Source organism: Gemmatimonadota bacterium (assembly GCA_026705765.1).
Classification (GTDB): Bacteria; Latescibacterota; UBA2968; order UBA2968; family UBA2968; genus VXRD01.
The window spans coordinates 1-57,671 of sequence record JAPPAB010000089.1 but is presented as its reverse complement, the minus strand read 5'-3'; the positions used below and the strand labels follow the sequence as shown (position 1 = coordinate 57,671).

At 52.4% G+C, this 57,671-nt stretch carries 47 protein-coding genes (1 of these 47 running past the window's edge); 31 read left to right on the top strand and 16 right to left on the bottom strand.

Annotated elements, in window-relative coordinates; all coding sequences use genetic code 11:
• The 4 genes from OXH16_11840 to OXH16_11825 all read right to left on the bottom strand — a co-directional run.
• Positions 1-1,076 carry the 5' portion of a DUF4238 domain-containing protein gene (locus tag OXH16_11840; GenBank protein ID MCY3682083.1) on the bottom strand. It extends 31 nt beyond the left edge of the window, so the window shows 1,076 of its 1,107 coding nt (coding positions 1-1,076); it begins with the start codon at positions 1,074-1,076; the stop codon falls past the left edge of the window.
• 12 nt (positions 1,077-1,088) lie between these two features.
• On the bottom strand, positions 1,089-1,997 hold the full coding sequence (locus OXH16_11835) for a hypothetical protein (protein ID MCY3682082.1): 909 nt from the start codon (positions 1,995-1,997) through the stop codon (positions 1,089-1,091).
• 71 nt (positions 1,998-2,068) lie between these two features.
• Positions 2,069-3,970 (bottom strand): DNA topoisomerase IV subunit A, encoded by a 1,902-nt coding sequence (locus OXH16_11830; GenBank protein MCY3682081.1) that lies wholly within the window; start codon positions 3,968-3,970, stop codon positions 2,069-2,071.
• 10 nt (positions 3,971-3,980) lie between these two features.
• On the bottom strand, positions 3,981-5,693 hold the full coding sequence (locus OXH16_11825; GenBank protein ID MCY3682080.1) for a toprim domain-containing protein: 1,713 nt from the start codon (positions 5,691-5,693) through the stop codon (positions 3,981-3,983).
• A gap of 430 nt (positions 5,694-6,123) precedes the next feature.
• Here OXH16_11825 and OXH16_11820 point away from each other — a divergent pair, with 430 nt between their 5' ends.
• Entirely contained in the window at positions 6,124-7,584 is a 1,461-nt protein-coding gene (locus OXH16_11820) for a sulfatase-like hydrolase/transferase (protein ID MCY3682079.1), read from the top strand.
• Positions 7,585-7,587: 3 nt separating this feature from the next.
• Here the strand turns inward: OXH16_11820 and OXH16_11815 are convergent, their stop codons facing one another.
• Genes OXH16_11815 through OXH16_11805 form a run of 3 tightly spaced genes read right to left on the bottom strand, consistent with a single transcriptional unit; the run spans position 7,588 to position 10,147 of the window.
• On the bottom strand, positions 7,588-8,640 hold the full coding sequence (locus OXH16_11815; protein MCY3682078.1) for a mannonate dehydratase: 1,053 nt from the start codon (positions 8,638-8,640) through the stop codon (positions 7,588-7,590).
• Positions 8,641-8,674: 34 nt separating this feature from the next.
• Positions 8,675-9,868 (bottom strand): acetylxylan esterase, encoded by a 1,194-nt coding sequence (locus OXH16_11810; GenBank protein MCY3682077.1) that lies wholly within the window; start codon positions 9,866-9,868, stop codon positions 8,675-8,677.
• 24 nt (positions 9,869-9,892) lie between these two features.
• A complete protein-coding gene (locus OXH16_11805; GenBank protein MCY3682076.1) occupies positions 9,893-10,147 on the bottom strand; it encodes a hypothetical protein in 255 nt (84 codons plus the stop codon).
• Between the two features lie 152 nt (positions 10,148-10,299).
• Here OXH16_11805 and OXH16_11800 point away from each other — a divergent pair, with 152 nt between their 5' ends.
• From OXH16_11800 to OXH16_11760, 9 genes are all read left to right on the top strand, one after another.
• Positions 10,300-12,288 (top strand): hypothetical protein, encoded by a 1,989-nt coding sequence (locus OXH16_11800; protein MCY3682075.1) that lies wholly within the window; start codon positions 10,300-10,302, stop codon positions 12,286-12,288.
• A gap of 21 nt (positions 12,289-12,309) precedes the next feature.
• Positions 12,310-15,303, top strand: a complete 2,994-nt coding sequence (locus OXH16_11795; GenBank protein MCY3682074.1) for a hypothetical protein — start codon at positions 12,310-12,312, stop codon at positions 15,301-15,303.
• Between the two features lie 111 nt (positions 15,304-15,414).
• A complete protein-coding gene (locus OXH16_11790; GenBank protein ID MCY3682073.1) occupies positions 15,415-16,575 on the top strand; it encodes an iron-containing alcohol dehydrogenase in 1,161 nt (386 codons plus the stop codon).
• A gap of 27 nt (positions 16,576-16,602) precedes the next feature.
• Positions 16,603-17,904, top strand: a complete 1,302-nt coding sequence (locus tag OXH16_11785; protein ID MCY3682072.1) for a lactate racemase domain-containing protein — start codon at positions 16,603-16,605, stop codon at positions 17,902-17,904.
• A 24-nt stretch (positions 17,905-17,928) separates the two neighbouring features.
• Entirely contained in the window at positions 17,929-19,200 is a 1,272-nt protein-coding gene (locus OXH16_11780; GenBank protein ID MCY3682071.1) for a dihydroorotase, read from the top strand.
• A gap of 13 nt (positions 19,201-19,213) precedes the next feature.
• Entirely contained in the window at positions 19,214-20,338 is a 1,125-nt protein-coding gene (gene carA / locus OXH16_11775; protein ID MCY3682070.1) for a glutamine-hydrolyzing carbamoyl-phosphate synthase small subunit, read from the top strand.
• 19 nt (positions 20,339-20,357) lie between these two features.
• Positions 20,358-20,594: a hypothetical protein gene (locus OXH16_11770; GenBank protein MCY3682069.1), complete on the top strand. Its 237-nt coding sequence runs from the start codon at positions 20,358-20,360 to the stop codon at positions 20,592-20,594.
• A complete protein-coding gene (locus OXH16_11765) occupies positions 20,594-21,028 on the top strand; it encodes a type II toxin-antitoxin system VapC family toxin (protein MCY3682068.1) in 435 nt (144 codons plus the stop codon). Before OXH16_11770 ends, OXH16_11765 begins: the two co-directional genes overlap by 1 nt.
• Positions 21,029-21,192: 164 nt before the next feature.
• Positions 21,193-21,861 (top strand): hypothetical protein, encoded by a 669-nt coding sequence (locus OXH16_11760; GenBank protein ID MCY3682067.1) that lies wholly within the window; start codon positions 21,193-21,195, stop codon positions 21,859-21,861.
• A gap of 15 nt (positions 21,862-21,876) precedes the next feature.
• Here OXH16_11760 and OXH16_11755 read toward each other — a convergent pair whose 3' ends face one another.
• The gene (locus OXH16_11755; GenBank protein ID MCY3682066.1) at positions 21,877-22,161 is read right to left on the bottom strand and encodes a hypothetical protein; all 285 of its coding nucleotides are present in this window, start codon (positions 22,159-22,161) and stop codon (positions 21,877-21,879) included.
• Between the two features lie 173 nt (positions 22,162-22,334).
• Here OXH16_11755 and OXH16_11750 point away from each other — a divergent pair, with 173 nt between their 5' ends.
• The 9 genes from OXH16_11750 to rodA all read left to right on the top strand — a co-directional run bounded on the left by OXH16_11750 (position 22,335) and on the right by rodA (position 31,167).
• Positions 22,335-22,802 carry a hypothetical protein gene (locus tag OXH16_11750; protein ID MCY3682065.1) on the top strand — a complete coding sequence of 156 codons (468 nt, stop codon included), beginning with the start codon at positions 22,335-22,337 and terminating at the stop codon, positions 22,800-22,802.
• Between the two features lie 95 nt (positions 22,803-22,897).
• Complete coding sequence (locus OXH16_11745; protein ID MCY3682064.1) at positions 22,898-23,311, top strand: LytR C-terminal domain-containing protein; 414 nt, start codon at positions 22,898-22,900, stop codon at positions 23,309-23,311.
• A 16-nt stretch (positions 23,312-23,327) separates the two neighbouring features.
• Positions 23,328-23,711, top strand: coding sequence for a ribosome silencing factor (rsfS, locus tag OXH16_11740; GenBank protein MCY3682063.1), 384 nt, complete (start codon positions 23,328-23,330; stop codon positions 23,709-23,711).
• 16 nt (positions 23,712-23,727) lie between these two features.
• Positions 23,728-24,765 (top strand): S-methyl-5-thioribose-1-phosphate isomerase, encoded by a 1,038-nt coding sequence (gene mtnA, locus OXH16_11735; GenBank protein MCY3682062.1) that lies wholly within the window; start codon positions 23,728-23,730, stop codon positions 24,763-24,765.
• Between the two features lie 212 nt (positions 24,766-24,977).
• Complete coding sequence (locus tag OXH16_11730; GenBank protein ID MCY3682061.1) at positions 24,978-25,694, top strand: SPOR domain-containing protein; 717 nt, start codon at positions 24,978-24,980, stop codon at positions 25,692-25,694.
• Positions 25,695-25,707: 13 nt separating this feature from the next.
• Positions 25,708-27,552, top strand: coding sequence for a LysM peptidoglycan-binding domain-containing protein (locus tag OXH16_11725; protein ID MCY3682060.1), 1,845 nt, complete (start codon positions 25,708-25,710; stop codon positions 27,550-27,552).
• 38 nt (positions 27,553-27,590) lie between these two features.
• Positions 27,591-28,070, top strand: coding sequence for a rod shape-determining protein MreD (gene mreD, locus OXH16_11720; protein MCY3682059.1), 480 nt, complete (start codon positions 27,591-27,593; stop codon positions 28,068-28,070).
• On the top strand, positions 28,060-29,925 hold the full coding sequence (locus OXH16_11715; GenBank protein MCY3682058.1) for a penicillin-binding protein 2: 1,866 nt from the start codon (positions 28,060-28,062) through the stop codon (positions 29,923-29,925). The genes mreD and OXH16_11715 overlap by 11 nt, the downstream gene beginning before the upstream one ends.
• 21 nt (positions 29,926-29,946) lie before the next feature.
• Complete coding sequence (gene rodA, locus OXH16_11710; GenBank protein MCY3682057.1) at positions 29,947-31,167, top strand: rod shape-determining protein RodA; 1,221 nt, start codon at positions 29,947-29,949, stop codon at positions 31,165-31,167.
• A 71-nt stretch (positions 31,168-31,238) separates the two neighbouring features.
• On the opposite strand, the gene OXH16_11705 is transcribed toward rodA, so the two are convergent.
• Positions 31,239-34,745: a DNA polymerase III subunit alpha gene (locus OXH16_11705; protein ID MCY3682056.1), complete on the bottom strand. Its 3,507-nt coding sequence runs from the start codon at positions 34,743-34,745 to the stop codon at positions 31,239-31,241.
• 358 nt (positions 34,746-35,103) lie between these two features.
• On the opposite strand from OXH16_11705, the gene aroA reads away from it, so the two are divergent.
• From aroA to OXH16_11690, 3 genes are all read left to right on the top strand, one after another.
• On the top strand, positions 35,104-36,360 hold the full coding sequence (gene aroA / locus OXH16_11700) for a 3-phosphoshikimate 1-carboxyvinyltransferase (GenBank protein MCY3682055.1): 1,257 nt from the start codon (positions 35,104-35,106) through the stop codon (positions 36,358-36,360).
• An 83-nt stretch (positions 36,361-36,443) separates the two neighbouring features.
• Positions 36,444-37,418 carry a PD-(D/E)XK nuclease family protein gene (locus OXH16_11695; GenBank protein MCY3682054.1) on the top strand — a complete coding sequence of 325 codons (975 nt, stop codon included), beginning with the start codon at positions 36,444-36,446 and terminating at the stop codon, positions 37,416-37,418.
• Between the two features lie 85 nt (positions 37,419-37,503).
• On the top strand, positions 37,504-38,811 hold the full coding sequence (locus tag OXH16_11690) for a hypothetical protein (protein ID MCY3682053.1): 1,308 nt from the start codon (positions 37,504-37,506) through the stop codon (positions 38,809-38,811).
• Between the two features lie 158 nt (positions 38,812-38,969).
• Here OXH16_11690 and OXH16_11685 read toward each other — a convergent pair whose 3' ends face one another.
• The 4 genes from OXH16_11685 to OXH16_11670 are packed head-to-tail and all read right to left on the bottom strand — an operon-like array spanning position 38,970 to position 43,031.
• Positions 38,970-39,956 (bottom strand): hypothetical protein, encoded by a 987-nt coding sequence (locus OXH16_11685; GenBank protein MCY3682052.1) that lies wholly within the window; start codon positions 39,954-39,956, stop codon positions 38,970-38,972.
• An 8-nt stretch (positions 39,957-39,964) separates the two neighbouring features.
• On the bottom strand, positions 39,965-40,765 hold the full coding sequence (locus OXH16_11680; GenBank protein ID MCY3682051.1) for a M48 family metallopeptidase: 801 nt from the start codon (positions 40,763-40,765) through the stop codon (positions 39,965-39,967).
• Positions 40,762-41,652: an LD-carboxypeptidase gene (locus tag OXH16_11675; GenBank protein MCY3682050.1), complete on the bottom strand. Its 891-nt coding sequence runs from the start codon at positions 41,650-41,652 to the stop codon at positions 40,762-40,764. Before OXH16_11675 ends, OXH16_11680 begins: the two co-directional genes overlap by 4 nt.
• A complete protein-coding gene (locus OXH16_11670; protein MCY3682049.1) occupies positions 41,649-43,031 on the bottom strand; it encodes a Mur ligase family protein in 1,383 nt (460 codons plus the stop codon). The genes OXH16_11675 and OXH16_11670 overlap by 4 nt, the downstream gene beginning before the upstream one ends.
• Before the next feature lie 192 nt (positions 43,032-43,223).
• On the opposite strand from OXH16_11670, the gene OXH16_11665 reads away from it, so the two are divergent.
• The 8 genes from OXH16_11665 to murD are packed head-to-tail and all read left to right on the top strand — an operon-like array spanning position 43,224 to position 54,234.
• Entirely contained in the window at positions 43,224-44,366 is a 1,143-nt protein-coding gene (locus tag OXH16_11665; GenBank protein ID MCY3682048.1) for an aldose 1-epimerase family protein, read from the top strand.
• 15 nt (positions 44,367-44,381) lie between these two features.
• Entirely contained in the window at positions 44,382-44,720 is a 339-nt protein-coding gene (locus tag OXH16_11660) for a YkgJ family cysteine cluster protein (GenBank protein ID MCY3682047.1), read from the top strand.
• 36 nt (positions 44,721-44,756) lie between these two features.
• Positions 44,757-45,419, top strand: a complete 663-nt coding sequence (locus OXH16_11655; GenBank protein ID MCY3682046.1) for a DUF4159 domain-containing protein — start codon at positions 44,757-44,759, stop codon at positions 45,417-45,419.
• Positions 45,420-45,429: 10 nt separating this feature from the next.
• Entirely contained in the window at positions 45,430-48,714 is a 3,285-nt protein-coding gene (locus OXH16_11650) for a hypothetical protein (GenBank protein MCY3682045.1), read from the top strand.
• Positions 48,689-50,518: a tetratricopeptide repeat protein gene (locus OXH16_11645; protein ID MCY3682044.1), complete on the top strand. Its 1,830-nt coding sequence runs from the start codon at positions 48,689-48,691 to the stop codon at positions 50,516-50,518. The genes OXH16_11650 and OXH16_11645 overlap by 26 nt, the downstream gene beginning before the upstream one ends.
• Positions 50,515-51,834 carry an asparagine synthetase B gene (locus OXH16_11640; protein ID MCY3682043.1) on the top strand — a complete coding sequence of 440 codons (1,320 nt, stop codon included), beginning with the start codon at positions 50,515-50,517 and terminating at the stop codon, positions 51,832-51,834. Before OXH16_11645 ends, OXH16_11640 begins: the two co-directional genes overlap by 4 nt.
• A gap of 13 nt (positions 51,835-51,847) precedes the next feature.
• The gene (locus OXH16_11635) at positions 51,848-52,834 is read left to right on the top strand and encodes a MoxR family ATPase (GenBank protein MCY3682042.1); all 987 of its coding nucleotides are present in this window, start codon (positions 51,848-51,850) and stop codon (positions 52,832-52,834) included.
• A gap of 47 nt (positions 52,835-52,881) precedes the next feature.
• Positions 52,882-54,234 carry a UDP-N-acetylmuramoyl-L-alanine--D-glutamate ligase gene (murD, locus tag OXH16_11630; protein MCY3682041.1) on the top strand — a complete coding sequence of 451 codons (1,353 nt, stop codon included), beginning with the start codon at positions 52,882-52,884 and terminating at the stop codon, positions 54,232-54,234.
• A 9-nt stretch (positions 54,235-54,243) separates the two neighbouring features.
• Here the strand turns inward: murD and OXH16_11625 are convergent, their stop codons facing one another.
• The 3 genes from OXH16_11625 to OXH16_11615 all read right to left on the bottom strand — a co-directional run bounded on the left by OXH16_11625 (position 54,244) and on the right by OXH16_11615 (position 56,658).
• A complete protein-coding gene (locus OXH16_11625) occupies positions 54,244-55,095 on the bottom strand; it encodes a sigma-70 family RNA polymerase sigma factor (GenBank protein ID MCY3682040.1) in 852 nt (283 codons plus the stop codon).
• A gap of 107 nt (positions 55,096-55,202) precedes the next feature.
• On the bottom strand, positions 55,203-55,685 hold the full coding sequence (locus OXH16_11620; protein ID MCY3682039.1) for an 8-oxo-dGTP diphosphatase: 483 nt from the start codon (positions 55,683-55,685) through the stop codon (positions 55,203-55,205).
• A 4-nt stretch (positions 55,686-55,689) separates the two neighbouring features.
• A complete protein-coding gene (locus OXH16_11615; protein ID MCY3682038.1) occupies positions 55,690-56,658 on the bottom strand; it encodes a quinone oxidoreductase in 969 nt (322 codons plus the stop codon).
• A gap of 99 nt (positions 56,659-56,757) precedes the next feature.
• On the opposite strand from OXH16_11615, the gene OXH16_11610 reads away from it, so the two are divergent.
• Positions 56,758-57,671: hypothetical protein (locus tag OXH16_11610; protein ID MCY3682037.1), on the top strand; the 914-nt coding region annotated here is incomplete at its 3' end.

Genomic DNA, 57,671 nt, shown 5'->3' with positions numbered 1-57,671 from the left:
AGGAGAATAGCTGGAATACTGTGACCAGCCTCTATTTTCTCTTTGATATTCGTTCGGTAAAGCTTGGCGTCCTGCATTATACGAATAAAGGACGGTTTCAAATCGGTATTTATATCTGGTCTTGAGCCATGCATGTGGATAAGTCCACTTTCCCTTTCTTTTTGAACATTAAAGTTTTGCTTATTAAAATCATTTTGCATTCTTCTCATATATGGCTTGGCTCGATTATATAAAGTATCGATGTCAAAAGTTTCATTTTTAAAATAAATGTTTTCATGGGCAGAGCACATCTGAAGAATATTTATATCTAAAACCTCCTGTTTGTGGCGTATTGGTACGTTTCGACGCTGACTATGACCAACCTGATACGAAGTAGGATCATAAAACAACATTAACTTCGTTGGACTGATAGGAAAGAAAACTTGAAGTCCTTTTGCAGGCAATCCCGTACGAGAACCAGGTATCCCAAAAGATGACATAAAATTCAGTAATTGGTTGTATAAAATAACAGGATGATCAGACGTTAAAAATTCTACTTTAGTCTTGTTAATTAACAATTTACTCTTTAAATCTGGAGTCGTCTTTTTCACCCTATCAGAGTAAGCAACAACTATAGAAAATTCCGGGGTATTCCCCTTAAATTCTTCTACGATCTCCTCAAATTCTTCTTTTGTATGTCCATTTATGCGTAATAGATGAGGATTATTTTGTGTAACCGTGCCCTTAAATTGATCTAACATGCTATTTATTTCGTCTGTCATATACTTAGTTCTAAAAAGCTGCGTAAAAATGTATCGCCTTAAGATTTCATAGTTTCGATGCCAGGCGGGAGGCAAAGAGCCGTCCCGATCAATACCTCTAAGGACTTTTGATGCCTGACTTTCAAGATCGCTAAGCGAATTTTCTATATTTTCGCCCTGTTCGTAGAAAAAGTTTTCACAACATTGGCTTTTTAAGCTTGCTGCAGGTACCTTTTTTTTAGATTGGATATTCCACAGCCCGATACTTCTCCCGTCCGGTGAAAAACGCTTTAGATAGAACACAGGAACATAATGCTGTTTTTTCTTTTCGGGCATATATAATAAATCCTATTTCGTTTCCTCATTAGCTCGCGCCAACAAAAGGATGTTTGATGCGGTCAAATGAAGTGCGTATCCTGCGATGGATTCTGGAACGGGGACTACTGTACTTCCTTGTCCATGTCCCGATAGACGATTGCGAACAGTGGGAACGCCCGCCTCTAATGTGCTTCTCAGTGCCGAGAAGTGTGACTGCATGAAAGTTGGAATCAACTGGTGTTTAAACACAGTATCAATCAGACGCTTGGCAGTGTCTGTTTTATTGTAACTCCATCCTCTCTTATCGCAAATCGCCTTGAGACAACTCTCAAATGCCTTGAGACAGTCATTCAGGCATTCTTTGTATCTTCTCTTTCGATAGTGTTCGTGCGCGCTCAGAAATTCTGCATTCGCGCCTTTGTACATCGGGTCGGAAAGCATCGTCAATGCAGGCCTCACGACTTCTGTATGGATCACCTGAGAATCAACTTGAATTATTTTTCCAGATTCATACTGATACCCTACGCCGTGTTCGTTGAACCTATGATTTAGTTCTACAATCGCATCGTCGGGTGAAATCTTCCGGTCACTAAATGCATGAGCATTGTCATAGACGTAGCGATATAGAAATCGAAACGATAGTTCAATGACATCAATAGCCTGTTCTGTTTGCTCTGTCTGAAGTAGGAAGTTGGCAATTGACTCGAAGTCGGAACCATAGGATTCACTAAGTGAGAAGACCCCGTATTCATGGCACAAAGCCTTGTGGATGAACTCACAAGCGCCTTGAGCACCGTAGCTATTGGGATACCCCAAGACATTTTCCAAAATCTGGACAATCTGAACTCTTAATTGTTGAGGAATGTCGTACTGGTACACATCAGGAACTTCGCCCCGCCTTCGCGCCTGTCGCTTCGAAAAAAGATCAACTAGCATCAAAGTTCTCCTTAATTTTGGCCTAATGGGTGCTTATTCTCATTCGTTCCCCATTAGATTGAGTAACACATTTTTTAGGCTCTGGTCTTCACAAATTTAGCACTTTTGACCTCGCGCGCTGATAGGCGCATGCCTTTGGCAGTTTTGCCGCGAACCGCGTAGTCTTCAATCGCAAATTCTTCATTTAGAATACGCAGACGGGGTTTGGGTTTATAGGATACGTGAACCTCGACATCGCGGTCGGTTGTGAGCTTGAGCAAGCGGCATCCCGGCGGCACGAGTTCATATCCCCTATTCAAAATAAATGTGTCCAGCTTACAACGCTTGATACAGGGATAATTGGTCTTCTTATCCCTGTAAATAACCGTGTACACCCGTTCGGAATCGACAAAATCGCAAAATAGCATACCCTTATCCACAAAGAGACGATCGGGTGCCTCGTGCAGAGAATAAGTGCCATTTTTGCGAATCACGAGCACTCGGTCGTATTGCGACACATCCATAAGCGTACTGCCATTGACATCATAACCGAGATAACCCGTCTTCTTATCATAGCGCAACTTGAGATTGCGCTGTGCCACTTCGCGAGCATCCACCTGATCAAAAGAAGTAACCTCAGTACGTCGGGGATACTTGTCCTTGTATTGATCAACCAAATATTCCAGAAAATCAATGGTAAAGCCCGTGATATTATCGAGATTGGCCTTGATCTCCCTGAGCCGCGCGCGCATTTCACGCATCTCTCTTTTTGCTCTGGTGATATCGTAAAGCGAAATGCGTCGAATGGGAATTTGTAAAAGTGTATCGAGATCTTCTGATGTGACCTTGCGCCTGATTGTACTGAGAAAAGGCTCCAAACCCGTGCGTATCGCCTCGTGAATCGCACTGGAATCGGCGACATCCTCAATTGCCTTGTAAACGCGGTTTTCGATAAAAACCTGTTCGAGAGTTCTGGCGTGCAACCTGTCCCGCACCTGACGCTGCTCAATTTTAAGCTCTGCCGTGAGAATATCGACCAATTGGTCGGCATTGTGTTTGAGAATATCGCTAACCGTGGCGATATGGGGGCGATTGTCCTTGATAACGAGAGCACTGACACTGATCGATTGCTCGCAGTCGGTAAAAGCGTAAAGCGCATCCACAGTATCCTTGGTATGCACGCCCCGGGCAAGGCGAATTTCAATTTCGACTTCCTCACCCGTATAATCGCTGATACCCGCGATTTTGAGCTTGTTTTTCCGGGCTGCACCTTCAATCGAAGCGATGAGGGACTCAGACGTAGAGCCAAAAGGCAATTCGCGCACGATAATGCGCTTGGAATTTTTGGTATCGAGTTTCGCACGCACGAGCACCTTACCATTGCCATCGGCGTATTCGGCGACATCGACAAAACCGCCCGTCGCAAAATCGGGAAAGGCCTGAAAATCCTCTCCCTGGAGATAGGCAATTTGCGCCTGCAATAATTCGATCAAATTGTGGGACAACACCCGCGTGGTCATGCCCGGCGCAATACCTTCGGTACCCTGCGCGAGAAGCACGGGAATTTTCGCCGGAAAAACAACGGGTTCGTTATTGCGACCATCGTAGGACTCAATGTATTCGGTAATTTCCGGATTGAACAACACATCTTTGGCGAGCGGGGTCAATCGGCATTCGATATAGCGCGCAGCCGAGGCTTCGTCGCCAGTATAAATATTGCCGAAATTGCCCTGTTTATCGATAAACAGGTCTTTGTTCGCCAGATGAACCAGCGCGCCGTAAATCGACTGGTCGCCGTGGGGGTGATATTTCATCGTCTGCCCCACGACATTGGCGACCTTGTGAAATTTTCCATCGTCCTGTTCTTTGAGCGCGTGTAAAATGCGGCGCTGTACGGGCTTGAGACCATCGTCAATGTCGGGAATCGCCCTATCCTTCACAACATAAGAAGCGTGTTCTAAAAAATACTGGTCAAATAACTTGTCGATATAAGCCATTGTTAGTCCTCTAAATCAAATGCTCCACAATATAATCTCTGCGATCGGGCGTATTCTTTCCCATGTAAAATTCGAGGGTAGTTGGGACCTCGGCGAGCGCGCGCACGCCGACTTTAATCAGGCGCATATCCTCTCCGATGAATTGTCCAAATTCACCTGGAGAGATCTCCCCCAATCCCTTGAAGCGCGTAACCTCGGGATTTCGCAAATCTGCAACGGCCTGATTGCGTTCTTTTTCGCTATAACAATAGCGCGTCTCGCGGCTATTGCGCACGCGAAAAATTGGCGTCTCCAGAATATAGACGTGACCAGAAGTAACGAGTTCTTCGAAATAATTGAGGAAAAAAGTCATCAACAAATTGCGGATGTGGAAACCATCGTAATCGGCATCCGTAGCAATGACCACATTATTGAAACGGAGATTTTCAACACTGTCTTCAATACCCAAAGCCGTCATGAGATTGTAGAGTTCTTCATTCTTGTAAATCGCGGCTTTTGTTTTCCCAAACACATTGAGAGGCACGCCCTTCAGACCAAAAATAGCCTGAGTCTCCACATCGCGGGCAGCAACCATAGACCCGGCAGCAGATGGACCTTCGGTGATAAAAATAGTAGATTCATCACCGCGTTTTTTATCGCCCTTGTGATATTTACAATCCTTGAAATGCGGGATTTTGATGGAAACCTTGCGGGCGACTTCCTTTGCCTTTTTCTTGACATCGTTGAGTTCTCGGCGCAGGCGCTCATTGTGGTTGATCTTCTCCTGAAGTTTTTGCGCCGCCGTGGTATTCTTGTGCAAAAAATCGACCACAGCACTGCGCGTTTCAGAAACAATCCACGAGCGCACTTCGGTATTGCCGAGTTTGTTTTTTGTTTGCGACTCAAAAACGGGTTCTTTGAGCTTGACCGCAACAGCGCCATTGATGGATTCCCGCACATCCACGCCGCTGTAATTCTTCTTGTAAAACTCATTGACGCCTTTCAAAATACCCTCTCGAAAAGCACTTTGATGCGTGCCACCGTCAATGGTGTATTGTCCATTTACAAAAGAAAAATAGTTTTCCCCATAATTGGACGTATGCGTAAATGCAAATTCGAGATATTGCCCCTTGTAATACGCGGGTTCGTAAAGCGCCGAATCATCGACCTCGCGGCTGAGAAAATCGAGCAAGCCGCGCCTTGAGACGAATTTCTGTTTGTTAAAAACGAGCGTGAGACCGCTATTGAGGCAGGCGTAGTTCCACATGCGGCGCTCGACGTATTCGAAATTGTAATCGTATTCGTCAAAAATCTCAGAATCGGGCGTGAACTCAAAAAGGGAGCCATCTGGTTCCCGAGTCCTCCCCTTTTTTTCGGAAATGAGCTTCCCACGCGTAAAGCGGGCTTCGGCGTACCTGCCATCGCGATAGGCCACCACACGAAAATCCGTAGAAAGCGCATTGACCGCTTTGCTACCCACGCCATTGAGACCCACGCTAAATTGGAAAACATCGTCGTTGTATTTGGCACCGGTATTGATCACAGAAACGCATTCGACAATTTTGCCGAGCGGAACACCGCGCCCATAGTCGCGCACACTGACGTGATTGGCGTCAATAGTCACATCGATTTTTGTGCCAAAACCCGAAATAAATTCATCGACGGCATTATCCACTACCTCTTTGAGCAAAACGTATATACCGTCGTCGGGATCAGTACCCGAGCCGAGCCGCCCAATGTACATACCCGTGCGCAACCGAATATGCTCGAGCGAAGAAAGGGTTTTGATCTTACTCTCGTCGTAATTATGGGCGCCATTTTTCTTGCCATTGGCTTTCCCATTGGCCTTCGGTTGCGAGAGCAAATCGAGTTGCGTAGTGTTGGAAGTGCGCGATTTTATTGCCGTTGCCATAATATATTCCTACCCTTGTTTGGAAGGTGAAGATAACAGAAAAGACATGCGGGGAAGGAAAAACAAAGTATAGCGCATCAAATCAGGGGAGGAGAATAAGAGGTGATATAATATAGTGACTATATGTGCATCTATCAAGGGCAAATCTGAGATTGCGAAATACCGCAAAGATCGGTTTATTATCGAAAAGCACTCTCCGCAGATGAACGCAGAAAAAACGCGAGTAATTTGAGCGTTTTACGCAGATGAAAGGCTTCTGATCATGCAAAACGTCTTATTCATCCTCACCGACCAATGGCCTGCATGGGCATTTGGTTTTCTCGGTGCCGACATACCCACGCCGAATATTGACCGCCTATCATCCGAAGGCACGGTATTCACAAATACTTTTACATCCTGTCCCCTCTGCACACCTGCTCGGGGCACATTGCTCACGGCTCGCTGGCCGCATCAAAATGGCGTTTACGACAACCAATCCGTCGGCTATTCCCTCCAGGAATCCATGCCACGCCATCAAAAAACCTGGATTGACGAAGCCGTGCGCCTCGGCTATCACGTCGGTTACTACGGCAAGTGGCACCTCGGGCATATCAACCCGGAAAAACGCGGCGCACACGGCTTTGATCCCAATATCGAAATACACTCAAAGCCATACCACCCACAAACAAATGATCACACCTACGAAAAGACCGTTGCCAGCTACGCCAACCAAACCAAAAACCTCATCAAAGGACGCGCGCCATTTTGGGGGGAATCACCGCAGCCAAAAGAAAATATCCAACCCTTCCCCACCATAAACAAAGGCGTAAAATTTCTCGAAACGTGGACGCAGAGCCACCAAAACAAACCCTTCTTTCTCACCGTATCTTCTGCACCGCCACACTTTCCGCATCACCTGCCCGAAGAATACGTCAAACTCGCCCAGGAACTCCGCACACGCGTCGAACTCCCTACAAACCTGAGCGACAACTGCAAGGGACGACCCTGGTTCCATTCGACACCCTGGTGGGGATGCATGGACACCGCCCCGCTCGACGAAGAAGAATGGAAAACCGTCATCGCCTATTCCCACGCACACATCACAATGGTCGATGAAGCCATCGGGCGCATACTCAACGCCTTAGACCGCCTCGACCTCGGCGACACCACAACCGTTGTCTTCACATCTGACCACGGCGACATGGAAGGCGCACACAACCGATTTGACAAAGGGGCTTATTTTTACGAAGAAGTCTGGCGCATCCCGCTCATCATTCGCGCGCCCAACACACCACCTGCAACCCAGGACGCTTATGTCTCATTGCTCGACATCGGCGAGACCCTCTTTTCTCTCATCTGCGCAGAATCATCCGCTGACCAACCGCGAGAGGGGCGCAACCTCCTCCCACTCGTCGGGACACAAAACCGCCCCCCAGACTGGCAGCAAATCGCACATGGCGTTTACTACCGCTACAACGGTTACAGCTTTGAAGTGCGTGCCATTCGCAACGAACGATACAAATACGTGTGGAATCCGCAAGACACCGACGAATTTTACGACCTGCAAACCGATCCACACGAAATGAAAAACCTGAGTGGGCTACCCCACATATCAACCATAGAAAACGATCTGCGCGATCAACTCATGACCTGGCTGCACAGCATCGGCGACAACCTGCCAAACCGACTTGACACCTTATTGCCCGCCGGTACAATCATCGCGACGGGAAAACGTGGACCGTAACCCCTAACCCACTTCGTTATTCACCGCCTGAACCAGCGCGCGCATATAGGCAATCGAATACGCCACCCCCGCGCGATGGCCTCCCAGAATCTGCGGGATATGATCCGGAATAATCGCCCCGTCAAACGCCACCTCCCGCAGAGCTTTCATCACCGCATGCATATCCTGGTATCCATCATCTATTAAAGTCTCTGCCCACGGCTCTGGCATCGGATTTGAAACATTGCGAAAATGCACCTTAAACAACTTCTTGCGGCTGGCAAAATAGTGAATAGCCTCAATCACATCCACGCCCATGCCTTCTTTACCCCCTTCAAGCCAGCACCCCACGCACAAACAAACCCCAATATTTGGACTATCTGCAATATCCATCGCCTGCTTGTACCCCTTAAAATTGCCAAACATACAGCGCGGAATCCCGCCCAGAGGATACACGGGGGGATCATCGGGATGAATACCGATATAAACGCCTGATTCTTCGGCAACAGGCGCGACCTTGCGAATCATATATTCGTAATTCTCCCAAAGCTCATCCTCGCTATATACCCGCCCATGGGTCAATTTACCTTCAAAAATCTGACCGTCCCAGTGCCCTGTGGCATTCTCGATATCGAGCGTCCGCGCATCCATGCCCCCGCGCCGCGTTGTGCGCCCCGAACTCCAAATCCCATTACCCATATGTGCATACGTATTGTACGGAATACCCGCCTCGCCCAGATTGCGAATAAAAGTGATAAATTCCTCGACCTTCTCATCGCGCCCCGGCAAATTCAGGGTCACTTCGGGCATATTGTGTACACTGCGATTGGCAATGCGATAAATCTGCAAACCGTATTTTGCAAACCTGTCTTTCAACGCCCTGTAATAATCGGCATTCTGGTTCTCCTGGTCGTCAACGCCGACCATCATCCATTCCACGCCGAGTTGCTGCATAAATTGCAAATCTTCATCGCTCGCACTATCTGACGTCTGCGCCGCAATCTGAATACCCGAATACGACGAATAAAATCCCGGCACAGCTTTAAGCGCGTAAGATCGTTCTGCTTGAGTTGCCATAACTATTCCTTTCTGTTCAACCACGCGTCGAACTTCACTGCCAGTGTTTATCGGCAAAACCCATATACCGATCCCAATCGTAATCCGTCACTGCGTGTCCACCTGCGCGAATATGATACCCAATGCGACTCATAATCGGCTCGTGAACACGCGGCATATTTTCAGCAACCAGGCCATCTGTTCCCAACAAACGATAAACCGCATCCGCGTGTTTCGCACCCAAAAACTCCCCCTTTGGATCCGCCCAATTATCTTCTTCTGCACTGGCAACATAAACCGGGCGAGGCGCCATCAGAGCAATGAGCAAATGCTGGTCAATGGGCAAATCGTCCTCGCGCTCATTATACCGCTTAAAATTATCGCAAAACCAGTGTGGAAAACTGGTATTAATCCGCCCCACTGTTTCGCCATATCGACGGCGGGAAAGCGCTGCGCCTCCACAACCCGAATTATTTGAAATCACAAGGGCAAACCGCTCGTCTTGTGCGCCAGCCCACAACGCCGTCTTGCCCAATCGCGAATGCCCCATCACGGCAACCCGAGCGTGATCAATCGCCTCATCGCTCTCAAAATAATCCATCGCCCTCATCAATCCCCACGCCCACGCGCCAATAGCCCCCCAGTCATCGCCAGTATTTCGCCTGTCAAAAAGCGGATGCACGCCATTTTGAAACCCATCATCATAATCCGGGTCCAGATCGCCGCAATAAATCGTAGCCAGACCGTAACCCCTTGCCAAAATCCTCCCCACAGGCCACCTGTTTGCAGCCGTACCGCGCGCTGCTTCCGTCGCCCGATGATCCAAAACCCCCTCCGTTTTCGGACGCATCCACCGCTCGGACAATGTAATTTGGGGATCGGTATGAACAGTGTGATTACCCCCAAAATTCAATCCCACAAACAACGGCAAAGGTCCATCAGCGTATTTTGGCAAAAAAATTAAAATATCCATTCGCGGCTCCGCATCTTTAGAAAAATAAATGCGAACTTCCTTACAAATCCCGTCCAACGCATCCCCATTCACAAACCGCGTCTCAAAATGCATGTCCGCCGTAGCACCCGGCATCTTGCCATACACCTGCGTTTCAAACAAAGACAAAATCTCTGCCCGCCGTCTTTCCCACAAAGCAGCATCTTCGACCTTTGTTCCATCTCCAAAAATCAACGGATCGGGCAATGTGTAATCGGGCACCTTGTCTTCATCGTAATTCGCGACAAATTTAGCCATCGTGTTTTCGCTCCTTTTTTAACTCTACCGCCTCGCCATACCCTTCGTAAAAACCTTTCCCTGTATAATCTTGTGCGCGGCCTGTCCTCCATACATCCTGAACCTCGCAAACGCCTGTCTGCATTTCGGGCATTTCATATCCCCCCGGGTATGGTCTTCGGCAATCCGCTCCACCATGCACTTCACCAATCCGCCTCGCCCACCCTTGCGGTATTTGTACAGCAGGGTTCTACATTTCGCACAAAAAATTGAAATGGTTCGAATATCTTTGCGTGCCATAAGAAAGTATGAAGTGTGAAGTGTGAAGTCCCCGCCCTCCAGTCCCTTCCATAATAACCCCAATATCACAAAATCACAAACACAACCCCATGCGTTTGACACCTCTATTCGGGCATCGTATATTAACGCGCATTCTAAACACGGAGTACAAAATGGCTATATCGCAACCCGATCCCCAAATTCAACCGACCGAATCGCCGCGTATTACCGGGCGATCCATCCTCCTCGGCCTGCTCACCGCTGGCCTGATGGCCTATTCTCAAAATGTCCTCGAAATCGTACTCCATGCGGGATCAATGGTCAAATCCAGTTTTCCCGTCGCCCTCATCCTGGGATTTCTCCTCTGGGTCGTGATCAACATGATCATCGCCCGGATCGCGCCTCAATCTGTGCTCTCGCGTCACGAAATGATGGTCATCTTTGCCACCATGTGGATTGTGGGCATGATGCCCGGCGTCGGCTGGATGGGATATTTTATCGGCGCATTGCCCGCACCTTACTTTTTTGCATCGCCGGAAAATCGCTGGGCAGAATTGTTCTTAGATGAACTGCCCCACTGGGCATTTCCCGAACCCACGCCCTGGATCATGGACCGCTTCTACTTCGGCCTGCACACGGGCGAAGTTGTCCCCTGGACGGGTTGGATACCATCCGTCTTATGGTGGTTCTCTGGCGTACTGGCCTTCATGGCCGCCGGATTTTTTGTCATCGCCATTTTTCATCGCCAATGGGCAGATGCCGAGCGCTTGACCTATCCACTCGTCAACTTCCCCATGGACCTCATGGAGGGCTTTGGCGAAGGCCGCGCACTGCCCAAAATTTTCCGCGACCCCGTCTTCTGGGCCGGCTTTGCCTGGACCGCGGGCATCATTGGGTGGAACATCATCAACTTCTGGTTTCCCAACGTCCCCCGCATCACGCTCTTCGACAGCATCAACACCAAATCCATGACTGTAGCACAGAGCTTCCCCCCCGTCTATTTGCGCGTCTTGCCCCTGGTCATTGGCCTCGGATATTTGTGTAGCCTGGATCTTCTGTTCAGCTTCTGGTTCTTTGGCCTCTTCGCCGTAGTCAAAATGGGCGTCATCAACCGCACCGGTTTCACAGTCGGGTTAGAAGGACAAGTTGCCAAAGGCGGAGAAATCGTCAACCTCGAAAGCCACGGCGCGATGACCGTGCTCGTCGTATGGTCTGTATGGATCGCGCGACGACACCTGATACATGTGGCGAAAACCGCCTTAAAAGGCAACCGCGGCGATGGACCCATCTCCTACCGCTTCGCCGTTATCGGCCTGATCATTTCCGTGTTGTACCTCTGCAGCTTCTTCATATCCCTGGGCATGTCGTTCTCTCTCGCAATTGTCCATCTACTAATGATGTTCATCGCGTATTTTGCGACCTCCAAATTCATTGCCGCCAGCGGATTTGGGTATCTATTCCCCGTGTGGATCAAAGGATCGGGCTTTGTCAACGCAATCCTCGGCACAGCCACCCTATCGACCCGCGAAATGACCGCAATGCACCTCGTCAACAGCGGCGTATTCTACGGCGGCGGACGCATACAAACCATGCAGGTATTGCCCCACCACTTCAAAGCCATGGACGATGTACCTGCAGAACGCGGCAAAAACTGGACAAGTGGCGTCGTCTTTCTCGCCTTCACCATGGGCTTCTTTGTCTGTGCCGCCACCATCATCTACTATTGTTATCGCGACTCCGCGCTCTTCCTGCGTTCCTGGACACTCTGGGAAGGACCCCTGGGAATTTTTGGCGGAATTGGGCGCGCATTGGGCGAAACCGAAAAAACATCTTTCGATCCCCAAAAACTCGGCATCTGGCTCCTGGGCGCGGGAATAGCCGCATTATTGGCTGGCCTGCGCACGTGGTTCCCCCGCTGGCCACTACATCCCCTCGGCCTCGCATTTCAATACACAACAGGACCGCGCTATTACGCCCTGAGCATACTCATGGTCTGGGCAGCCAAACTCCTCATCGTTCATTTTGGCGGTCCCCGCCTCTACGAACGCGCAAAACCCTTCTTCTACGGCACAGTAATAGGCTATTGCACCGGCATTGGCGTCGGAATGGTCATAGACCTCATCTGGTTCCCCGGCTCGGGACACGGCTTCCACAATTTTTAATATTCAAACGAGAAATTGAGGATGGGTGCAAAAATAAAAATTGTACTCACTATCATCGCCTTATGCACGGTACCGGCATCGGCGCAACGCATTGCACCGGACGAATCGTGGCGCACGCTCGATACAGAACATTTCCGCGTCACTTTTCCCGCGTACCTCGAAGACCTGGGACGCAGGGCAGCGGAGCGTGCAGAATGGGCGCACGCCCGGCTATCTGAACAGTTCATCGACGCACCACGCGGAATAATCGATCTTGTACTAACCGATCACATCGACGTCTCGAATGGCTACGCGAGTGTGCGTCCCTCAAACCGAATCACCATCTACGCCCGCCCACCGATTGACTCTTTCGGACGTGCTTATTACAACGATCGGCTGGAAAACGTCATCGTACACGAACTGACGCACATCTTCCACATTGACCGCCCGGGCCGCTATAGCTTGTTGCACAAACCATTTGGACGCGTACCGTCCCCCTACATCTCATTTTCTCCAATCGAACGCCTGCCAGTCCCGGCTTTTACAATCCCCGCACGCGCTACCCCTCGGTGGGTACGCGAAGGAATCGCCGTCTGGTACGAATCCGCCCTGACTGGCACCGGACGCACTCTTGGAACATTCCACAAAATGGTACTGCGAACAGCAGCTCTCGAAGGGCGGTTCGAGTCCATCGGTCAGGCGGGTGGCAACTCGCCTCAATGGCCGGGTGGCACGCGCGCTTATGCTTACGGATCGCTCTTCTTCGAACACCTGATACAAAAATACGGGCGCGATCGCATGATAGCCTTCGTCGAAGCAGTGGAAAACCAGTGGATCCCCTACCGCCTCGATGCCGCAGGTCGCAGCGCCTTTGGCGCCACCTTGACGAATGAGTGGAAAGCGTGGGCAGATACACAGCGGGCAGCTGCGGCGGAACTGGACACCCGCCTCGCCAGATTCGGTGCAATCACCGAGCCACAGGCAATAACCCCCGGTGCTCGCTATGCATACCACCCAAAAGTATCGCCCGATGGCAAAACACTGTACTACATCCGATCAGATGGACGGTCAGATGCCAAACTGGTATCAACCAGATTAGATGGCAGTGGTGAATCGACCGTAGCCCTGACCAATGGCAGCACCACATTTGCCTTCACCCCCAATGGGGACATCGTCTTCGCGCAATATGAATTTGCCGGTCCCCACCGCAGATTTAGAGACCTCTACCGCGTAACGCAGGTCAATCGTGTACGACGCATAACAACTCGCGCCCGCTTAACCGCCCCATCGGTCAGTCCCGCAGGCTGGGCAGTTGCAGTCGCCGAAGGAGGAGGAACCAGCGGGCTGGCACGGGTCAACCTCAACAGCGGTGCCATCGAAATGCTGGTCCCCCCCGATCCAGACACCCACTGGGCGTACCCGGCAATCTCACCCGATGGCCAATGGATCGCGGCGACCCGCTGGACTCAGGGGTACCACGACATCGTCCTCCTCAATGCACACGGCAACCTCATCTGCGAAGTGACCCGCGACCGCGCCCTCGACTTCGCCCCATCATGGAGTGCCAACGGGCAGTGGCTAGTCTGGGCTTCCGACCGCAGCGGCATCTCAAACGTGCTGGCAGCAAAAGTCGATAACGGGCAAGTCTCGCCTCCCGTCATGCTGACCAATCTCCGCACAGGGGCGGCGTACCCCAGCGTCGATCCGTCGGACCGCTGGCTCTACTTCTCGGCTTACCATGTCGATGGCTGGGAGATCGAACGGATTCCATTCAAACCCATTGCTGCACCACCCGCGCCTCGCGCGGACTCGACACACACCACCGCCGAGGTCGCCAACAGATCACGCGGACGCGCAGAAGGACCGGTACGCGCCTACTCGCCGCTTGCGACCCTGCGGCCCTACTACTGGGAACCCATATGGAATTACCCTATCGCAGTACCCGCTCACCGCAAGGGAGAAACGGCAATACGCCGCACTAAAATACTCGGCACATCCATCGGCGCTCGCACCTCAGGGATCGACCTCGTGCGCCGGCACGAATACGAAATCGGTGCCCGCATCTACCTGCCAGTTAGATCGTATTCTGACGAAAGAGCAGCAGGCGATTTGTCTTACCGCTACAACGGGCTGGGGAACCCCTCGCTCGGATTATCACTATCGCAGGACTGGGATGAAGACGGCGCCAGATTATACCAGGAGAGTACCGATGCCCCAACCGAAACCTTTTTCGTCCTCGAGCGAGAACGCCGCGCTTCAGGATCAATGACGCTGGTAAAGCCAAAGGCGCGAAGCAGTGTCTCACTCACAGTCTCTGGCGGACTCGTGCGAGAGGATCGAGAAGTACTGGACTCCGCGTTACGGAAAACCCATCGGTTTCGACTCGATGATCCGCGCAATACCCTGGGCGAACTATCGGTGCGTTTCTCCGCCACCAATGCGCGATCATCCGCCTTTCAGATGGGACAGGCGACCGGCACATCGTTCTCCGTTCGCGTCAGGCGACGCCACGACCTCTCGCCCGCCTCAAACGACCGCTCGGCAGATGACATCAGAGGCTCCATCAAGACCTATGCGCGACTACCACACTGGTTTCCGGGTCGCCAATTCGCAGCACCCGTCCTGGCACTGCGCGCGAGTGCTGGCGCATCTCGGGGACCGGGCAGCGACGACAGCTACTTCGACATCGGAGGCACTGAGTCAATCATTTTTCCGGCACGAGGATACGAGACATCTACGCGGTCGGGACGGCACGCCTGGTCCGCATCCCTGGAATACCGCGCCCCCCTCGCATTAGAGAATCGCGGCCTGCGGGCGTGGCCGATACACTACAACCGCATCTTCTGGACATTCTTCGCCGACGCCGCCAACACCTGGAACACATCGCAGTCGCGCCCACTCCTCTCGGCTGGCACCGAGATTATCATCGACTATTACGTCCTCTATTCGGCAATCCGCTACCGCCTCGGCGTAGCATACCGATTCACCGATCCAGAGGGCGTCGGCTACTACGTCCGCCTCGGGACTTCATTCTAAGCTAATCCCGCAACACTGGCGTGTGTTTTTATCTCATTGACAATACCACCAAAAACTATTTTCTTTTTTTAGCTACTATCGAAAAAATAAAAATCGCAGAGGAGTTTGCTCGTGGCGTTTCAGAATCAATTTGATTATCACGGTCCCACGCGCCTCATCATGGGGCGAGAGACTATTGGCAACATCCCCCAAATTGTAAATGAAAAACAGGTAAAAAAGGCACAAATCGTCACCGACAGGGGCCTCGTCCAGGCAGGCGTTGTCGCGCGTGTTACAGAAATACTCGACAAATCGCACATCGCCTACAGCATCTACGACGGCGTTGAACCCAACCCTCCCATTCGCAACGTCAAGGATTGTGCCGCGCAATACCTGTCGGAAAATTGCGATTTCCTGCTCGCCATTGGCGGGGGATCCTCAATGGACGTAGCAAAAACCTCGGGCGTACTCGTCAATCACGGGGGAAAAATCACCGATTATTTTATCGGCGAAAAACCCGTTCCCGGTCCCATCCCCTTTCTCCTGTGCATCCCCACCACCTATGGCACAGCCAGCGAAGTCACGCCCTTTGCCGTCATTACCGACGACAACCACTTCAAAGGCACCGTCGCAGGTCCCCATGTCATTCCCGATGTGGGCATACTCGATGCCGATATGGCCGTCGCATTGCCACTGCCCATAGCCGCAGCGACCGGAATGGATGCCTTGACACACGCCATTGAATCCTACGTGTCGCTCATGTCCAACCCCATCTCCGAAGGCATGGCCCTGCACGCCATCCGCCTCATCTCGCAAAACCTGCGACAAGCCGCGTACAGCGACCACAACCATGAAGCCACGCAAAACATGATCATCGCCAGCACCATGGCCGGGTTCGCATTCTCACAAACTCGCCTGGGAAACGTACATGCCATGTCACATCCAGTCGGTGGTCACTACGGCGTGCCACACGGCATTGCCAACTCGATCTTGCTCACCCGCATCATGACCTACAATCGCTATGCCTGCCCGGAGAAATTCGCCGACATTGCCGCCGCCATGGGCGAAGATGTCAATGGATTGGGCGCTGTTGACGCATCGGTTCTCGCCGTTGAAGCCGTGCAAAACCTATCTGACGACGTGGGTATTCCCGCCACATTGGGCGAAGCCGGTGCAAAAACCGAAGGCATCTCTATCATGGCCGAAGACGCGATGAAAAGCGGCAATATTCAGGTCAACCCGCGCAAAACAACGATAAAAGACGTAATCGCCCTTTACGAAGAATCCATGTGATAGAAAATCACAACAGGAGGATAAACCATGCCGACTTACCCACAAATGTTCCGCATTCGCCAGCACTTCGACGCTCCTCGCGTCGATGACATCGCCGGCACTGTGCGCGATGAAATCGCAAAAATCAATCCCAGTTCTGTGATCAAACCCGGTCAAACCGTCGCCATAACCGCGGGTAGCCGCGGCGTCGCCAACATCGACACCATCATCAAAACCATCGTCGAAGAAATGAAAGCCATTGGCGCTGTTCCCTACATCGTACCCGCAATGGGATCGCACGGCGGAGGCACAGCCGAAGGACAAACCGAGGTCCTCGCCGGATATGGCATCACCGAAGGCACAATGGAATGTCCAATCAAATCGTCGATGGACGTCGTCCAGATCGGTGTATCGGATTTTGGCATGCCCATCTACTTTGACAGACACGCATCTGAAGCCGACCACGTCATTGTGGTCAACCGAATTAAACCGCATACGGGATTTGCCGGCGAAATTGAAAGCGGACTGATGAAAATGATGCTCATTGGCCTGGGCAAACACAAAGGCGCCTCGGTATATCACCGCGCCATCATCCACCATTCCTTTGACAAAATCGTGCGCTTAGTCGGCAAAGTCGTACGCGAGGAAATGCCCATCACCTTTGGCGTAGCCACTCTTGAAAACGGCTATGACGAAACCGCACGCATCGAAGCCATTCCCGCGGCAGACTTTGAAGAACGCGAAAAAGTGCTTCAAGCCAAATCCAAAGAGTGGTGTCCCTCACTGCCCTTCGATGATGTCGATCTCCTCATCATCGACGAAATGGGCAAAAACATCTCCGGCTCGGGCATGGACACCAACGTCATCGGGCGCAAGCGCAATGACCGCCGCGCAATGGGCGACGAAACCCCGCGCGTCTTGCGCATCTTTGTGCGCGACCTCACCGAAGCCACGCACGGCAACGCCACCGGCATCGGCATGGCCGAATTTGCCACCCGGCGCCTCGTCGATAAAATCGACTATCACGCCACCTATACCAACGTCATCACCGGACAACACGTTTCAGCAGGTGCGGTCCCGCTGCACTGTGACACAGACGCCGAAGTCCTCGACATCGCCCTCGAATCCATTGGTCTCATCGCACCGGAAGACGCCCGCGTACTCTGGATTCCCAACACGCTCGACCTGGGTGAAGTCGAAGCATCTGAAGCCTATCTGGCACAGGCCGACATCCGCGACGACCTCGAAATCCTCACCGGACTGCGTACCCTCGAAACCGAAGCCGACGGCAATCTGCCACCCATAGAAGCCTACCGCGACCGCGTACCCGAATCCGTTTTCGCAGATTAAGAGAGGATATTCACAACCTTTCTAATGTCCGATCTCCTGCTCAAAAACGGTCGCATCATCGACCCGGCTAACAACCTCGATGAAATAGCCGATCTGCTCATCCAGCGCGGTCACATCGCGCGCATTGAACCGCATATCGTCGCAAGTGCCGAGGCCATCGATGTCTCAGACCAGATCGTCGTACCCGGCCTCATCGATATGCATGTCCACCTGCGCGACCCGGGCTTTCCAGAAAAAGAAACCATCAAAACCGGATGTGAAGCCGCTGCTGCCGGAGGCTTCACATCTGTGGCCTGTTTGCCCAATACAGAACCGCCGATGGACAGCCCGGAAATTGTCCAATATATCGCCCAACAGGCAAAATCGGCAGATGCCCGCGTGTATCCCATCGCCTGTGCAACCGAAAAAATGCAGGGCGAAAAACTCACCGACACCGACGCCCTGCTCAAAGCAGGTGCTGTTGGATTTTCCGACGACGGCCTCCCCATTGAATCCGAAACCCTGATGCGCCAACTTCTGGAGCGCGCAGCCGCCAACGATTTTGCGGTTTATCCGCACTCTGAAGTCTTTGAACTCACGCGCGGCGGGCACATGCACGAAGGCGCGGTCTCCCGCGAACTCGGCCTGAAAGGCATGCCCGCCGAAGGCGAAGCCGCCATGAACACGCGCGACATCGAACTCGTGCGCCAAACCCGGGGGCGTCTCCACATTCTGCACCTCAGTGTCAAACGCGCCGCCGAACTCGTGCGGAAAGCAAAAGCAGAGGGCCTGCCCGTCACCTGCGAAGCCTCGCCCCATCACATCGCATTGACCGATGAAGATGTCCGCATTCTCGGCGCGGCAGGCAAAATGAGTCCGCCACTGCGTTCCTGTGAAGACCGAGAAGCCGTAATCGCTGGCTTACAGGATGGCACCATTGACGCACTCGCCACAGACCATGCGCCCCATACGATAAAAGAAAAATTGGGTGCATTTACCAATGCACCCAATGGCATACTCGGACTCGAAACCGCTGTCGGCGTCATCTTCACCAAACTCGTCCACACCAACCTGCTCCCCCTTTCAGATACAATAGCCAAACTCACCATAGAACCCGCGCGCATCCTCGGCATCGAAGGCGGCAGCCTCTCCCCCGGCAAACCCGCTGATATTACGGTCATCAATCCCAATCCCGAATGGATTGTAGATGCCAATCAGTTCAAATCCAAATCGCGCAACACGCCCTTTCACGGATGGACATTACAAGGTCGGGCCACAATAACGATACTGGGTGGTCGGATAACGTACAAACAGTAAAGGAACAACATTCATGGAAGCGATTCTCGCATTGGAAGACGGCACCATTTTCAAAGGCAAATCCTTTGGCGCAGAAGTCGAATGCGAAGGGGAAGTCGTCTTCAACACCAGCATGACGGGATATCAGGAAATCCTCACAGACCCGTCTTATAACAGCCAGATCGTAACCATGACCTATCCACTCATCGGCAACTACGGCATCAACCCATCCGACTTTGAATCGCAAAAACCCCAGGTCTCTGGCTTTATAGTCAAAGAATACTGTCCATACCCCAGCAATTGGCGATCGACCATTGCCCTCGGTGACTTTCTAAAAGAACACAACATACCCGGCATTGAGGGCATTGACACCCGCGCCCTCGTGCGGCATATCCGCCGTCAAGGCGCAATGAAAGGCGTGCTGTCAACCATCGATCTCGATTCTGACAGCCTCGTCCAAAAAGCGCGCGACTTCCCCGGCCTGGTCGGGCGCGACCTCGTACAAAACGTCACCTGTACAGAACCCTACCACTGGGACGAGGGCCTTTGCGATCTCAAAATCGGTCAGACCAGACACCTGCGGCAAAACGCCAGATACCGCGTGGCGGCTTACGACTTTGGCATCAAACACAACATCTTGCGCTACCTCGTTGACCGCGGCTGCGATGTAACCGTTTTTCCCGCTGACACGCCCGCAGAGCAACTCCTCGAAATCGATCCCGACGGCATCTTTTTATCCAATGGACCGGGCGATCCAGAACCCGTGACTTATGCAGTCAAAAACATCCGCAAATTGATCCGCGAACGCCCCACCTTTGGAATATGTCTGGGGCATCAGCTTCTCGGCCTGGCACTGGGTGGAAAAACGTACAAACTCAAATTTGGTCACCGGGGAGCCAACCAGCCCGTGCAACACGCCAGCACGGGGAAAGTCGAAATCACCGCACAAAATCACGGTTTCTGCGTCGATCTCACCACCCTCGACCAGGAAGTCGTAGCACTCACCCACATCAACCTCAACGACAACACCCTCGAGGGCCTGCGCCACCGCGAACTACCCGCCTTCTCCGTTCAATACCACCCCGAAGCCTCCGCTGGCCCTCACGATGCCGATTATCTCTTCGATGAGTTTGCAAAATTGATGGACAAGGCGAAATAACCACAGGACTAAAACCGTCATGCCAGTACAAATCACCATAGAAGACGTCCCGGAAGATGTACACGACGCGCTTGCTATCCGCGCCGCCCGCCAACGCCAGTCCATGCAGGCATTTCTCCGCGAAGAGTTGGAACGAATCGCATCGCGGCCCTCGGTTGAAGAGTGGCTGCACAGAGTTCGCGAGCGCAAGGAAGCGACGGGAACCCGCGTCCGGCCTTCGAGTATTCTAAATGCTCGTGATGTGGATCGAATGTGATGGTCGTCGTTGATGCATCTGTAATCGTCTCGACACTTGTGGACGTGGGCCGTGAAGGCCAGTGGGCGGAAGCGGCTGTTGCAGATGGGATACTGATCGGTCCAGAGTTGATATTGGTCGAAGCCAGCAATATTCTGCGCCGATTGGAACAAGCTGGTGAAATCTCGCAACAGGAGGCCACGAATGCCTACGGAGACCTGCTACAACTCGACTTGGAATTATTCCCCTTTGCACCCTTTGCTAAGCGCGTATGGGCATTGCGGAACAATTTGACCTGTTACGACGCTTGGTACGTGGCCTTGGCCGAAGAGTTCGATTGTCCCTTAATAACTCTGGACAAAAGGCTCAGCCGTGCCAGTGGCCCTAAGTGTGAGATCGTTATCCCGCCTTGGGACGAACGAGAAGAAGGTGTTTATGAAAGTAACTCTCACTAACTGACGCTGTTGGAATTTTTGCGCGGGAAGGAGTTCAATGTATATGTTGGAGAGAACGAATTGATTGACAAGCCTCGTATCTATCTCTACTCTCCAAAATTACGACCAGATCAACAAGATTGGTCATTTTCTGACTAAATGCTACTGGATACGGAGGAACCACAATGTTGGAAACAAGCTTTCGCGAACTGCTCGCTAGAACTATCGAATTGTACAAAGAAAAAAGGAAAGTCGATAAGGAACTAGAAGAAAAGAAAGAGGCGATACGTCAGCACTCAGAGGGTAAAAAGAACAAGTTCTCTATTTCGGGCCTTGGCAGGGTTTTTGTGGCGGCCAAAAGAACTAAAGGCCTTGATGTGGATCTTGAAAACTTGAACAACCTGAACCAGGAACAACTCGCGTGGCTCATCAAAGAGAAAGTATTGGGACTTTCATTAAATCAATCAGCTTTTAGGTTGCTTGATAAAAATGTTCAGAAACGCATTTTGGACACAGGATGCATTAAGCAGATCGAATATGAAGATAGGCAGTTCAAGCAGCGAGTCTTTATAAAGGTAGAGGAGGGTGAGGAAGCCCGTGATACCCGGAATTTCTCTGACTCCAACCTCCCAGATAGCCAAGATGTAACTTTGTCTCGGAGAGATGACGGCGAAAATGATGATGACATCGAAGAAGAAATTGACGAATGGTGGTATGATGAAGAGACTGACCTCATCGCAAGGGACCTTGATGACGATAGCGATGAATTGGCACGGTCCCAAGAAGAAGGCTGGCCTTACACTGACAAAGATCAAGAATCGACAGAATACGGACGGTCCCAGGAAAAAGGCTAACCCTATTGCTATAGGTCAAAAAGACCTCAACTCTTGCTTTTTTAACTCCGCTTTAAATTCCTCTAAAGGCATGGGTTTCTCTCCGGTTTTCTCCATTTTATCCAGGACCTGTTCAGACGCACGGACATCGATCACATCTTCAAGAAATTGAAAAATCTCAGCCTCTGGGAAACCTGCTTTTTCAGCCAGTTCGATAGCCTTCTCAAACGCATCGAATAACATCTCTTGCTCTTCCTTCGACAATTTTTCCAATGTCGGACACGACAGAGGCGCATCTGTTGTATATATTTGTTTTGCCATGTCATTCTCCTTTCGCGTGGAATACACATAAGTATAGCCATCCCGCCTCCCTCTTTCAAGCGCAATTTCCATTATGGAACATAAAGATATACTCAGGTGTCTAAGAAAACAGAACACTTGACATCTCATCTCAGTTTCTGTATCCTGTTCATAACGGAAAGGGGGTTTTACACATGTACAAATGGATTTGCACACTTGCAGTTCTAGCTTTGATTGCGACGCAGGCACGGGCAGACATTGGCATTCAGCCGCAAAACAAAATCCCGCTCGCAGGTGAGAACCTCGTGAATGGGTTAAAAACCACCAGCGGTTTGTTCGACCTGAAAAAGCTCAAATTTAACCACACCATTGGAATCAGTTACAGTTCGGGATATGGCGGTGGCCTGAACCAGTATTATCTCAACGACATCACCTATCAGATATCCAAACCGCTCATCGTCAGAGCGCAAGTTGGCCTGGTCAATCAAATGTCGGGTAATACGCGTTACGGTTCGACCTCATCGGGTGGTGTTCAAGTCGTTGTTCCCAATGTCAGTCTTTTGTATCAGCCCAAACCCAATATTCGGATCGAATTTGGATTCAGCACCTTCAATGGTTATGGCTATCCCTATTATTACAACGACAGGTACAGGCGTTATTAAAGGACTGACCTGAACAGATAGGGGCGCCACCGCATAAGGTTGGCGCCTCTTTTTTTTCTCTTTATATTGTTTTTTTTATTGTTATATTGGCCAACATGAAATGGTTATGGGTTCTCGGCGGCCTGCTCATCGCCGGTCTGGTCTTTGCGACAAAAGCCTTTTGGGAACCGCAAACGGCACCCGATGTCGTGCTCGAAGCACCCCGGGTCTCTCACAATATTCGCGTTGAAATTCTCAACGGCTGTGGCACAGGCGGCATTGCAACCGAGGTCGGGCAAAAACTGCGCGATTTTGGCATAGATGTCATGACCCTGGGCAATGCTGAAAATTTCAACTTTCCCGAGACCATTGTCATAGACCGCATGGGAAAAATAGAATATGCCAAACAAGTCGCCGATGTACTCGGTACGCCCAATGTGATCCAGCAAAAAACACCCGACCCCTTTCGCATCGAGGAAGTAACCGTCATCATTGGGCGCGATTATCGCGGGTTGGAAATATTTAAATAAGAAGAGGGAATTCACTTTGTCAGATACTACCGAAAACGTTCGCAGTGCTTGTATTGAACAGTTGTTATCGCGCAAAGCCGAAGACCTCATTGCCATTGATCTGCGTCAAACAGCCGACTTTGTCGATTACTTTATCATCTGTACGGGAACCTCCGATGTGCATGTTCGCGCTCTGGCCGATGCGGTAATCGAGGGTCTCAAAGCAGAAGGGCAGCACCCCTATCAGGTCGAAGGATATGATGTGCGGAAATGGATCCTGATCGACTTTTTCGACATCGTCGTACATATTTTTCAAAAAGAATCGCGCCAATTTTACGGACTGGAACGCCTGTGGCGCGATGCGCCGATAGAGCGTATTGAAGACGATGTATTGACAAACAACTTAATCCGCGACCCGTGACAACTGGAGATGGCCAATGCCAGTTCCGACCATCACCTGGGAAAATGATGCCCTGCGCCTCATCGACCAGACCTTATTGCCAGAAGAGTACAAATTCATCACTTGCCGCGACGTCAACACAGTGGCAGAAGCCATCGTCAGCTTGAGGGTGCGCGGCGCTCCAGCCATTGGTGTAGCGGCTGCTTATGGCGTCGTGATTGCAGCGCAAGAAGCCATAGCTCGGAATGCCGACTTTGATCAGTATGTCGCAGAAAGCATTCAAAAACTGGCGCAAACGCGCCCCACAGCCGTCAACCTCTTTTGGGCACTGGACCGCCAGGAAAAGGTCCTCGCCAAAGCAGATAACCATTCACCCGCAGAAAAACGCGAGCGCCTGCTTAAAGAGGCCCATGAAATTTTTGAAGACGACAAAAGAATATGTCGCCAAATTGGTCGCAATGGTGCCGAATTGCTATCCTCACAGGCGACTGTATTGACCCACTGCAATGCAGGCGGCCTGGCCACGGCTGACTACGGCACGGCTCTCGCAGTGGTTTACGCCGCCGTTGAAGCGGGCAAACAAGTCGCGGTCTATGCCGACGAAACCCGTCCACTCTTGCAGGGGTCGCGCCTCACTGCCTGGGAACTGAATCAAAGCGGCGTAGATGTCACCGTGATATGCGATAGCATGGCTGCTGCGGTGCTCCGCGAAAAAAACATCGACAGCATCGTTGTCGGTGCAGACCGCATTGCCAGAAACGGAGACGTAGCCAACAAAATCGGCACCTATGGACTGGCAATTTTAGCCAAAGCGCATCAGGTGCCCTTTTACGTAGCTGCACCCTTATCTACCATTGACATGAAACGCGATACCGGCGCACAAATTCCCATTGAAGAGCGCGAAGAAGAAGAAATCACGCACGGCATGGGCCGGCAAACCGCGCCCAGTGGCATCCAGGTGTACAATCCCGCCTTTGACGTGACCCCTAACCACCTCGTCACGGCAATCATAACGGAAAAAGGCGTAGCAAAAGGCAATTACTCAGAAATATTTGAGCGGTGGTTAGGACAGTAAATCCGGAGTGCTCTATCTTACACAAGATATACAAGATATTGGGCAAAACAGAGCATTCTTCGACAAATTACGCAATATAAGTCGTTGACAAATTTTGCATGTATTCTTAAAGTGTGAGAGTCAAACCTGTAAAATCATGTCTGAACAATAGAGTAGAGATAGAAGGCACGGGTGAAGGTAAAAAATAAAACTGACAACTGCCCGGATGCAAAATGATGAGCAAAAAAATCTTATTATTTATCGTATTCCTGAGCGGCTGTGTCGCACAGCAGAACCAACTCGTCCCTCCGGCTGATTCTCCGATGGCTGATTCATCAGTAGCTGATTCATCGGCAGTGCGAGAAGAATTTGATCCGCAGACCCTCATGGACGACGATATGGTATTGCAAACACCTGCACGCGCCGAAGCAATGCCCCCTGCGGAAGGATCACAAATTGAGGGCTTCCGCGTTCAAGTCGCAGCCCTTCGCGATCACAACCGAGCAGAAGCCTTGCGCGAACAAATTCAGCGTGATGCTCAGGTTCTGACATATATTTACTTTGACGAAGACATCCAACTCTACAAAATTCAAGCGGGCAACAGCCATACACCCGAATCGGCAGAAATACTGCGCGACGCCATCAGGGCACTGGGCTTTCCCGATGCTTATGTGGTTCGCACACAAATTGCCAATGTGCAACCTCAAGCCACATTGGGGTTTCGAGTTCAAATTTTTTCTTCATCGACGCGAGTCTCAGCGGAAAATGCACAAATGCAAGCGCGTGTTCAACTGGCGCGCGACGATGTTTTTATCGAATTTGAACCCCCTTATTTTAAGGTGCGCGTCGGCAACTTTCAGACGCGCAACGATGCAGAAATATTACTCAAGGAGGTAACAAAGAAAGGCTATGAAACAGCATTCATTGTACAGGCAAAATCTTCTCAATAACGCGAAGACAGCCATGCGGTATAACCTTTATCTCATTGCAGTTATAGTTTTGGCGGGTTGTGCAACCACCGCACGCACGCCTCTCGCACCCGCACCTGCCCCCGTAACTGTACCAGAGGTTACAGAACCAGCAGAAGTTGCAGAACCAATTATATCAATAAAGCCTTCTATAGCTATAGAAGATATTGAACCCACGGGTGACCGTCTCTATGACCTGCTTCAAAAAGCCGCAGTCGAAACCCACTCTCTTCGCGTAAGAGCTTTGCTCGATACGGCAGCGCACATGTTGCGCCATCGTTTTGTTGCCGAACCGGAAACAGCAAAAAAATGGGCTGCGTTGATGCGTTTCACACTCGAACGCTATCACGCGATTTCGTCCCGTGCGCCCATACCACCGCATGCACCACTGGCAACCCTGCTCAATACCCTTCCCGAATCTGTGTCTGCCGACTTGTTACATCATCCGCACTATCGAGAACTCAAAATAAGAGTGCTGGCAGGGCAAGCCGATGTACCCATTGACCTGACACCCGAAGTCATGGCTTACATCCAATATTTCCTCACTGAAAAGCGCGACTTCTTTGAACGCAGCCTGTCTCGCTCCACCGCCTATTTGCCCATGATCCAGACAATTTTCCGCGAACAGGGTCTGCCTTTGGACCTCGCGTACAAAGCCATGATCGAAAGCGGATTTAATAACCGTGCGCTCTCGCGTGCACGCGCCCTGGGCATGTGGCAATTTATGTATCGCACTGGCTTGCTCTATGGCCTGCGACGCAACACCTATGTCGATGATCGCATGAACCCCGAAAAATCTACACACGCTGCTGCGCGACATCTCAATCATCTATACGACTACTTTGGAGATTGGCATCTGGTTGTCGCGGCCTACAACTGTGGGCAGGGCCGTATGGATCGCGCCATTGCAAGATCCAAAACCCGCGACTTTTGGGAAATCGACGCATTACCCAGAGAAACTCGCAATCATGTACCCAAGTTTATGGCAGCTGTCATCATTGCCAAAGACCCCACTTTTTTTGGCTTTAAAGATGTTGTCTATCAACCTCCTATGTCTTATGACAAAGTCGCTTTGACAGAACCTGTAAACCTGCGTTTGGCTGCGGAATGTGCGGGCACTACCTACACCTATCTGCGCCATCTTAATCCCGAACTGCGCCGCCCATATACACCGCCTGCCATGCGGCGAAACGCCTATAATTTGCGCGTTCCAAAAGGAACAGGCGCGAAATTTAGAGCCAATTACGCGCAAATACCAGAACACAAAAAAATCCAACTCATCGACTATGTGGTCAAACGCGGCGATACCATATCGGGGATCGCATCTCGCGTGGGGGTCTCGTCAGCCGACCTGCAGGCAGCCAATGGCATCACCAACCCTCGCCGCCTGCAAATCGGTCAAAAACTCAGCATCCCAATGTATCCCCACGCCAAACGCCTGTCTGCTACAACACAGACGCGTCCGGTACTACAAACAAAAAATATTAGCCACAACCCCGACCCCACACACTATCGCCAGATCAATGTCACAGTGCGCACAGGTGATACCCTATGGGGCATTGCCAGACGAAAAGGCATTACGGTCTCGCACCTGCGTGCCTGGAACAATTTGAATACCAATCATCCTATTCATCCAGGAGATCGTCTCACATTATGGGTACCCAAAGATGGAACATCGGAATCTACTATCTTTTATACAGTACGCACGGGCGATACCTTGTGGAGCATAGCGCGCGCCTTTGATACCAGTGTGGCAGCTTTGCAATCCTGGAATGACATTCGAAGTCCATCGCGCTTGCGGCCCGGCACCCGCATTCGCGTCAGAGAAATTGCAGATTAAAAGGGGTGGAGGAAAGCTAACTACTGACTGCCTTAGCAATGATTATCGTCCGCAATATTTTGCTCATTCTTCTGGCACTGCTTCTCCAGGCATCCTGGATCGATAGCCTTGCCATTTACGGCATTGCGCCGGACATCGTCATCATCATACTGGTTTTTATTGCCTTTACCCGAGGGCAAATTGAAGCCACAATACTGGGTTTTATATCGGGATTGCTCATCGACATATACGACCCCGGCACGCGTTTGGGCGTCAATGCCCTCGGCAACAGCCTGATTGGTTTTTTTGCGGGTTATAGTCGTGTAGGCATCGCTGCAGAAGCCCTGCGGGCACAGGCTGTTATTTTATTTTTGGCAACACTTTTACACGATATTATTTTTTTTCTCGTTGCTTTGCAACCGCTCAAAATTTTGAGCATCGGATTGGGTACAAGTCTTTATACAGCTATATTGGGCACGGCATTGTCGTCTGTCCTAACCCATTTCTCACTTCTCAATATTGAATCCCATGCAGAATGACTTCACACATAACGGCATTCGAGCACATCGCGCACGCATTCTTTTCGGTGTCGTCGCATTCCTCTTTGCCATATTGGGCATTCGCCTCTATATATTGCAGATTGCCGAATGGGAACAGTATCGCATCAAATCTGAAAAGAATACCATGCAGCCCGTCATCATCCAGGCCAATCGCGGCTTGATCCGCGACCGCAATGGTATCATTTTGGTCGATAACAGACCAGCTTATAACATCTCGGTCATTCCCCCTCGCTTTTTGGCAAATATTGAAGAAGACAAATGCAATGGGCTTCTCGAACGCCTCGGGCAAATTGTGGATCTGCCCTGTGAAACAATAACAGAAAAATTGCAATCTCATAACCGGCATTTTTACGACCCGGTCAAACTCAAACTCGATGTGGATTTTGAAGCCATCTCCATTATCGAAGAAAATCGCTATGACTTTCCCGGTGTAGAAATCCAAATCGAAACCCGCCGGGGCTATCCTATCTTTGACAAATCCTCGGCTATATCCACCGAATTTGCGCACGCGCAGCACAACATCGGTAAATCCTTTCCCTTAGCCCCCCATACCCTGGGCTATGTCGGACTTATCAACGCATCTCAATATACCCACCTGAAAACACAGGGATATGGCTACGACGATCAGATTGGAAAACGAGGCATTGAGCGCATATTTGAAGACCGAATGCGGGGCCATAAGGGCGTCAAATACATCGAAGTGAATGCAAAGGGACGCGAAGTGGGCAGTTTTCCCGAAAAAACAGATCCTCCCATTCCCGGAGAAGATCTGTGGCTCACGCTCGACTGGCGCGTACAGCATGCCGCCGAACACGCCTTTGCAGATAGCATGCGTGGCAGCCTGGTTGCTATGCATCCACAGTCTGGCGAAATTATAGCCATGGTCAGCAAGCCCGGTTTTCATCCGCAGTCCATCCGAGACCCCAAAGCCTGGCAGCACTTGCAAACAGACCCATCAAAACCCTTGCTCAACCGTAGCCTTAAGGGCGAATATCCACCCGCTTCGGTCTTCAAAATGATCACATCCGTTGCCGCTTTGGACATGGGCATAATCAAAGCCGATGAATATCGCTTGAGACCCTGCACAGGGGGTATGGTTCTCGGCGATCGCCGGTTTAGATGTCACAACAAAAACGGCTGTGGTCCTGTCAACATGCGACAGGCACTCGTCAAATCTTGTGATGTATTCTTTTACCAACTCGGCCTCAAAGTGGGTATTGACAACTGGCATCGGTATGCCGCCATGTTCGGATTTGGTGAATTGACAAATATCGACATCGCTTTGGGAGGCGATGGTGAAGCACGCGGTCTGCTACCCAATCGCGCCTATTACAAGCAAAGGCACGGCTTCTGGGCGGGCGGCTATATGTTCAACCTGGCCATTGGGCAAGGGGAACTTCTGGCAACGCCCCTTCAGGTGGTGCGCTATACGAGCGCGCTGGCAACCGGCCAGCTACCCACTCCGCAGGTAATCAAAGGTACAAAGGGGGGAAGCACATCTCTACCTCTCTCGAAAGAGGTAATTAAAACAGTGCAAAGCATGATGGAAGACGTCGTCAACAGTCCATACGGAACCGGGCGTTCCGCCCGTTTACCCAATATTGTTGTTGCGGGCAAAACGGGCACAGCGCAAAATCCCCACGGTGAGGACCACGCCTGGTTTGTCGCTTATGCGCCAGTTAAAAACCCGCGCATTGCCATCGCCGTGATTGTTGAAAACGGTGGTTCGGGAGGCAAAATTGCCGCACCTATTGCACAAAAAACACTCGAAGCCTATTTTGAACACGTGGTGCCAAAATCCACCGACGAATTGATTGCAGTCCATAACCAGTAACTTTTCATTTTCGGGGCAGTTGTGAATCTTTCTCTATTTGTTCGACGCGACCTCGACATCGGCCTCCTCTCAGCAATATGCCTGAGCATTGGTATGGGCATTACCACCATCTACAGTGCCAGTTATAATTGGGATTTGGGCCTGGCCGGCAATATTTATGAAAAGCAAATTATCTGGGCCTTACTCGGGTTTATTGCCATGGCCATCACCATGGTCATTCCCCTTAAACTTTTTTACGCCTTTGCCTATGTCCTTTATGGCCTGACAGTTACACTTTTGGTTCTGGTGCTCGAATTGGGGGACCGACGCTGGTTCAACATGGGTCCCATTCACATACAACCTTCTGAATTAGCCAAAATAACGACCGTCCTGGTACTCGCGCGCTTTTTGGCCTATCCCAACCGCGATCTGACCCGCTTACGTGCCTTTATTACACCACTGTTGCTCGTCCTCGTGCCCATCTTACTCGTTTTTAAGCAACCCGATCTGGGCACCGCCCTGGTTTTTAGCATTCTCATTCTGCCCATGTTCTTTTGGGCGGGTGCCAGACCCATACATCTATTCTTTTTAGTTTCTCCTGCCCTCACCTTGATATGTGCCTTTCACCCCTGGATGTTGGTTGCAGTGGTACTCCTGCTCATTGGGATCCTTTTCTATGAACGCCCCCGCCTACTCACCGCAAGCATCTTGCTATTGATCAATCTCACGGTTGCTATCGCCGCACCTTATGTGTGGGAAAACAAACTCCACGACTACCAAAAACGCCGCATCCTCACCTTTCTCGACCCCAATATGGACAAACTCGGCGCGGGTTATCAGGTCATTCAGTCCAAAATCGCCATTGGATCTGGCGGCCTTAAAGGCAAGGGATTGTTAGAAGGCACACAAACCAAGCTCGCCTTTTTACCCGAACAACACACCGATTTTATTTTTTCCGTTATATGCGAAGAATTTGGATTTATCGGTGCCTTTTTTGTTCTGGCATTATTTATGTTCATCTTATGGCGCGCCCTGTCCATTGCCGTACAGACCAAAAGCCGCTTTTCCAGCTTGACCGCTATCGGTTTGACCACCATTCTCCTCTTCCACATTTTTGTCAACATCGGCATGACCATCGGCATCATGCCCGTCACGGGCCTACCTTTGCCTTTCCTGAGCTACGGCGGTTCCACCCTCATCACAAACATGATTCTCATTGGTCTGTTGCTCAACATTTATGCCAACAGGTATGAGGATTATTAAGGGTGTGATGTAAAACGCAAAAAGGCGAGAGGCCGGGTGGCCTCTCGCCTTTATCTTTTTTTCGTATCCAATCACGCCGTTACAAGCCCCCTCTCAAAGACCTGATCATCGGGCTGGCGTCTCGCCGCACGTCGGGCGCGCCCCGCCTCGGTTGATACCCACGCATTGGCTCTGCCATCCGTGAGTTCGACAATTTCTCGCAACAGGATATCGGAAGGCAACACCTGAACCTGCCGGGACAGGACAACGGTGGAATGGTCGCGCTCCAATTCCAGATGCAATCGCAACTGGCAGTTACCCGGATGTCTCAGACACAGGGTATGCAAAGACTTAAGCGGCTCCATCTGAATTAAATCGCCCGGCAACAACACATTGACGGTATCGGCCAGTTGCTCGCGCGCTTGCTCGATAGGCATCACATTTTCAACCTGCACCGAAGACCGCCCATTGCGTGCGGAAAACCGACCTTGTAAAACCACCATTTCATCGACCAGCAATTGCTCGCGCAATTTTTCAAAATTATCGGAAAACACCACGAGATCAACCGTGCCGTTCAAATCTTCCAGCACACCAAAAGCCATGGGCCGACCATCGCGTGTCGTATGCGGTTTTACCTCGGTCAACACGCCTCCAATCTGGACCTCAGCACCATCGGGCAATCCCCCCAGATCATCTACCGATCTCATACCCATTTCCGCCAAATCGGTTCTGTAGCGTTCCAGCGGATGCCCCGAAAGATAAAAGCCCAGCATATCTTTTTCAAAAGCGAGGCGTTCGCGCTCAGTCCATTCCTCAACATCGGGCAACGATTGGTCGTTCACCACCTGCGTTTGCATTTCGACCATTTCAAACATGGAAATTTGCCCGCGCGCGCGATCCATCTGTACAGATTGCGCCATCTCCAGTGCGCGGTCTAAGGCTTCGAGCAACTGCGCGCGATGCCCCGGCACGCAATCATAAGCACCGGCTTTAATCAGACTTTCGATACACCGCCGGTTCACAGCCTGAGAATCCACGCGGTCGCAAAAATCAAATAGCGACTCAAAAGGGCCGTCTGCTTCACGCATTGCAACAATCGCTTGAACTGCGCTGCGCCCCACATTGCGAATGGCAGCCATACCCATTCGAATCTCATTTTTGGTCGCCACAAAATCGCCCTGCCCTTCATTTACATCTGGAGGCAATACATCCAGATCCATTCGCCGGCATTCTTCAATCAAAACGACCAGACGCTCGATATTGCCAATTTCACTGTTGAGGTTCGCCGCCATAAATTCAGCCGGATAATGCGCCTTGAGATACGCGCACTGGTAAGCCACCATCGAATAGCCCGCACTATGCGCCTTATTGAACCCATAGCCCGAGAAAACCTCAATATCTCGCCATATTTGTTGTGCAACCGTTTTCTCAACGTCATTGGTCATGGCACCTTCTAAAAATTCGAGCCGATACTTTTCCATTACATCGGCCAACTTCTTCCCCATGGCTTTGCGGATGCCATCGGCTTTGGCAAGTGTAAATCCGGCCAGGTCGCGGCACAGGCGCTGCACCTGTTCCTGGTAGGTAATAATGCCGTACGTCTCTTCCAGAGCCGGGCGCATCTTCTCATCGTCATACGTCACTTCTTCCCGCCCGTGCTTGCGGTCAACGTAATTGGGAATGTATTGCATTGGTCCCGGGCGATAAAGCGCGTTCATCGCAATAATATCGCCAATCGTATCCGGCTTCAGTTGTTGCAAATAGCCCCTCATCCCCGCGCTTTCAAACTGGAACACCCCGGTCGTATCCCCCCGGCCAAACAGGCGATAGGTCTCCTCATCGTCCAGAGGCAAGTTATCCACATCCACATCCACGCCGTAATTTTCCTTCACCATCTTCACGGCATCGTCAATCACCGTCAGATTGCGAAGCCCCAAAAAATCCATCTTCAAAAAGCCCAGGTCTTCCACGTGGTGCATATTGTACTGCGTCATCACCTCGCCGCCTTTGGGCGCTTTGTAAACGGGCATAAACTCGGTCACAGGCTCGGGCGTAATCACCACCGCAGCCGCGTGAATCGACGCATGGCGCGCCAGACCTTCGAGTTGCTTTCCAATACCGATCATCTTTTGCCCCGTGCCCCCATCTTCCGCAATCTGACGCAACTCGGGCACCTGATCGAGTGCTTTATCGAGCGTCACCTTCAATTCTCCGGGCACCAGTTTTGAAATTCTATCGACTTCGGCAAATGGCTGGTCCAACACCCGCCCCACATCGCGAATCACGCCCTTTGCACCCATGGTGCCAAACGTAATCACCTGACACACATTGTCGCGCCCATATTTTTCCACCACGTAATCGATGATCTGCTCGCGGTCGCGGTCAGCGATATCGAGATCGATATCGGGCGGCGAAATCCGCTCGGGATTCAAAAATCGCTCAAACACCAGCCCGTATTCGATGGGATCCACAGCCGTAATACCCAGAGCATAAGCCACCAGACTGCTCACCGCAGACCCACGCGCGCCTGCGCGGATATCTGAGGCATTGGAAAATTGCACCAGATCGTGCAAAATTAAAAAATAACCCGGATATCCCGTCTGATCAATCACACCCAACTCAAACTTCAGGCGCTCCTCATGCTCAGCGGTCACCTGCTTACAACGCGTTTCCATGCCCTTGCGCGCCAGATCTTTCAGATAATCACTGGCCGAATCATACCTCTCTGGCAAAGGGAAATCAGGCGCGTGAGACTCATCAAATGAAATCTCCAGATTGCATTTTTCGGCAATCTCGAGCGTGGGTTCCAGAACGTGTGGCATATCCTTAAACAGCTCGTACATCTCCTCTGCCGACTTAAAATACACGCCTTCGGGATAACACATGCGCTTGGGATCGTCCAATGTCTTACCCGTCTGAATAGCGACCAGAGCCGCATGCGCTTCGTGTTCCTCAGCGCGCGTAAAATGCGAATCATTGGTCGCCACCAGGGGCACGCCCATCTCCTCGTGCAGCTTGACCAATCCGGGATTGATCTTTTTTTCTTTGTCAATGCCGTGTCGCTGAATCTCCAGATAATAATCATCGCCGAAAATATCGAGATACGTCTCCACGGCCTTTTGCGCCGCCTTGTATCCCTCGCGTTCGATCAAATAGGGTATCTCACCTCCGATGCACGCAGACAGGCAAATCAGCCCTTCCGAATGCTGGCGCAACAAGTCTTTATCTATGCGCGGATTGTAATAAAAGCCCTCGAGATACCCGGCAGACACCAGCTTGATCAAATTTTTATAGCCCGTGTAATTTTTGACCAGCAAAACCAGATGGTTTGAATTGCCCTGAAGACCCGGCATAGATTTTCTGTCAAACCTGCTCCCCATCGCGCAATACACTTCGCACCCGATAATCGGATTGACATCCACATCTTTCATCGCGCGATAAAAATCAATGGCACCAAAAAGATTGCCGTGATCGGTCATCGCAACCGCAGGCATGCCCCATTCGGCAGCTACCTGGGCAATATCTTCTATTCTCGACGCACCATCGAGCAGGCTGTACATGGTGTGGCTGTGCAAATGGACAAAGTCAGAGGATTTCATCAACACGCTCCCGTAAATGGAGATGTTGGGGGAGGGCATCTCGGAAAAAGCAACCACAGATAGACACAGAAAAAACGCGAATAATTTGAGCGTTTTACACAGATGAATATAAATAAAAACGGATGCAATCAAAGCTCGACTTGACTGCAGGAGAGGGGTCCGCCAAAGTGGAATGGGAGAGAAACTTGTGATTTCTAATCTAAAACCGGTACCGGAAAAAATCAAGCGACAGAATGGCAGGGTGTAACGCCATTAAAACAGGACATCGAAAAAACGCCCACAGAAAAACTATTGTGCATTGTGCATTTTTAATTTTTCATTTATTTTTAGACCTATGAAAACTCTTGAAATTCAACCCATGACAGCCCCAGTTGATGCAAATGTCGCGATTCCGGGTTCTAAAAGCATCACCAACCGCGTTCTGCTGATTGCCGCACTTGCCGATGGCATCAGCCACCTCAACAACGCACTCATGAGCGATGATACGCAGTATATGGCAAATGCCCTGCGCGATCTGGGCATTCGCGTGGAAGAAAACGAAACAGAGGCTGCATTTCGCGTCTATGGCACAGGCGGGCGCATCCCCGCTGATCAGGCAGAACTTCACATTGGCAACTCGGGCACCTCGGCGCGCTTTCTCGCGGCATATCTCGGCCTGGGTGCTGGAACCTATACCATAGACGGCGTCGAACGGATGCGCGAGCGCCCCATCCAGGACCTCCTCGACGGCCTCACCCCCCTCGGTGTAACTGCGCGTTGTGAAGGCAAGGACGGGCTATGCCCCCCCGCGCTCATCGTCGCCTCTGGCCTCAAAGGCGGCCGCACCACCATGAACGGCAGCAAAAGCAGCCAGTATTTCACGGCTCTGCTCCAGGTGGCTTCCTACGCCCAAAGTGATGTCGAAATCCACGTCAAAGGCGACCTCGTATCCAAACCGTATATCGACCTCACCATTGCCGTCATGCGCGACTTCGGCATTGAAGTCACCAATAATAATTACCGCTTTTTCACAGTGCGCGCAGGCCAGCGCTATCATTCCCGCACCTACCTGATCGAACCCGATGCATCCAACGCCTCCTATTTTTTTGCCGCAGCCGCACTCACCCTCGGTCGCGTGCGCGTACCCAATTTAACAGCGCAATCCATTCAGGGCGACATCGGCTTTGTCGATATTCTGTCCAAAATGGGCTGTGATGTGCGCAAAGACTCTGAAGGCATTGAAGTGCGCGGAACAGGGCGTCTGTCGGGCCTCGACATCGACATGAACGCCACGCCCGACATCGTGCCAACCCTGTGCGCCCTGGCCCCGTTTGCCTCTGCTCCAATCAGCGTACACAACGTAGCCGTCCTCCGCATCCACGAAACCGACCGCATCGCCGCACTCAAAACCGAACTGAACAAGCTCGGCGTGCGCGTTGACACCCGCGCCGACGGCCTCACAGTCTATCCCGCAGACCACATCCAACCCGCGGTATTCGACACGTACGACGACCACCGCATGGCGATGAGCCTATCGCTGATCGGCCTAAAAATCCCCGGCATTGTCATAAACGACCCCGACTGCGTCAACAAAACATTTCCGACGTATTTTGATGTCTTAAATGCATTGTATTGAATCTGCATAATTAGCGGCAAAGGTACCTTCTGTCCGCCCCCTTTCATCCGTGTTTATCTGTGTTCATCTGTGGTTGCTTTTTCATGTCCAATTTCCAAAACGAATTTTCCTGGTCACCTTCGCGCCATCGCATGTTTGAATCGTGCAAACGGCAATACTACTTCAACTACTACGGCAGTTGGGGTGGCTGGGACAAAAACGCAGACGCGCAAACCCAATTGCTCTATCGCCTGAAAAAAATAACCACGGTGCCGCAACTCGTCGGTACCGTGGTTCACGACGCCATCAGCAACACGCTCAACGCACTGAAATTGGGACGCGATATTCTTCCCTTTGCCGTCGAGACCTACGCACAAAATTTATTCCGCCAACACCTGCAAGAATCCAAAGACCATCTCTGGCGCTATTCGGCCTCTCGATACACCAATTTGTTTGAACACTATTACAACGAACCCTTTACAGAAACCGACCAGGTCGATTCGACCAATCACATTTCGACCAGTCTCAACGCTTTTTTCGCCTCCAATGCCTACACCACCCTGCAAACTGCCCGCCCCGAAGACTATCTCTCCATTGAAGACCTCACAGATTTTATTCTCGCCAATACCAAAATCTGGGTCGTACTCGACGTGGCGATTCGCCGAGACAAATCGGTCTATATCTTCGACTGGAAAACCGGGCGCGAACGCCAGGCTGACCGCCATCAACTCGCGGTGTACGCCCTCTATGCCACCTCGCAGTGGGACGTCCCATTGCCCGACCTGCAACTCCAGGACATCTACCTGCAAACCAACACCGAGCGCACCCTATCCCTCTCTCTCGACGACCTCGACCAGACCCGTATGTTTGTCACCGAGAGCATCCAGAAAATGCGCGCCCTCCTCGACGACCCCGAGCAAAACACCGCTTCGCAAGACACCTTCCCAATGACGACAAATACCCACCTGTGTACCACCTGCCCCTTCAAAGCCGTGTGCTATCCCCATGACACACCTGCCAGACAACCCACCCCACAACCCGACACAGAACAAGACCCCGTTCAGCTCTCACTTTTTTAATTTTTTGTTGACGAAAGAGTCCAAAATGGAACGACAAGATAACAACCGTTCACCTATCCACATCGGCACAGACCGCCAGCTGTTCGTGGACAATTTCTGGATTGCTGAAGCGCAGGGGGTCACGCAGCATTTGCATGAACCCGTGCGTCGTGAGGTTGTAATTTCCCCTGAACATACATGGGAACGGGGCGGTGTTTCCTATATGGTCACGTTCCGCGACGGCGACCGGTTCCGCGCGTGGTATCGCTGCGACCAGGAGATGCCGATTCGCGGTACGCGTCACCCGCTTATCGCCTACGCTGAAAGCACCGACGGCATTCACTGGGAGAAGCCGCGACTCGGACTGATTGCGTTTCAAAATTCGAAGAAAAATAACCTCGTCTGGGCGGGACCGGGTAATAACATGTCGCCGTTTCTCGACGGCAACCCCGACGCATTGGACGAAGAACGGTACAAAGCCATTGTACGCACTGGCGATGTACTCGCGTTGGGCTCGCCCGACGGTCTCCGCTGGCGATTGATGCAGGATGCGCCAATCCTGACCGATCAACCCTTTGATTCACACAATATTGCCTTTTGGGACGCGGAGCGGGAGGAATATGTCGCGTACACGCGCGGCGTAGCAGGTAAAGGCAACTTCATAAACGGGGTGCGCTGGATTCGCCGCACGACCTCCAAAGACTTTCGCCATTGGACACCGCTTGAACTCATCGACACCGGCGAGACGCCCTTCGAGCATCTTTATACCAATGCCTGCGTACCTTATGAACGGGCGCCGGGCGTGTATCTGATGTTTCCGTCACGCTTCGTGCCAGAACGCGAGCCAATTCCGGGCTGGAAATACGGTTCAGGCGTGAATGACATCGTGTTTATGTCCAGCCGCGATGGATGCCACTTTGACCGCTTCATGGAGGCTTTTGTTCGTCCCGGGCTCGATGAGGGCAACTGGCATGAGCGCGGGATGTACATGGAGCGGGGCATTCTGCAAACATCGCCCGATGAACTCTCGCTGTACGGTATGGAAAATTGGCGGCTGCCAACTGTCCATATTCGCCGATTCTCGCTCCGAACCGACGGGTTCGTGTCGGTCCGGGCAGGCTACGCTGGCGGCGAATTCGTCACCCGTCCGTTAATTTTCACAGGCGACAGTCTGAGATTGAACTTTTCGACATCAGCGGTGGGATTTGTGCGCGTTGAGATCCAGGATACGGAAGGGCATCCGCAGCCGGGCTTCGCACTGGACGAGTGCCCTGAGATATTCGGTGATACCATCGACGGTACAGTCCGTTGGGAGAGTAAGGGAGATATGCGTCTGCTGGCAGGTCAGACGGTGCGGTTGCGCTTCACCCTCAAGGACGCGGATCTATTTGCGTTTCGGTTCCAGAGGAGCTAAAAACTGCGCGGATCCACCCTCTTAACTGGAGGGAGTAATATGCACAACAATGACAATAATGGTTTTTTAGGCGGCTTTGTGAGAGGCTTCTGCATCGTATTTTTTGGCGGGTTGATTATACTCGTCATACTCATTGTTATTGTGCTGGCTCTTTAAGCCTATTTTAGTTCCACCGCCACCTCTGGCGCGTTTGCCGGACCGGTAATTTTTACTCGTATGGGAATGGCTCTGCCCAGGCGAAACCCGGCGAATTGAATGGGCATCTCCACATCCAGCACATAATCCAACTGATCCTGAGCACTCTTACCATTTAATACACAAGCTATATCTGAAGCAGTGAACTTTGTCCCATCCAGAATCACCTCATCGCCTTGCACTTGAAAAACCACCGTCACATCTTTGAGCGGGACCTCATCGGCATTTATCAAACCCCATTGTGCCATCGGGCGCAACAACCGCTGCAAAAAATTCCACTTCACAATGCGTCCCTCGTCCATACTTGCGGTACCGCGCACGTCTGCACCTGAAACCTGAATCATTATATCCACCGCGCCGTAAAGCGGAATATCCCAACCAATCGATCGCGCCACCTGTTCTGCCTGAGCATTTGCAAGCGACACAGACCCATCCCACGCGCCATTATCCCAAGCCAGATCACCCGTGAGCGTGCCCTCGCACACCAGTCCTTCCATCTGTGAAATATGTAAACGTCCATTTTGAGGATACAAATCCATCTCCATGTGACGAAATACAAACTCGCGCCCCTGCCCCTCAGGCGAAATAACCGCATCTTCCATCGCCAACTCACCCCACCACTTATCCCCCAACAACCACGCGCTCAGCGACACATCCACCTGCGCCCGCTCCGCAACCAACAAAGGATCAGAGCCATCCCCCTTTTCCACCCTTAAACCCGAAATCACCACTCCATCAAACAGCCCCCAATCTATATGATCAAACACCACCTCTCGCCCCAAAGCCGAGGACAAACGCGGTTGCACAATCTCCTTCAACCGCTGCGGTGTCACATACCAGTACGCACTGGCGACCACAACGATCAGAACCACCGCAAAAATCGGGAAAAACCACTTGAGAAAACGAATCATAGGAAGTAGGAAGTGTGAAGTAGGAAGTGTGAAGTTCACAAAGGCTACTAACGGTCTTTACCTCCGCCGACGCGGGCGCGGATTTGTTTGAACCGCGCGGATGTCTTTCTAAGGCCAGCAGTGTTTGGGAGTTTGGCAATTTCAGACCGCACAAAATCGACGCGCGACTGCGTTGGGGGATGTGTCGCAAACCACTTCTCAACCCCTTTGGGCTCGCTTTTTTGCAACTTCAACAACGTCTCAAAAAAACGCGCTATGCCCTCGGGATCGACACCTGCCTTCACCAGGCAATGCACTGCGAACCTATCGGATTCGCGCTCTGCTGCTCGCCCGTATTTCAACAAGTACACACCCCCGCCAAATCCCGCCAATTGACCGGCGATTTCTCGCCCCAGCGATGTGTCCTCACCCCCGGATATCAACTCGACCACAACAGCAAGACCATAATGACGCGAAATGTTCTTAGCCCCGTGATGCATCTCCACATGTCCGATCTCGTGTCCGATCACCCCTACCAACTCCGACTCGGTCTCAGCCGCTTTAATCAACCCGAGATTCACATATATAAATCCTCCTGGCAGAGCAAAGGCATTCACCTCGGGCGCATCGACCACCTTAAAATAATATCGAAACTGAGACAATCTCGACGCCCGCACCAGAGCCTGCCCCAGACTATCTATATAGGTACGCACCACAGGATCCCTGTATAGTCGCACGGACCGCTCCACCTCTCGCGAGGCTTGCCTGCCAAGCTCCACCTCTTGCTCGGACGTCAACAAATTTAGCTTATTTATCACCGCGCACGACATCGTCAAGGCAATGATCAATATCAGGGATATTTTTTTCATAGATCAAATTCCAACACATCCCGTACAATCCTGACGCCCAGACCAATCGGCAGCACCCGCCGCGCTTTGCCGTGACCATAAGGCAAACCACAAAAAACCGGGCAGGACATCCGTGCGACAAAATTATCGATCACATCTTCGACCCGGCCCTCTATCTCGCGCTCGGGTTCGCAATCCACAAACTCGCCAAACACCACACCTGCGACGCGGTCAAACACCCCGGCCATCGCCAACTGATTCAGCATCCGATCCACACGATACGGCGGCTCATTCACATCCTCCAGCACCAGCACAGCACCGTCCAGGTCTGGAAAAAACCGCGTACCCACCAGCGACGCCACCAGCGACAAACACCCCCCAATCAGCGGACCATTCACCTCGCCACCGCGCAAAGGCGTTAAACCAACGCCCTCAAACCGATGCGAACACACCGCCGCCCACAGTGCCTGCTCCGTCTCCTCGTCAACACCCTCTGCCGTCACATCCGAACACAGCAAAAACCCGGAAAACGTCACCAATCCCGTTCGCGCAAAAATCGCCAACTGCAATGCCGTCGTATCGCTCAGCCCCACCAGCACCTTTGGATTTTGGGCAATAGACGCCCAATCCAAAAACGCCAAAATGCGCGCAGCCCCATACCCGCCGCGCGCGACAAAAACACCCTTCACATCCCCATCGGCAAACATCGCATTCACATCATCTGCACGCGCCTGATCCGCTCCCGCCAAATACCGATCCTGAGCGTAAAGCGACGCCCCCTCGCGCACATCAAACCCCTTCGCGCGCAAAAACGCCAGCCCGGGGGCCAACCGCGCGCGCGCAAAAGACCCGGACGGCGCAATCACTCCCACCGTATCGCCCGGTTGCAATTCAGGAGGCAAATTCATCGCACACTGCTCTCAATCTGTGACAATATATCTCTTGCAAAAACCGTCAGCGAATCGTCCCGCGCACCCATCACCACAACCCGGTCACCCTCCCGCACCTCCTCTGCCAAACGCACAACAATATCCTCGCGTCTTTCAATATACTCAGCCCGTCGGCCCGCACGCGCAATCTGCGCAATCAAATCCCCCGACGAAATATCCTTTTGCGCTGTCCCGCCAGCATAAAAAATCTCCGACATAATCACCAGATCATCCACATCCATCCCATTGACAAATGCCGAAATCAGCCCATCCATCAAAAACCGCGTGGGCCCAAATCCGTGAGGCTGAAACACCGACAGCACGCGCCCCGGCTGTGCCTTCAACGTTGCCAAACTCGCGGCAATTTTATCTGGATTATGTGCAAAATCATCAATCACCGTCACCCCTCGCGCCTTGCCCACCACCTCCAACCGCCTGCCAATCCCCCGAAAATCACCCAGGGCTTCTGCCCCATCCCGCACGCTTATCCCAAGCACCCCACACGCGGCAATAGCCGCCACAGCATTGGCAACATTGTGTTGCCCGGGCACGCGCAACCAACAAGAATGCCCATTGACAACACACCGCACGCCATCGGGCAACAACGCGACATCGGTAGCATACACATCTGCCCCCTCGCAATCCACCCCAAAAGTCACCCGTCGCTTTACGCCCTGCGTCAACACCATCGACCGCTCACACAGACGATTCACCACCACCGCATCTCTTGCCCGCGCGCAAAACGCCCCAAAAAGCGACTCCAACTCCGCCATCGGCTTGTGATCCAGCGAAATATTCGTCAACACCGACACAGACGGCTCATAAAGCGCAATTGTACCATCGCTCTCATCTGCCTCAATCACCACCAACTCGGCATCGCCACACAGGGCATTGCCCAATCGCGGAGGCTGCACCACATCGCGCATCATTCCCCCATTGATCACCGTGGGATCGCGCCCGGCCCTGCTCAAAATATGGCCAATCATCCCCGTCACCGTCGATTTTCCACTCGTCCCCCCCACGGCAATTCCCGTCCCCCGATGAAACAATTCCGCCAAAACCTCAGCCCGCTTGCGAATAGCAATACCGCGATCCAGCCCCGCCTGTACATCTAAAATCGTCGGCTCAACTGCACTCGACACCACCAGCACATCCACATCCGCATCCACACCCGATCCATCCTGCGGGAACAAAACCACCCCAAGTGCCTGCAACCGCGCGTACAAATCCGCATTCTGCCCCTGATCATAACTGCGATCCGACCCGCGCACCACATGACCCTGATGCAACAACACCTGTGCAATGGCACTCATGCCACTGCCACCAATACCGCAAAAGAAAAAAGTTTGTCTATTCATTTTACAATCGCCAATATCTGAAAGCTACGTAACATCCATTAGAAAATTATACGTTCTTATATGTATTTTGACAACCATCCCGGCAACATCATGCAGCGTTGCCCCTACGTTGCGCTTTTCACCTCGCGCATTTTCCCGTATATTCTGACGAAGAAAAAAGGAAATCTGCTCTTACAACCTGAAGGAAATTCCATGGAAGGCACTTATCGCTTTGTTCTCACCGATGTCGAAAGCGCACTCTGGACAGAATCCTGGACCATCGATGAATCCACCCTGCCACTTGGCACAGAACACACATGGCGCGTACAAAAAACCGCCCTCAAAGGCGGCACACAAGACGGGGTTGACCTCATAGAACTCGACAACGGAGCACTCTCTGTATTCATCGTCCCCACGCGCGGCATGGGAATATGGAAAGGCTCGTATCGCGGCATATTCCTCGGCTGGGAATCGCCCGTGCGCGACCTCGTCAACCCGGCCTTTATCGAACTCAACGACCGGGGCGGCCTGGGATGGCTCAAAGGCTTTAACGAATGGATCGTGCGCTGTGGTCTCGACAGCAATGGCGCCCCCGGCAACGACATCGTAATCGACAACAACGGCAACGAAGCCGAAGTCTTTGTCCCCCTGCACGGCAAAATCGCCAACATACCCGCGCGCTATGTCGAAGTACAAATCGACCTGGCACCACCCCATCGCATCACCGTATTGGGCATCGTCGATGAAACCATGATGTTTGGTCCCGCGTTGCGCCTCACCACAGCCATATCGACCGAACTCGGCAGCAACAACTTCACCATAGCCGATCAAGTCACCAACCTCAACGACAAACCCGCTGAAATGCAACTGCTCTACCACTGCAACTACGGCGCACCCCTCCTCGAAGAAGGCGCATCTATCGTAACACCGCACAAAACCGTCTCTCCACGCGACCCACGCGCAGAGGAAGGCTTCAACACCTTTGACCAATGCCTCGGCCCCACCCCGGGTTATATCGAACAAGTTTATTTTTACGAACTCGCTGGCAACAGCGAAGACAACACATCTGTCCTGCTCAAAAACGCCGAAGGCAACATAGGGTCTTCGCTCCACTACGCACTTAAACAAATGCCGTACTTCACCCTCTGGAAAAACACCGCAGCAACCCCAGATGGATACGTCGTAGGCCTCGAACCCGCCACCAACTATCCCAACGCCAAAAGCTTTGAACGCGACGCCGGGCGCGTCATCACACTCAACGGGGGCGAAACCCGGCACTGCGACCTCACCATTGCCGTTCACGACACCAAAAGCGGCGTACAGGCCGCTGAGCGCGAAATTGAACAAATGAAGTAAGCCCAGGACCCTCTCATGCCCAGAACCCTTGGCAAAATGTGCGAACAAGCCATAGGCAAAGTGCGGCGCTTTTTGCTGCTGCGATTTCGCAAAGCCTACGTCGCGCAACAAGAAAAAAACCGACAGGGCGAATGCAACCAGTGTGGCAACTGCTGCGAACTCCTGTTCAAATGCCCCTTCCTCATCAAAAATGACACTGGGGACACCCTGTGCAGCATCTACGAAAACCGTCCAAAACAATGCGCGGCATTTCCAATTGACGCGCGGTGTTTATCAGAAGTTGACTTCGACTGCACTTATACTTTTGGCACAGAGCCTTCCATCCTGCAAATAGACAAAGCGAGAGACCACTGACGGAACCGAAAACCGCCTTCTCGCGTCATAAAAACCATGCGCTATTTCATCCTCTTACTCCTGATAATCTCTGCGCCCAGCCTGGCGCAATTGCAAGACCCGCCCGCCGCATTCACCATCGCGCGTCTCAAATACGACGGCGGCGGCGACTGGTACAATGGCCCAACGGAAATCCCTAACCTGCTCGCATTTATCAGACAACACACACCCATCCGCACCGCAGAGCAAGAAGCCCAGGTCGCGCTCACCGACGAACACCTCTTTGCCTATCCCGTGCTATTTCTCACAGGCCACGGCAATATCCGATTCTCCGAAGAAGAACTGCGGCGCTTGCGCCTCTATCTCGAACGCGGCGGATTTCTCTTTGCCAACGACGACTACGGCCTGGATGAATCTTTTCGCCGGGAAATCAAACGCGCATTCCCCGACAAAAAACTCGTCCAATTACCCCCGTCTTTTGACCTCTTCAAAACGCCGTTTCAATTTCCAAACGGCTTGCCAAAAATCCACGAACACGACGGCGACCCGCCTCAGGCTCTGGGTCTATTTCACGAAGACCGCCTGGTCGTCTTTTACAACACGAGCAGCGACATCGCCGATGGATGGGATGACCCCGACGTACACAACGACCCGCCCAAAAAGAGACAAGAAGCCCTCAAAATGGGCACCAACGTCATTGTCTGGGCACTAACGCACTGACCACTGTTCCATGACCTCACACTCCGCACATCAAAAACTCACCCACCGCCTCACGAGATTGCGCACACTTCTCGCGGCGAATCGGGCGTTGACGGGCGTAGGACTCTCGCTGGTATTTATCCTCAGCGCGGGAATTGCCCTCGTCATCCTCGAATCGATATTCTACCTGCGCCCAATCCTCAAAATTATCTTAGAGAGTTTGTGCGCCCTGTGCCTCTTATACTTGCTCGCCCGCTTCTGCGTCATCCCATTTATCCGCCCGCCCAGTCTCGACCAGATCGCACTGCGCGTGGAACAACACTTTGGAGGCCTCCAGCAACACCTGATCACCGCACGCCAATTGTGGCGACAAAGAGACCGTGAAGAACACGCCCCCGCACTCGTCGATGCCGCAATCATCCAGGCAGAACGCGCCACACAGCATCTTCCGTATGAAACACTCATCAATCGCAAGCCACCTATCCGCGCTGCCACGGCAGTTGTCGTACTCGCCCTCATCGCGCTCTTGCTCCACGCGGGATGGCCCACGGCCTTATCCGGCGCAGCCCAACGCCTCGCAAATCCCCAAACCCCATACACCCGCCCCCCAGACACATACATAATTTTAAAACCGGGCAATATCGAAATCATCGGTGGGGAACCCCTTACACTCACCGCAAAATTTGCGGGCATTGTTCCGCGCACTGCGCGCCTGTATATGCGCGAAAAAGGCGTACAAACGTGGGCATCTTTTGTCTTGCCAGTCAAACAAACGGGCGCATCTCACCACTTTCCCAATGTCACGCGATCTTTTGATTACCGCCTGTCTGCCCACGACGCGCAAACCCCTACCTACACCGCAACCGTACACCCGCGCCCCATTGTCACCCGCATCTCGCACCGAGACCGATTTCCGCCGCACACAGCCATGCCCGACCGCATCGATCAACAGGGCGGCGACATAATTGTACCAATCGGCACAGAAGTCTCATTGACCATTGAAGCCAACAAACCCCTCGAATCGGCCTCGCTTGTATTTGACGACGCAACCGAATTACCCGCCGAAGTATCTTCATCGCTTGCACAGACGACCCTGACAGTGAAAAAAGACGGACACTATCGCGTACACTTGCGCGATCCCCAGATGATCGCCAACAAAGATCCCGTAACATATCGCATTGTCGCGCTGCCCGATCAACCGCCCGACGTGCGCCTGTTGCATCCGGGACAAGATATCGACCTCACAGAATCAATGCGCGTCTCCCTCGTTGCCGAAGCCTTTGACGACTACGGCATCTCGCGCCTGCAACTCAGATATCAAAAAGACGACGACACAGACCACATCCTTCCAATTATCACAACGCCCGGGCGCGAAATTGAGACGTCTTATCACTGGGACATGTCCAACCTCGACTTGCTTCCCGGCGATCAAACCACCTACAGAATCCGCGCTTACGACAACAATCCCAACCCCTCATTTGGGGAAACAGCCACCTTTACAATTCGCATGCCCAGCCTGTTTGAAATCCATCGAGAAGCGGACCAAACACAGCGCGAAAGCATCGACGAGATCGAAGCCGTACAACAACGCGGGCGCGAACTCGATGCGCGCCTCAAAGAACTCGCCCGCGACATGCTCTCCAAAGACAAACTCGATTGGCAGGAAAAACGCGAACTCGAAAAAGTTCGCCAAACACAGGAACAACTCGCCGAACAAATTGAATCCACAGCCGAACAACTCGAACGCGCCCTCGACCGCCTGCAAGAAAGCGGATTGCTCGAAGACGACACCTTGCAAAAACTCGAAGAACTACAAACATTGCTCTCGCAAATCCGCACGCCAGAACTCGATGATGTCATGAAAAAACTGGACGAAGCCATCAAAAATGCCGATGCAAACATGGTGCGCGAAGCCCTTGAACAATTTCAGATGGCGCGCGAAAAATTCCGCGAAAGCATTGACCGCACCCTCGCCCTTTTGCGGCGCGTGCAACAACAACAAACGCTCGACGCCCTCAACCAAAAACTCGAAGAACTCGCCCACGCCCAGGACCAGATCACACAAAATATCGAACGCGAGTCCGCCGAAGACCTCATCCGCCGCCAAACGCGCATCGCCCGAGACACCGAACAACTGCACACAGAGCTTCAACAGGCATCGCAACAAATGGACAGCCCCACTGACGGCGAACTCGACCAAATCGCCAACACAATACAAAACAAACAACTCACCCCCCGCATGGATCAAGTGCGCCAGGACCTCTCCCTGGGACAACGACAAAGCGCGGGACAAAATAGTGATTCTCTCGCCAGGGACTTGCAAAACCTGAGCCAGAACCTGGCACAGAGCCGCCAGGGATTTATCCAGCGACAAAAAGATGAGATCACCAGAGAACTCAACCGCGTACTGCACGACTTGCTCACCTTATCCCGGGCGCAGGAACGCACGGCACAGCGCGCCAATGAGGCTGGAAATCGCGACGATACCGCTCCCCTCGCCCTGGACCAGGCGCGTGTGATAACCGGAGCATCGCGCATGGCGCAACGCCTGATGGACGCCTCGCAAAAAACCTTCTTCATGCCTCCCAGCGCACAGGCAGCCCTCGGTCAGGCCTTAAACAAAATGGATAGCGCTGCCGAACAACTCAACGCGGGCAATGCCACTCAGGCTGCCCAACTCGCCCGCGAAGCCATGGGAGAAATCAATCGCGGAGCCATGATGGTACAAAACGCACTGGGGCAACTCGCCGCGTCAGAATCGGGCACGGGCTTTGAAGAAATGATGGCAAAAATGGCCCAACTCGCCCAACAACAGGGATCACTCAACGCCCAGACCGAAAATCTATTTGGGCAGCAAGGCAGCCAACCCTCCTGGCAAAAACTCGCGGCCCAACAGCGCGCCATCCGGGACGCGCTCAATGCCCTGCGCGGCGAATTGGCGCGACAACAGCGCGAAATGCTCGGCGACCTGGGCAAAATTGCCAGCGACATGCAGGAAACCGCACGCGAAATGCTCCAACGCCGGGCCGCCCCACAAACCCTTATGCGACAGCGACAGATCCTCTCTCGCCTGCTCGACGCCCAACAGGCAATGAGATCGCGCGGAAAAAGTAAAAAACGACAGGCGCGCACAGGCATAAATCTGACCTATCGCGGACCGGGATCGCTCCCCTCAGATCTGGGAGAAGCCGACAATCCCCTGCGCCATCTGATGCGCGACGCCCTCAAAGAAGGATATTCACCCGAATACCAGGCCCTCATCCGGCGGTATTTTGAAAACTTGATTGAAGATGCGAAAAAGACAACGGACAAATAGAATTTGGTTTTTTCGAGGTAGTTGCTATATCGCACTCCTCCTCTTATGCGCGGGGATTGCCACTGCATCTATCGAGCAGATCAACGCCGCGATTCAGCGCGCAATAGCCCTCGAAGCCAAAAAAGACTTCACAAGCGCAATCCACATCTACCGTGGCCTTTACATCCAGCATCCCCATCGCGCCGACCTTCTCATGCGCCTCGAAGCCGCACTTTCGCGGGCAGGCAGGCATGCCGAAGTCGCCGTGCTGTTTCGCCAACGCCTCTCATCTGTTCCAAACGATAATAACGCGCGCCTTCGCCTGGGCATCGCCCTCTTTGAACTGGGGCAAATAGACTCCGCAGCTGCATCCTGGGAACCTCTGCTCCAGAAGGCGACCACCACACATCCCTTTGCCGTCATTGCCGACCGCTATCGCAAACGCAACCTCGACAAACGCGCCGAACAGACCTATCGCCGCGCGAGAATCGCATGCCAGGACACAACGCTATTTGCCCGCGAACTCGCCGAACTCGCCGAACGTCGTACCCATTATCCCGATGCCGTGCGCGAATATCTGATCTGGATTCGGCAAAACCCGCAGTACCGCGCACACGTTGAAGCGCGCCTGCGCGATTTTGCCCAAAACGGCGACCAGCACGCCGAGATCTTTGACTTGCTCTCATCGCCCAGTGATCAAACCCATCTCAGCCTGCTCATCGAATACGCCCTGCCCGCTGGATTTGTCGCGCAAACACTCGGCCTTTTGCTCTCTCCCAACGCGCCCACAGATAATAACTGGAATTATCTCTACCGCATTGCGCACTACGCCCTCGACAATGAAAATCCCACAACCGCTATTGCCGCTTATCGGGCAATATGTGACCGCGCAGACCGTTCCGACCATCTGGCGCGCGCGCAATTGGGTCTGGGCAAAGCATATCAGCTTGCAAACCGCCCCGCCGAGGCACAAACCCACTACAGCGACCTCATCGCCCGTCACCCCAATCGCGCAGAAGCCGACGAAGCCCGTTATCTCGTGGGCATCATCTTGCGCGATCACCACAATGACGCCGCAGGTGCCCAACAGGCATTTCAAAACCTGATCCAGACCCATCGGCGCAGCACCTGGCGATACAAGGCGCTATTTGCCCTCGCCGAAGGCCATCTACAGGCAAACAGCATAGACAAAACCCGGCTCATCTACCACCAGATCATCGCCGAAAGAGCGACCGCCTCCGAAGCGATCGAAGCGCGTTTTCGCCTCGCCGAATTGCATTTTCTATCGGGACAGATCGACCGGGCACAAACCCTGCTCAACGCCGTGCTCAAAACAGATGTCAACCGCGACATCATCAACGACGCCATTGCCCTATCCGCGCTATTGCAAGAAGGCCAGCGCACAGACGCACCCCTGCTCAGCGCATATGCCAGCGCCTGCCTCAAACTCCGCCAAAAAGACCAGAACGGGGCATTGGACGCATTTGAAATCCTCTATCGCGCCCATCCGCAATCCTTTCTCGCGGATCGCTTGCTCGACCTTCAGGCAAAAATTTACACCGACCAAAAACGCTACCCACAAGCCATACAGACCTATCGCAAACTCATCGCCACGCAACCCGAAAGCCCACTTTCCCCCGCCGCATATATCGCACAGGGCGCGATCTACGACAAATACCTCGGACAATATTACGACGCGCAAAAAATCTATGAAACCCTGCTTGTCAACTATCCCCTAAGCCTCGAAGCCGACATAGCCCGCGAGCGACTGCGAAACCTCCGGCAAAAAATTCAAACCCTCGAAAAAACAAAGGAAGCGGGATGATATTGAAACGGCAAAATGCAAAATTCACACTCTTCACACTTCTCGTCTTACTCTTCATCCTAACAACACCATTCATCTCCCCAGCGGCGATTGGTGGCGGAAGTGCGAACGTCGGCAAAATACTCATCTCCATGGATGTATCGCAGACCGATCACCTCAAAGCCTACGGCATTGCGTATTGGGCAGTGCAGCAGGGCCATCCCGTCGAATGGTTGCTCAACTACCGCGGTGGATCCTTCCTCATCGACCACCACGAAACCATCGCGCGCGAAGCCCGAATACGCGCCGTCTCCTTCCAGGCCATCTCAGCCGCGCAAGCCACGCGCATCTACGCCGATATTGAATCCGGCAACATGAACCGCATGCGCCTTGAAAAAGCACCTCGCATCGCGGTCTATACCCCTCCGAACAAACAGCCCTGGGACGACGCCGTCACACTGGCGCTCACGTACGCGGAAATCCCCTACACCACCTTGTGGGACGAAGAAGTCCTCAGCGGCAAACTCGAAAACTTCGATTGGCTGCACCTGCATCACGAAGACTTCACGGGACAATACGGCAAATTTTATCTCAGCCACGGCCACACCCTCTGGTACCGCCAACAACAGGCCGGATTCAAAGCCCTCGCTGGCAAATTGGGATTCGCCAAAGTAGCCCATCTCAAAGGCGCGGTTGCACAGGCCATTTACAACTACGTCGCACAGGGCGGATTTCTCTTTGCCATGTGCTCTGCCACCGATACCTTTGACATCGCCCTTGCCGCGCGCGGAATCGACATCGTCGATAGCGTTTACGACGGCGACCCCGCAGATCCAATGGCGCGTCAAAAACTCGATTTCTCGCGCACAGTAGCCTTTGAAAACTTCAACCTCGTTATGGACCCCCTCGAATACGAACACGCCGACATCGACCTGTCGCCCATTGAAATGAGCCAGGTCAAAAATGCCGATATCGACGCCTTTTCACTATTTGAGTTCTCGGCAAAATACGATCCCGTACCCACCATGCTCACGCAAAACCACACGCCCGTCGTCCCCGGCTTTTTGGGCCAAACCACGGCCTTTCGCAAAAACCGCATCAAAAAATCCGTCACCATCATGGGCGACATACCCGGCACCGACCACGTCAAATACATCCACGGCAACATCGGGAAAGGCACATTCACATTTTATGCGGGACACGACCCGGAGGACTATCAGCACTTTGTCAACGACCCGCCCACACAACTCGCACTGCACAAAAATTCGCCGGGCTATCGCCTCATACTCAACAATATTCTCTTCCCGGCGGCGAAAAAAGAAAAACGAAAAACATAAGAAAGGAAACAAAATGCCCGAAGCATCACCTCAGGAAGACCTCCAGGCCGTTGAACAATTAAAAACCGCGTATGACCAGATCGTCGCTGAAATTGGCAAAGTCATTATAGGCCAGCGGGAAATCGTCGATCAGCTACTCATCGCCCTCCTCTGCGGGGGCCATTGTTTGCTCGTAGGCGTGCCCGGCCTGGCCAAAACACTCCTCATCAGCACCCTCGCGCGCGCCCTCGACCTGTCTTTCAGCCGCATCCAATTTACCCCAGACCTCATGCCTTCGGACATCACGGGCACAGAACTCCTCGAAGAAGACCAGACCACCGGGCACAAAGCATTCCGCTTTGTCAAGGGTCCCTTATTTGCCAACATCATCCTGGCTGACGAAATCAACCGCACCCCGCCCAAAACTCAGGCCGCCTTATTGCAGGCCATGCAAGAACACGAAGTCACCGCCGGGGGGGGAACCTTTCGCCTCGAAGAACCCTTCTTTGTCTTAGCCACCCAAAATCCCATCGAACAAGAAGGCACCTATCCCCTGCCCGAAGCCCAACTCGACCGCTTCATCTTCAACCTGTGGATCGATTATCCCACCAAGGAAGAAGAACGCGCCATTGTCAAAGCCACCACAGGTGCCCAAACCCACGACGTGCAACCCGTAATCAACGCCGAACAAATTCGCGACCTCCAGCAACTCATCCGCAAAGTTCCAGTAGCCGATCACATCGTAGATCACGCGGTAGATCTCGTCCGCAAAACCCGTCCTCAAAATGCTGACACATCCATCGGCCACATGCTCAGATGGGGTGCCGGACCGCGCGCATCCCAATGCCTCATCCTCGGCGCCAAAGCGCGCGCCGTACTCAGCGGACGCTACGCACCGTCTATCGACGACGTCTCTTTTGTCGCCAAACCCGTCTTGCGCCATCGCCTCGTCACGAATTTCAACGCCGAAGCCGAAGGCATCACCCCGGTCGATCTCATCGATCAATTGTTAAAAGAATAGTAGATGCGGGTTTAAAACCCGCACCTATCGACACCTGGAGATTACCCGTGAACTTAAAAGGCCAGCGCGTCACAGTAATGGGATTGGGATTATTTGGCGGAGGCGTGGGAGCGGTGCGTTTTCTGGTACGCGAAGGCGCGGTGGTGACAGTGACGGACCTGCGCCCGGAAAAAGACCTGCGCGCTTCAGTACGCGCCCTGAATGGATTACCCATCGCCTTTAAACTGGGAGGGCACGAAGAAACGGATTTTCGAAAAGCAGATTTAATTGTCGCCAATCCCGCGGTACCCCGATCATCGCGATACTTGAAAATCGCAGAATCTGCGGGCGTACCCATCACCTCGGAAATCTGCCTATTTGTCGAACGCTGTCCCGCACCCATAATCGGCATAACGGGCAGCAGTGGCAAAACCACGACAACATCGCTCATAGGAGCAATGCTCAACCAAAAAGATAAACGCACGCAAATCGGTGGCAATATTGGGGGATCGTTACTCGATGAATTGGACCTGCTACACGCCGATGTACCCATCGTACTGGAATTATCGAGCTTCCAACTCGATCGCCTGGGCGATTTATCGTGGAGTCCCCACATCGCTGTCACAACCAACTTCGCGCCAAATCACATCGACGTTCACGGATCTCTAAAAGCGTATCGAAAAGCCAAGCAACAAATCGTCGTGCACCAGACAAAAAGCGACTGGACAATTGTCAACGGAGAAGATACCGAAGTGTCTCGTTGGACGGGCGCCGGGCAGCGGGTGGTATTCGCCGTTGAAGGCGAAGGAGATGTATTTGTCCGCAAGGGAAAAATTCAACATACAATCAGTGGCGAGACGCGAACCGTCTGTCCTGCAGACACCATATCCTTGCGCGGTCGGCACAACCTCGCCAACGCACTGGCAGCCACGGGAGCAGCTATTATAAGCGGCGTATCTGAAGAAAATATCGCCGACGTATTGCAGACATTTCAGGGCGTGCCACACAGATTGGAGCAAGTCGCAGAAATCAACGGCGTACTCTATGTGAACGACTCAATAGCCACGAGTCCCGACCGCACGCGAACAGCACTCATGGCGTATGACAAACCGATCGTGCTGATCGCTGGCGGCTACGATAAGGGCATTGCATTTGACGATTTGGAAGTGGCGATAGCGGAAAAGGTCGCACATCTGATTGTGATGGGCGAAACCGGGGACGCGATTGCGGCAACTGCAAAAGGGAAAACCAGTATTCACCGCGTAGAAAATTTGGAAGAAGCGATGGGCTGTGCGACGGATCTCGCACAAGCTGGCGATGTGGTACTGCTATCGCCAGCATCGGCGAGTTACGATCAGTTTCGCAATTTTGAAGAGCGCGGTGAGCGGTTTCGAGAATGCGTGGAGAAATTGAGAGATTAGCGTTTCAGTTCACGCATCTTCTGCATAGGGCATCAATTTTCGCCCTCGCGTGGGGTGGCGCAATTTTCGGAGTGCTTTTTCTTTAATTTGCCGAATCCGTTCGCGCGTCAGGCGAAATTGCTTGCCAATTTCTTCAAGCGTCATCTCCGCGCCGCCGCCCAATCCAAAATAGAGCCGGATCACTTTTTGCTCGCGCTCATCAAGGGTGCTCAAAGCACTTGAGATTTCAGCTTTGAGCGTATTTCTCAATGCCATTGCGTCGGGCGCCTCTTGTGAGTCGTCGGGCATCATTTCAAGCAGGCTATTTTCTCCATCGCCAAGAGACGTATCGAGAGACAACGCCCGCTGCCCGCTGGTGAGAATATCCGTAACCTGCTCCACCGGAATATCCAATTCCTCGGCAATTTCTTCTTCTGCAGTGCGCGTCGAAATCTCTTGCTGTTGGCTACTTCTACAGCGAGATATGCGTCTGAGCAATTCCACGCGATTGAGCGGAAGGCGCACGACTCTGGCGTGTTCCGCCAGGGTTTGTAAAATAGATTGGCGAATCCACCAAACAGCATAAGAGATAAACTTAAACCCCCTCGTCTCGTCAAAGCGCTCTGCCGCTGTGATCAAACCGACGTTTCCCGCGCTGATGAGATCCACGAGCGGAACGCCCTGATTTTGATATTCGTAGGCAACTGTAATCACAAAGCGCAGATTGGCTTCAATGAGTTTTGCCCGCGCTTCCTCATCGCCTTTGTGAATGCGAACAGCGAGCGCAACTTCCTCTTGGGAAGACAGAGGTTGAGACGAAGCCACATCTTCGAGATAGTGATGCAATGCATCTTTGGAAACACTTTTAGTCGATGTAGTCAAAATAATCACCTCGTTAAAGAGAAAGTGAAGAGTTGGTTAAGTTTCGTTTATCAAACGCTCTGATATATAGCCATTCTACCACAAGAGTCAAGTAAAAAACACACAGCTTACCACATCTCAATCTCGCTGGTCGCAACGGTTTTGCAGTCGGGCGAAAATGTAAATGTCGCTCTGACGCGCTTATGCGCCAACACATAGGGATACCAATAGGTAGCATCATCCCACATCGTATCGAAGGGCAGATGATTGACTTCAAACCACACCGGGCGTATTTCCCCTGTTTCCGTCGGCTCACCTTTCCACCTGCGCCCAATAAAAATACGGGTCGTGAGATTCCATTTGGGACGGGCGGGAAAATAAAACGTCACGTGCCCGGCATCCACAAGGTCCTGGGGCGACATCACAACACCTGTTTCTTCACGCATTTCGCGCACAGCGGCTGCACGCACCGTTTCCCCGGGTTCAATTTTCCCGCCAATACCCGTGTATTTCCCCACCCCAAATCCGCGTTTTTTGTAGCCGAGCAAAATACGGGTTATGGGGTTACCCTTCACGAGCAGTACCAGCGTGGTGTGATTCTCGATACACATGCGACTATGGGACCAACAGCACTTTCCCCGTAGTCTGCCGACCTTCGAGGCGATTATGTGCTTCGGCCGCATTCTCAAGAGGATGTTCTTCGCCAATACGCACATCCAGACTCCCGTCTTGAATCCAGCCCATAACCTCGCGGGTGCGCTGGAGATATTCTTCTCGGGTCTGCGTGTAGCTATTGAGCGTCGGGCGCGTGAGATAAATAGACCCTTTTTGCGACAGAAGCAGGGGATCAATCGGCGGAACCGGCCCGCTGGCATTGCCAAAAAAGACCATATAACCGCGCGGTTTGAGGCAATTGATACTTTTCTCCCAGGTGGCTTTGGCAACGGAATCGTAAACCACTTCGACGCCCTGACTATCTGTGAGGCGCAGAACTTCGGCTTCAAAATCCCGTTCGGTATAAAGAATAATATCATCGGCACCTGCGTCCCGTCCCAGAGCCGCTTTTTCTTCTGTAGATGTGGTACCAATAACCCGCGCCCCGCGCATTTTTGCCATCTGTACGAGCAAAAGGCCAACACCCCCTGCCGCTGCGTGGATAAGGCAGGTGTCGCCTTCTCGAACCGGATAGGTACTATTGACCAGATAATGCGCGGTCAGCCCTTGCAACATCACCGCAGCTGCGGTTTTGGTGGCGACATCTGAGGGAATTTTGACCACCTCGGCTACGTCTGCGACAACCTGCTCCGCATAAGAACCCTCCACACTTTTCCAGGCCACGCGGTCGCCCTCAGTCAAATCCGAAACCCCTGCACCCACCGCATTCACAATACCGGCACCTTCCAGGCCCAGCGTCAACGGCAAATTCAGAGGATAAAGGCCCGTGCGGTGATAGGTGTCGATAAAATTGACACCCGCGGCTTCTATGGTAATTCGCACCTGTCCCTCGCCTGGATCTGCTACATCAATATCTTCAAAACTCAAAACTTCTGCACCACCGTATTGCGATATGCGAATAGCTTTCACCTGAATCTCCTTTTGATGAGAATAAGAATCCTTTGACAAAAACGGCGTTTTCAAAGTATATAGATATTACCCTGATTAGGCAATAGGAGGATAGAGTATATGTCATCACATCTAGATATGGAAACACAGTACCGTGCCGTTCGAGAAAACGCGGGCATATTCAACCGCAGTAAGCGGGGCAAAGTGCGTGCAGAAGGCGCAGATTGTCTGAGATTTTTGCACGGCATGGTGACCAATACCGTTGAATCCCTCGCCGAAAATGAAGGCAATTATGCCGCAGTCACATCGGCGAGAGGACAAACGCTATTAGATATTTGGGTCCATCGCCTACAAGATTGTATCTATATGGAAACAGAACCGGGACTTGCGACAAAGTTAATTGAAACTCTGGACCGCTATCTGATCGCCGATGATGTCGCGCTATCGGACGAATCCGACGCCTGGTCCATTTTTGGGGTACAGGGCCCCGCGGCCTATGAGTTGGTCGGTCGGGTTGTTGGGCGCGTACCTGCTGACCTCCCCGAACACCACACGGTTGTACGCGAATTTGACGGCACCCCAATTTGGGTCACAGCGCGGTCATACACGGGCGAACCGGGCATAGATCTCCGCATTGCCCAAAACGACTCATTGCAGCAGGCACTCGTTACAGCGGGAGGAACGCCAATCGAATGGCAAGTAGAAGAAATATTGCGGGTCGAAGCCGGTATTCCCCGTTATGGCACTGAAATCGATGAGTCAGTCGTGCCCCTCGAAGCTGGTTTAAATCACGCAGTCGATTTTGACAAGGGCTGCTACATTGGGCAAGAAGTAATCGCCAAAATGCACTTTCGAGGACGCCCCCGCCGCTATCTAACGGGCCTAATCGGCAATACGCCTGTTTGTGGCAATATCACAGTCAACGATAAAATCGTCGGACGAGTAACCACATGCGTAAAATCGCTCCGCCTCAATCGCGTGATCGCCCTTGCCATCATCCGCCGGGGCTATCACGAGGCAGGACAACGCGTAAT

Coding starts and splice junctions, on each gene's coding strand:
- OXH16_11830 (MCY3682081.1), bottom strand. CDS start 3,970: ATGGCTTATATCGACAAGTTATTTGACCAGTATTTTTTAGAACACGCT.
- OXH16_11825 (MCY3682080.1), bottom strand. CDS start 5,693: ATGTACATTGGGCGGCTCGGCTCGGGTACTGATCCCGACGACGGTATA.
- OXH16_11820 (MCY3682079.1), top strand. CDS start 6,124: ATGCAAAACGTCTTATTCATCCTCACCGACCAATGGCCTGCATGGGCA.
- OXH16_11815 (MCY3682078.1), bottom strand. CDS start 8,640: ATGGCAACTCAAGCAGAACGATCTTACGCGCTTAAAGCTGTGCCGGGA.
- OXH16_11810 (MCY3682077.1), bottom strand. CDS start 9,868: ATGGCTAAATTTGTCGCGAATTACGATGAAGACAAGGTGCCCGATTAC.
- OXH16_11805 (MCY3682076.1), bottom strand. CDS start 10,147: ATGGCACGCAAAGATATTCGAACCATTTCAATTTTTTGTGCGAAATGT.
- OXH16_11800 (MCY3682075.1), top strand. CDS start 10,300: ATGGCTATATCGCAACCCGATCCCCAAATTCAACCGACCGAATCGCCG.
- OXH16_11795 (MCY3682074.1), top strand. CDS start 12,310: ATGGGTGCAAAAATAAAAATTGTACTCACTATCATCGCCTTATGCACG.
- OXH16_11785 (MCY3682072.1), top strand. CDS start 16,603: ATGCCGACTTACCCACAAATGTTCCGCATTCGCCAGCACTTCGACGCT.
- OXH16_11780 (MCY3682071.1), top strand. CDS start 17,929: ATGTCCGATCTCCTGCTCAAAAACGGTCGCATCATCGACCCGGCTAAC.
- carA (MCY3682070.1), top strand. CDS start 19,214: ATGGAAGCGATTCTCGCATTGGAAGACGGCACCATTTTCAAAGGCAAA.
- OXH16_11770 (MCY3682069.1), top strand. CDS start 20,358: ATGCCAGTACAAATCACCATAGAAGACGTCCCGGAAGATGTACACGAC.
- OXH16_11765 (MCY3682068.1), top strand. CDS start 20,594: ATGGTCGTCGTTGATGCATCTGTAATCGTCTCGACACTTGTGGACGTG.
- OXH16_11760 (MCY3682067.1), top strand. CDS start 21,193: ATGTTGGAAACAAGCTTTCGCGAACTGCTCGCTAGAACTATCGAATTG.
- OXH16_11755 (MCY3682066.1), bottom strand. CDS start 22,161: ATGGCAAAACAAATATATACAACAGATGCGCCTCTGTCGTGTCCGACA.
- OXH16_11750 (MCY3682065.1), top strand. CDS start 22,335: ATGTACAAATGGATTTGCACACTTGCAGTTCTAGCTTTGATTGCGACG.
- OXH16_11745 (MCY3682064.1), top strand. CDS start 22,898: ATGAAATGGTTATGGGTTCTCGGCGGCCTGCTCATCGCCGGTCTGGTC.
- mtnA (MCY3682062.1), top strand. CDS start 23,728: ATGCCAGTTCCGACCATCACCTGGGAAAATGATGCCCTGCGCCTCATC.
- OXH16_11730 (MCY3682061.1), top strand. CDS start 24,978: ATGATGAGCAAAAAAATCTTATTATTTATCGTATTCCTGAGCGGCTGT.
- OXH16_11725 (MCY3682060.1), top strand. CDS start 25,708: ATGCGGTATAACCTTTATCTCATTGCAGTTATAGTTTTGGCGGGTTGT.
- mreD (MCY3682059.1), top strand. CDS start 27,591: ATGATTATCGTCCGCAATATTTTGCTCATTCTTCTGGCACTGCTTCTC.
- OXH16_11715 (MCY3682058.1), top strand. CDS start 28,060: ATGCAGAATGACTTCACACATAACGGCATTCGAGCACATCGCGCACGC.
- OXH16_11705 (MCY3682056.1), bottom strand. CDS start 34,745: ATGAAATCCTCTGACTTTGTCCATTTGCACAGCCACACCATGTACAGC.
- aroA (MCY3682055.1), top strand. CDS start 35,104: ATGACAGCCCCAGTTGATGCAAATGTCGCGATTCCGGGTTCTAAAAGC.
- OXH16_11695 (MCY3682054.1), top strand. CDS start 36,444: ATGTCCAATTTCCAAAACGAATTTTCCTGGTCACCTTCGCGCCATCGC.
- OXH16_11680 (MCY3682051.1), bottom strand. CDS start 40,765: ATGAAAAAAATATCCCTGATATTGATCATTGCCTTGACGATGTCGTGC.
- OXH16_11675 (MCY3682050.1), bottom strand. CDS start 41,652: ATGAATTTGCCTCCTGAATTGCAACCGGGCGATACGGTGGGAGTGATT.
- OXH16_11670 (MCY3682049.1), bottom strand. CDS start 43,031: ATGAATAGACAAACTTTTTTCTTTTGCGGTATTGGTGGCAGTGGCATG.
- OXH16_11665 (MCY3682048.1), top strand. CDS start 43,224: ATGGAAGGCACTTATCGCTTTGTTCTCACCGATGTCGAAAGCGCACTC.
- OXH16_11660 (MCY3682047.1), top strand. CDS start 44,382: ATGCCCAGAACCCTTGGCAAAATGTGCGAACAAGCCATAGGCAAAGTG.
- OXH16_11655 (MCY3682046.1), top strand. CDS start 44,757: ATGCGCTATTTCATCCTCTTACTCCTGATAATCTCTGCGCCCAGCCTG.
- OXH16_11650 (MCY3682045.1), top strand. CDS start 45,430: ATGACCTCACACTCCGCACATCAAAAACTCACCCACCGCCTCACGAGA.
- OXH16_11645 (MCY3682044.1), top strand. CDS start 48,689: ATGCGAAAAAGACAACGGACAAATAGAATTTGGTTTTTTCGAGGTAGT.
- OXH16_11640 (MCY3682043.1), top strand. CDS start 50,515: ATGATATTGAAACGGCAAAATGCAAAATTCACACTCTTCACACTTCTC.
- OXH16_11635 (MCY3682042.1), top strand. CDS start 51,848: ATGCCCGAAGCATCACCTCAGGAAGACCTCCAGGCCGTTGAACAATTA.
- OXH16_11620 (MCY3682039.1), bottom strand. CDS start 55,685: ATGTGTATCGAGAATCACACCACGCTGGTACTGCTCGTGAAGGGTAAC.